We start from the raw sequence: 57,671 nt of genomic DNA, 5'->3' as shown, positions 1-57,671 counted from the left end.
AGCGCGCCGATCAGGACCAGGACGAGCACGGTGATCCAGACCGGGTCACCGCCGCCGATCAGGTAGGTGAAGACGGTGGAGCCGCTGGTCGCCCAGCCGGGCCAGACGTACTGGAACGCGCCGGCCAGGCAGATGATGATGCCCCAGCCCTTCCACCAGCGGGAGAAGCCGGCGACCACGGTCTGGCCGGTCGCCAGCGTGTACCGCTCGATCTCCATGTTGATGACGAACTGCACGAGCAGCGTGGTGATGGCGAGCCAGAGCAGGCCGAGGCCGCCGATCGCGGTGAGGTAGGGCCAGAGAATGATCTCGCCGGCCGCCATGCCGATGCCGACCGCGACGACGCCGGGGCCGAGCATCCGCCGCAGCGGTACGGGTGCGGGAAGTTGAGTCATGTCGCACTCCTAGGAGAGCAGGACGTCCAGGTGGCGGAGCATCCGTGCGGTGTCGGGGGTGCGCCCGGTGAAGAGCTGGAACGCGGCGGAGGCCTGGTAGGCGCACATCGCGGTGCCGCCCAGCGTCCGTAGTCCCGCCCCGGCGGCGGCGCGCAGCAGCGGGGTGCGGGGCGGCATGTAGACGATGTCCGCGACCCACAGGCCGTCCCGCAGCAGCGCCGCCGGCAGCGGCAGGCCCGGGTGCTTGTGCATGCCGACCGGGCTGGCGTTGACCAGCCCGTCGGCCGGTGCGATCGCGGCGGGCAGGTCCACGGGGTCTGCCACCGCGATGCGGTCGGTGTCGAAGTGCAGCGCGAGCGTCTCGGCGAGCAGCCCGCGCCGGTCGAGGTCGGGGTCGATGACGGTGAGATGCCCGGCGCCCATGCTGAGCAGCGCGTGCGCGCAGGCCGCGCCCGCACCGCCGGCGCCGAGTTGGACGACGTTCCTGGTGAGCGCGCCGGGCAGTCCGGCGCGGAAGGCGGACGTGAAGCCGAACGCGTCCGTGTTGTGCCCGTGCCGCTCGCCGTCGCGGAACACGACGGTGTTGACCGCGCCGATCGCCCGTGCCTGTGGCGACAGCCGGTCGAGCAGCCCGAGCACGTGCTGCTTGAACGGGTGGGTGATGTTGAGCCCGGCGAAGCCGTCGCGTTCGGCGTCGTCGAGCAGCCGGCCGAGCGCGTCCGGGGTGCCCGCCCGGTCGACGTCGATCAGCTCATAGGTCAGGTCGAGGCCCTGGTGCCGGGCCTCGGTCTCGTGCAGCGCGGGCGAGAACGACGCATCGATCCCGGCGCCGATCAATCCACACCGCATGAGTCGACCCCTTTGAATGTACGAACTGGTACGTTAGTTATGAGGCCCGTCACATCCGTTGTCAAGACGACAGAATCGAGCAATGGCAGAGAAGATCGTGGAAGCGCCGGACGTCCGCCGCCGGGATGCCGCGCGCACCCGTGCGGAGATCCTCGACGTGGCCACCGACGAGTTCGCGAACCGCGGGTTCTCCGGCGCGCGCGTCGACGAGATCGCGGCCCGGACCCGCACCACGAAGCGGATGATCTACTACTACTTCGGCGGCAAGGAGCAGCTCTACCGCGCGGTGCTGGAGCGGGCGTACTCGGAGATCCGCGCCGCGGAGAGAGCCGTGGACGTCGAACACCTCGACCCCATGACGGGGGTACGGAGGCTGGCCGAGGTCACGTTCGACCACCACGAGGCGCACCCGGCGTTCATCCAGCTGGTCGGCGTGGAAAACGCGCAGCATGCCCGCCATGTCGCGCACGTGGCACAGCTTGTCGACCTCAACAGCTCTGCCGTGGATCTGTTGCAGGGCGTGTTACACCGTGGTCAGGCCGACGGTGTGTTCCGCACGGACGTGGACGCGCTGGACGTGCACATGATGATCAGCTCGTTCTGCTTCTTCCGGGTCGCGAACCGGCACACGTTCGGCGCACTCTTCGACCGTGACCTGCTGGACCCTTCCCGCCGGGCCCACTACCGCGCCATGCTCGGCGACCTGATCACCGGCTATCTACGGATTTAAGGGGATTTATCATGCGGCGGTCGATCGCGACGGTGTGCGTCTCCGGGACGCTGGACGACAAGCTCACCGCCGCGGCCGCGGCCGGGTTCGAGGGGATCGAACTGTTCGAGAACGACCTGGTGGTGTCGCCGTGGTCGCCGTCCGAGATCCGTGCGAGGTGCGCGGACCTCGGGCTGAGCATCGACCTCTACCAGCCGTTCCGCGACTTCGAAGGCGTACCCCCGGAGGCATTTGATCGTAATCTGCGCCGTGCGGAACTCAAGTTTGACGTGATGGAGCAGCTCGGCGCGGACACGATGCTGGTGTGCTCGTCCGTGTCACCTTCGTCAACCGACGACGACGCTCTGGCCGCGGCGCAGCTGCGGATTCTGGCCACCCGCGCCGCTGAGCGTGGGATCAGGATCGCCTACGAGGCGCTCGCCTGGGGCCGCCACGTGTCCACCTGGGACCACTCGTGGCGGATCGTGCGGGCGGCCGACCACCCCGCGCTCGGCCTGTGCCTGGACTCGTTCCACATCCTGTCCCGCGACGTCAGCCCGGACGGCATCGCGGACATCACGCCCGGCAAGATCTTCTTCGTGCAGCTGGCCGACGCGCCGCACCTGCGGATGGACGTGCTCCAGTGGAGCCGCCACCACCGCCTCTTCCCCGGCCAGGGCACGTTCGACCTGGCCAGACTGCTCCGGAAGATCTACCGCAGCGGGTACGACGGCCCGCTGTCGCTGGAGGTGTTCAACGACGTCTACCGGCAGTCGGACCCGGCCCGCACCGCGGTCGACGCCATGCGCTCGCTCGTCGCGCTGGAAGACCGGGCCGGCCTGCGCCCGCTCCCGCCCGCCCCGGCGCTCGGCCGGCACGCGTTCACCGAGTTCGCCGTGGACGGCGGCACCGGTCCGCAACTGCGCGAGGCCCTGCAGGGCCTCGGTTTCACGCACACCGGCCAGCACCGCACCAAGCCCGTCGAACTGTGGGAACAGTCAGCCTGCCGCGTCGTGCTGAACAGCGCGGTGACCCGGCCCGGCGCCGCGATCAGCGCGTTCGCGGTCACGGCGGACGATCCCGCCACCGCGCTGCGCCGCGCGGCCGCGCTCTCCGCCCCGGCGAAGGCCGGCACGCACGGCCCGCGCGAGGCCCCGCTGGCGTCGCTGACCGCGCCGGACGGCACGGACGTGTTCGTCACCCCGGCCGCGGACGAGTGGCGCGCCGACTTCCTGCCGACCGGGGACCTCGCCGGTCCGGGCACGGGCCTCCAGCGCGTCGACCACATCGGACTCACGCAGCCGTTCGACCACTTCGACGAGGCCGGCCTGTTCTACGACTCGGTGCTCGGCCTGGAGCGGCTGGCCACGGAGGAGTACGCGGCACCGTTCGGCCTGGTGCGGTCGCGCGCGCTCGCCACCGCCGACCGGGGCGTGCGGCTGGCGCTGACCGTCGCGCTGCTGCGCCGCGGCGAGTGGGCGCCCGGCGTCACCGACCCGCAGCACGTCGCGTTCTCCACATCGGACATCGTGGCCACCGCCGAGCTGCTCCGGGAACGGATCCTGCGCATCCCGGACAACTACTACGCCGACCTCGCCGCCCGCTACCACCTGACCGATCAGACAGTCGAGATGCTGCGCGCGCACGGCATCCTCTACGACCGCGACGCGCACGGCGGCGAACTGCTGCACCTCTACACGCCGGTCCACGGCGGCCGCGTGTTCTTCGAGGTCGTGGAGCGGCGCGGCGGCTACGACGGCTTCGGCGAGGCGAACGCGCCCGTCCGGATGGCAGCACATCGACACCTGCGGCTCACCCGGGGCTGACCGCACGCCGCGAAACCGGTCTCGGCATGGCGTGACTAGCTGTACTCCCCCGTCCACGGCGGGGTGAAGCCGAGCCGGTCCGGATACAGCTCCACCCACGGGCCGCGCTGCTCGTCCGACTCGTCGATCAGTCCGAACAGGACACCGTCGTGCTCGAACCGGAACGGCCGGACCGCGATGTCGCCGTACCGGACGCGGGACAGGCCGGCCAGCAGGCCGGCCAGCGTGCGGTCCGCACCGGGCACGTCCGCGAGGACCTCGGTGCGGGCCAGCAGCCGGACCCGTGTCTCGACGTACCAGCCGTCGTGGTCGAACAGGTGCACGTAGGCGTACCAGGCCGGGCCCGCGCCGGGCCGGAACACGCCGTGCATGGCGGCGTAGAACTGCCCGCCGGCGTACCGCCCGATGGTGTCGGTCCGGTAGCCGGCCTCCCACGCGATCGGTATGCGCTGCGGCACGACCATAGGCCGATGCTAGTGACGTCGATCACAGATCAGCTCGGCCGTTCAGCTCGACCTCGGCTACCCGTTCGCGGACGTGAGCAGGTAATCGTCGGCGTCCGGGCTCCACTTGAGGCCGACCGCGCCGCCGGTCGCGGCCGCCTTGCAGAACTGGAGGAAGCTGCGGTAACCGAGCTTCTTCTCGCTGAAGTCCGGCGCGACCTTGCGCACCCGGTTCTTCAGGCCGGAGAGCGCGACCGAGCCGGACTCGCCGGCCAGCTCCAGCACGACCGTGCGCAGCACCGCGAACGCGGCCTCCCGGTCGCCGTGCTCCGGCAGCGAGACCTCCGGGTCGCCCTTGGCGGAGCCGTCGGTCAGCTCGACCACGTTGCGCCCGCTCAGGTGGCGCAGCAGCTCGCCGAACGCGCGGAAGCCGTAGTCGGCCTCGCTGAACGTGGGGTCCTTGCGCAGCAGCGTGCGCTTGAGCGTGGACGCGGTGACCGCGCCGTTCGTGCTGTGCTGCAGGCCGGAGACGGTCTGCGCGACCAGCGCGGCCAGCGAGTCGGCATCCCGGGCGACCGCGGGCTCCGGCTCCGGCAGCGGCTCGACCTCGACGTGCACCTCGACAGGCTCACGTTCCGGGGAAGGCGCCTGCGGTGCGGCCGGGCGGCCTCGGCGCGGGCGGGCCGGCGGGATCTCCACCCCTTCCAGCCGGTCGTAGTACAGGAACTCGTCGCAGGCCGGCGGCAGCAGCGCGGACGTGGATCGCTGCACGCCGACGCCGATCACCCGCTTGTTCAGCTCGCGCAGCTTGTGGACCAGCGGCGTGAAGTCGCTGTCGCCGGTGCAGAGCACGAACGTGGAGATGTAGTCGCGCTCGAACGCCAGCTCGAGCGCGTCCACCACCATCTTGATGTCGGCGGCGTTCTTGCGGGACGCGCCCATCCGCTGCGGGATGTCGATCAGCTCGACGTGGGATCGGGTGAGCATCCGGCGGTCCTCGTCGAAGTACGACCAGTCCGCATAGGCCCGCCTCACCACCACCCGGCCGCGTTCGGCCAGCGCGTCGGCGACCGGCCTCAGCTCGAAACCGGTGCCGAGGTTGTCCCGGGCCCCGATCGCCAGGTTCTCGTAGTCGAGGAACAGGGCGATGCGCTCTTCTTGATCCACGCAGGCCAGCCTACGTGCCGGCGACTGACGCCGCCTCCTCAGTCGAACTCCTCGATGTACTCCTCGGGCGGTCCGAGCTCCGGTTCGGCCCGCAACTCGACGGTGGTGCCGAGGCGTTCGAGCTCCAGCACGGTGATCACGTTCCGGCCGGGCCGCAGCAGCGGTGCCGGGCAGTAGAGCGTGACCTGCGGCCCGACCTCCCAATACCGCCCGAGCAGAAAATCATTGACCCAGACCATCCCGCGGTACGACCCGGGAAGCGCGAAAAACGTGTCCGCGGGCGCGTCGACGTGCAGCTCAGCGGTGGCGAAGCCGGCCTCGCCGCCCGGCCCGGCGGCGACCGCGGCGGACAGCGCGGCCGCGGACCAGTCCTGGAGCGGGATCGGCCGCGACGCCCACCCCTGCACGCCGCGCCGGCCGACCAGCACCGGGCCGAGCAGCCCTTTGCGCCCGCCGACCTCGTGCCCGTAGTTGACCCGGCCGAGGCTCTCGACCAGCACCTCCAGCGTCACGGTCGCGCCCGTGCCGCGCACGGTCACGGCGGGTGCGTCCGGCGTCACCACGGCCGTGAAGGCGTCGTCCATGAAGATCAGCGCGCGGTCGCGTACCCCCGTGACCGTGATCGTGTGCTCCCCGTCCGGGACGGTGACCCTGGCCGTGTGCAGCACCATGCCGGACTCGAGCCCGAGGCGTTCGAAGGAGGCGGGCCGGGGCGCCGCCACCACGGCCGCCGGGACCGCGCGCAGCCCGTCGAGCAGCCCTGAGCGGTGAGTCAGCGGCAGCGTCGCGGGCGGCAGCACCGGCAGGCGTTCCGGCACGCGCACCGGCCCGGTCGCGCCGAGCAGCGCGCGCACGGCGTGGAACTTGGGCGTGAGGCGGCCGTCCTCGGCAATCGGCGCGTCCGAGTCGTAGCTGGTCACGGTGGGTTGCAGGCGGCCGGCCGGGTCCGTGTTGGCGCCGGCCCAGAGGCCGAAGTTGGTGCCGCCGTGCGCCATGTAGATGCTGACGCTGCCACCGTCCGCCACGATGTCGGCCAGCGTGCCGGCCGCGCTGTCCACGCCGCGCACGTGGTGGTGCTCGCCCCAGTGGTCGAACCAGCCGCTCCAGTACTCGGCCACGACGAACGGCTCGTCCGGGCGCCTCGCGCTCAGCAGGGCGCGCGCGGCCGGGGCCTTGGAACCCAGCGTGGCGGCCGCGAGCGTGCCGGGAATGGTGCCGCCGTCCTGCATCAGCGCGGTCGGGCCGTCCGCGGTGAACAGCAGCTCGCGGAGGCCGCGCGTGAGCAGTGCGTCCCGGTTCCACCGCAGGTAGGCGGCGTCGTCACCGAAACTGCCGAACTCGTTCTCCACCTGCACCGCGACGATCGGGCCGCCGTGCGTGGCCTGAAGCGGGACGAGCTGCGGGACGAGCGCGTCGAACCAGTCGCCGACCGGGCCGGTGAAGCCGGGGTCGGAGCTGCGCAGCGCGATGTCGCGGCCGGTGAGCCAGGCGGGCAGGCCGCCATTGGACCATTCGGCGCAGATGTACGGCCCCGGCCGGACGATCACGTCCAGCCCTTCCTCGCCGGCCAGTGCGATGAACGCGGCGATGTCCCGCCACCCGGTGAAGTCCGGCTTTCTCGACACCGAGGGCTGGTGGTAGTTCCAGGCGACGTACGTGTCGACCGTGTTCAGCCCGAGGTCCGCCAGCCGCCGCAGCCGGTCCCGCCACAGCGCCGGGTGCACCCGGAAGTAGTGCAGCGCGCCGGACAGGATCTGGTGCGGCACACCGCGCCGGTACAGGCGACGGTCCCGCCAGGACAGCGCCGCGCCGGTAAGGGGAACGATCACGGCCACGAGACTATGTTATCGATGCCATACGTAACAAGAACGCTAGGATGAGCGCCATGACCGACACCGCGCGGGCCGCGAGGCAGCCGAGCATGGCCGACGTGGCGAAGACCGCCGGCGTGTCGGCGCAGACCGTCTCCCGGGCGCTGCGCGGCTCGCCGAACGTGAATCCCGAGACGCGCCAGCGCGTGCTGGCCGCGGTGGAGCAGCTCGGCTACCGGCTGAACAACGCGGCTCGCGTGCTGTCCAGCGGGCGTACCAACACGATCGGCCTGGTCCTGCTGCAGTCCGGCGGCTACTACTCCCGGTCCGCGGTGACCGCGGGCGTCGAGGCCGCGGCCGAGGCGGCCGGCTTCGCGGTCAACATCGCCACCATCGCCACGCTGGACACCGGCCTGATGGAGCGGTCGCTGTCCAAGCTGGCCGATCAGGGCGTGGACGGCATCGTGATCGCGGTGCCGCTGATCTCGGTCACCCAGAAGATGGAGGACATCACGCGCGACATCCCGACCGTGACGCTGGACGGCTCGCGGACCTCGGGTGCGCGCGTGCTCGGCATCGATCAGCAGGAGGCCGGCCGGGTCGCCACCCAGCACCTGCTGGACCTGGGCCATCGGCAGGTCTGGCACGTGGCCGGGCCGGACGAGTGGATCGAGGCACGGCAGCGGCGCCGGGGCTGGCAGGAGTGCCTGGCCGCGGCCGGTGTCGACGCGCCGCCGCCATTGGAGGGCGACTGGTCGCCGGACTCGGGCTACCGGCAGGGCCAGATCCTGGCGATGATCCCGGACGTGACCGCGGTGTTCGTGGCCAGCGACGAGATGGCGTTCGGCGTGATCCGGGCGCTGCGCGAGCGCGGCCGCACCGTGCCGGACGACGTGTCGATCGTGAGTGTGGACGACATCGCGCTGGCCGCGTACTGCGCGCCGCCGCTGACCACGGTCCGGCAGGACTTCTACCGCTCCGGCGCGTCCGCGGTCGCGCTGCTGCTGGACGAGGACGCGCACGTCGAGGCCGCGCCGGTACCCGCGGTGATCATCGTGCGCGGTTCCACGAACACCCCTCGATGAACCCCCGAATCGGATTTTCGGTGAACTCCTCTTGCGCTGTCATGTTATCGATGCCACCGTAACAACGTCCGTGAACCCGGGCCGTTCCCTGGCCCGCGCAGGGAAGGACCGATAACGCGATGAAGAGACCTCTCGTCCTGGCGGGCGCCGCGATCACGGCGCTCGCGCTGCTGGCCGGCTGCGGCGGCACGGACGCTTCCGATGGCAAGACCACGCTCAGCGTCGCCGCGCTCGAGGGCGGCTACGGCCGCGACATGTATACGCAGGTCATCGACGCCTACAAGAAGTCCCACCCGGGCGTCGAGGTGACGCTGCAGATCTCGAAGAGCATCGAGGACGAGATCTCGCCGAACATGAAGGCCGGCCGCTTCCCCGACGTGGTCGTGCTCGGCCAGGGCCGCGAGGCCGCACTGACCGAGACGCTGATCAAGGACAGGGCGCTGGAGGACCTGACGCCGCTGCTCACGACCACGGTCGACGGCAAGCCGCTCGGCGAGAAGCTGACCGACGGCATCGTGGGCAACCTGAACACGAACCCGTACGGCGACGACAAGACCTTCCTCATGCCGATGTACTACGCGCCGACCGGCCTGTTCTACAACAAGGGCCTGCTCGCGGCCAAGGGCTGGACCGTGCCGGCCACCTGGGACGAGATGTTCGCGCTCGGCGACAAGGCCAAGGCCGAGGGCATCGCGCTCTTCACCTACCCGACCGCCGGATACCTCGACTCGTTCTTCTTCGCGCTGCTGGCCGATGTCGGAGGCGAGTCGTTCTACACGGACGTGATGACGTACAGGGAGGGCGTCTGGCAGACCGCGCAGGCGCGCCAGGCCCTGGACATCACCACCCGCCTGCTCTCCTACGCCGCACCCACCACGGTCGGATACGCCAACCAGCAGGACTTCACGAAGAACCAGCAGTCGATCCTGGACAACAAGGCGCTGTTCATGCCGAACGGCACCTGGATCGTCGGCGAGATGGCGGACGCGCCGCGTGCGGACGGGTTCGCCTGGGCGCTCACGCCGCTGCCCGCGGTCACGGCCGGCGGCAACCGCTACATCACCACGTCCGTCGAGTCGGTCTGGATCCCCGGCGCGGCCAAGAACAAGGACGCGGCCCGCGAGTTCGTCGCCTACCTCTACTCGGACGAGGCCGCGAAGATCTTCGCGGGGTCGAACGCGATCCAGCCGCTCACCGGCATCGCGGAGACGCTCCCGGCCGAGCAGGCCGAGTTCTACCAGGTCTACACCGAGCCCGGCGTCGCGGCACTGGTCGGTGGCTTCGCCGGCACGCCGCCGGTCGAGGGCGTGGACATCAAGAAGACGCTCTTCGACACCGCGAACAGCATCATCAGCGGCGACAAGACCGAGGACCAGTGGCAGGCCGCGCTGCACGAGGCCAGCGAGAAACTGCGCCAGGCCGCCTGACCCCCACGCTTCCGGCGGCGGTCACACCTCTCTCCCGCGAGACCGCCGCCGGAACCCGCTCAAAGGACCCGCCCCGGTGACCCTGCAAAGACCGCGGCGCGGCAACGGCGGCTTCGTGCTCGCCTGCCTGCTCCCCGCGCTGATCCTGTTCGCCGTGTTCATGGTGCTGCCGACCATCAACGTGTTCCGGATGTCGTTCTACGCGTGGAGCGGCTTCTCCCCCGACCCGCGCTTCGTCGGCCTGGACAACTTCACCCGCCTGCTCGACGACGACAATGTCATCCGCGCGTTCCAGAACACGGTGACGCTGCTGGTGGTGGTCACGATCGTCACCATGAGCGCCGGGCTGTTCCTGGCCGCCATCATGACCCGGCAGCGCCTGCGCGGCCGTAACCTGCTGCGCTTCGTGCTCTACATCCCGAACGTGCTCTCCGTCGTCGTCATCGCCGCGATCTTCTCCGCCGTCTACGACCAGGAGAACGGGCTGCTCAACGGCGTGCTGCGGGTGATCGGGCCGGACACCTGGCAGCAGGTCTGGCTCGGCGACCAGAAGATCGTGCTCTACTCCGTGGCGATCGCGATGGTCTGGCAGTCGCTCGGCTACTACATGGTCCTCTACATGTCGAGCATGGCCAGCATCCCCGAGGAGCTCTACGAGGCGACCGCGCTCGACGGTGCGTCCGCGACCCGGCAGTTCTTCGACCTGACGCTGCCACTGATCTGGCAGAACCTGCGCACGACGCTGACGTTCTTCATCATGAGCGCGGTCAACCTGAGTTTCGTGCTGGTCCGCGCCATGACCGGCGGCGGGCCGGACGGATCGTCCGAGGTGCTGCTCAGCTACATGTACAAGCAGGCGTACACGAACTCGTCGTACGGCTACGGCATGGCGATCGGCGTCGTCATCTTCGCGTTCTCTTTCCTGGTGTCGCTGCTGGTCTCCCGCGCGACCCGCCGCGAACCCCTCCAGTTCTGAGGTTTCTGATGCTGTTGAAAAGGGGCTTCACCTACACGCTGGTCGGTGCGATCGCGCTGCTGATCGCCGTGCCGGTCGGCTGGGTGCTGGTCGCGTCGCTCAAGACCAAGGGCGAGTTCTACGGCAGCCCGTGGGCGCTCCCCGAGGGCCTGCACTGGCGCAACTACACGGACGCGTTCCTCGACGCCCGCATGGGGCAATATTTCCTGACGTCCGTGCTGGTCACCGCGCTCGGCCTGGTGCTGGTGCTGCTGGTGAGCGTGCCCGCGGCCTACGTGGTGGCGCGCTACGAGTTCCGCGGCCGGGGCTTCGTCGAGGCGCTGCTGATGGCCGGGCTGTTCGTCAACGTGAACTACATCGTCGTACCCATCTTCCTGATGCTCGTGGATTGGGACCGCGCGCTGATCGACGCGTTCCCGGACGGGTTCTTCATCGACAACCCCGCCATGCTCTCGCTGGTCTACGCCGCGACCTCGATCCCGTTCACCATCTACCTGCTCACGGCCTATTTCCGAAGCATTCCCAAGGAGTACGAGGAAGCGGCGTCGATGGACGGGGCCGGGCGGCTGCGCGTGATGACCACGGTCATGCTGCCGATGGCCCGGCCCGCCGTGACCACCGTGATCCTGTTCAACTTCCTCGCCTACTGGAACGACTTCATCATCGCGCTCACGCTGCTGCCCGGCGACGGCAAGACCGTGCAGGTGGGCCTGCTCAACCTGATGACCGCGCAGAAGGCCGCGGCCGACTACGGGCGCCTCTACGCCGGCATGGTCATCGTGATCGTCCCGGTCCTGATCCTCTACGCCGTCATCCAGCGGCGTCTGATCGAGGGCATGGCCGCCGGCGGAGTGAAGGGCTGAACCCGTTGCTACGAAACGTCTTCATGACCGTGGTCGCGGCCGCCTGCGTCGCGGTCGTCGTCCACGCCCGCACCACGATCGGCTGGGGCAGCCTCGGCCAGGCGCTCGGCGCGCTGGGCGTGCTGCTCCTGCTCCTGGCGCTCTACAACCGGAGGTTCCACACGTGAGCACCGCTGCGCAGCTAGCCGCGGTCCGGCCCTCGCTCCGCCAGCTGACCTGGCAGGCGATGGAGTTCTACGGCTTCGTGCACGTCGGCATGAACACGATGACCGACCGCGAGTGGGGTCCCGGCCACGACGACCCCGCGCTGTTCGACCCGGCCGCGCTCGACGCTGATCAGTGGGTCAGCGCGCTTCGGAGTGCGGGCATGACCGGCGTCATCCTCACCGCCAAGCACCACGACGGCTTCTGCCTGTGGCCGAGCGACGTCACCACCTACACCGTGGCCGCCTCGCCGTGGCACCGCGACCTGGTCCGCGAGGTCTCCGACGCCGCACGGCGGCACGGCCTCAAGTTCGGCGTCTACCTGTCGCCGTGGGATCGCACGGAAGCCTCCTACGGCTCCGGCACCGCCTACGACGACTTCTACGTCGCCCAGCTCACCGAGCTGCTCACCCGGTACGGGCCGATCTTCACGGTCTGGCTCGACGGCGCCAACGGCGAAGGACCCGACGGCAGGCGGCAGGTGTACGACTGGGCGCGCTACTACGCGGTCGTGCGCACGCTGCAACCGGACGCCGTGATCAACGTGTGCGGCCCGGACGTGCGCTGGTGCGGCAACGAGGCCGGCGCGACCCGCCCCGACGAGTGGAGCGTGGTCCCGCGCGCGCTCCAGGACGCCGAGGGCATCGCGGACAAGTCCCAGAAGGCGGACGACGGCACGTTCTCCCGCCTGGTCCGCACGGACGCGGACGACCTGGGCTCGCGGGCCGCGCTGGCGGACTACGACGGCGAGCTGGTCTGGTACCCGGCCGAGGTCAACACGTCGATCCGGCCCGGCTGGTTCCACCACCCGGCCGAGGACGACGCGGTGCGGTCCGCGGACGAGCTGTTCACCATCTGGCAGCGGTCGGTCGGCGGGAACTCGACGTTCCTGCTGAACGTGCCACCGGCCCGGGACGGCCTGTTCCACAAGAACGACGTGGCCGTGCTGGAGGAGCTGGGGCGCCGGATCGCGGACTTCCGGGCCCGCCGGCTGACCGGTCAGACCGTGTGGGTGTCGTCCGGCGCGGTCGGCGACGCGGACGTGGCCTGGCCCCGGCGCGGCGAGACACCCTGGCGGCCGGAGCCGGACGACCGATCGCCGTCCGTGACCATCCACTTCGGGGAGACGGCTTCCGTCGAGGCCGTGGTGATCGGGGAGCACATCGCGGAGGGGCAGCGGATCGAGCACCTGGTGGTGAGCGGGCTGCGGGACGGCGAGTGGGTCTGGCTGGGCCGGGCCCACGCGGTCGGCTACCAGCGGATCGTGACGTTCCCGGCGTGCGCGCTGGAGGCGGTCAAGGTGCAGATCTTCGAGTCACGCGACGTGCCGGTGGTGTCCCGGGTCGCGGCGATCGGCGCGGCTCACGCACCTGTGCCGGCCCGGATGCGCGGACCGGCTCACCCCGGCGGACCGGCCCGAGCCGGCGGATCACCGAGGGCCGAGCGGTGAGCCGCCGGGCAGCGGCTCAGGCGAGGTCCGGCGGAGCGGCAGCGCGACCCCGTCGGGCCGCTGCCAGGCCCGGCACGGCGGCACCGCGGCCATCGCGGTGGGCGATCATCGCCTTCGCCGGCGTCTGGGTCACCATCGCGGCGCTCGCCGTGACCGGGTTCCTGATCACCTCGCGCCCGTCGCCGATCGCGACCGTGGCCGGGACCGAGGTCACCCGCGATGAGCTGCTGTTCCACATGCGGCGACTCGCGCCGACCGTGCAGAACGAGCTGGGACTGACCGGCCCCTGGGACCGGGCGGCGACGGACACGCTCGCGGACCGCGCGCTGACCGAGATCAAGGCCGACCGCGCGCTGCTGACGCTCGCCCGCGAGCAGGGGCTCGTCACCTCCGTCGACCACACCGGATTCCTGCGCGACCTGGCCGCGGAGAACAGGCGCCGCGCCGAGTCCACCGAGGTCGTCTACGGCCTGACCGAATTCACCGCCGAGGAGTTCTGGTCGCACCGGCGCACCGCACTGACCACTCAGGTGGAGCAGCGGCTCAGCAGGACGGCAGGCGACCCGCTCTGGGTCACGGACGACGAGGTGCGCGCCGCCTACGACGCGGATCCGGACTCCTGGAACGCGAACGCGACGACCTACGCGTACCGGAAGCTGGTCGTCCCGGTTGTCGACGACGCGGCGGCGGCGAGCCTGCGGCAGCGTGTCGCCGACGCGGCCACCCTCAAGGACATCACCGCGGACGGCGCCGTGCTCACCACCGGCACGCTCGACGGCGGTGCCACCACCGGCCTGAACACGCCCGACCAGGACCTGCACGCCGTGCTGACCGCGCTGCAGCCGGGCGAGATCTCCGCGCCGGTCGCCGGTGCCGGGCAGGTCACCTACTACGAGCTCGACGGCCGCACCGTGGACGAGCAGGCGGCGTACGCCGACTACTCCCGGCGGATCCGGCAGTCGCTGGTCGAGCAGCGGCTCGGCCGACTCCTGCAGCACCGCGCCGACAGCGGCGAGTTCGTCGTCGACGATGCGGCGCTGGCCGCCATCAACCCGGAGGACGTGCAGTGAGACCACCCCGTCTGCTCATCCCGCTCCTGGCCGCCGTGCTGGCCGTGCCACTGATGCCGTCCCCCGCGTCGGCCGCCCCGGACGCGACGCCCAAGGCCGCCTGGCCCGGGAACACCGCCAACCCGTACGGCGGCCGTGACTACTACATCGACGGCACCGCAGGCCGGGACACCGCGGCCGGCACGTCGCGGACCACCGCGTGGCGCACGCTCACCAAGGCCAACGGCGTCACGTTCGCGCCCGGCGACCGGATCCTGCTCAAGGCCGGCACCCAGTGGCAGAACCAGCAGCTGTGGCCGAAGGGCTCCGGCGCGTCCGGCCGGCCGATCACCATCTCCGCCTACGGCGACGCGGGCGCGCGCCGGCCGTACATCGCCACGAACGGCCGGGTGCCGAGCCCGTTCAAGGCGGACGGCACGAAGAACCCGGACACCGTGGGTCAGACCGGCGCGATCGTGCTGCGCAACCAGCAGTACTTCCACATCGACAACGTGGAGCTGTCGAACGACGACGACTTCGCCACGAACATCACCACCGGGTCGTACGTGCGTGACGGCATCATGGTCTCGATCAACGCGGATCTGCTGCCGGCCGGCGCGGACTCCGTCATGGACGGTTTCCGGATCCACGACGTCTACGTGCACGACCTGGACGGGCCGTCGAGCTGGCAGAAGATCCACTACGGGGCGGTGAACTTCCAGGTCTTCGGGTCGAAGAGCTACCAGGCGTACCCGACCGGCGGGCACTACTTCAAGGACGTCCGGATCGAGAACAACACGTTCCGGACGGTGGAGCTGCACGCGATCCAGTTCGCGTTCAACTGGTTCGACGCGAACGGCACGGACGCCGGCCAGTACGACGAGGCCGGGAAGTTCCACGAGGGCTGGGAGCAGCTCTGGGTCCGCACCCGGGACCTCTACAGCCGCGACGTCTACATCGGGCACAACTACGCGGAAAGTGTCGGTCAGGGCGCGATCCAGCTGGCTGACACGAAGAACATGACGGTGGAGTACAACGAGGTCAACGGCTTCCTGGAACGGTACGACGCGGTCTCCTGCGGCCTCTACCTGTGGGCCGGCGCGGACTCGGTCATGCAGTTCAACGAGGTGTACGGCGGCCCGGACAACGAGTACGACGGCACGCCCTGGGACCTGGAGTACACGAACTTCAACGTCACCTACCAGTTCAACTACTCGCACGACAACGAGGCCGGCTGGATGGCCTACATGGGCAACAGCTCCAACTCGGTGGCGCGCTACAACCTGAGCGTCAACGACAACGGCGTGCTCGTGAAGAACATGCTCTCCACGAACTACTCCCCGACGTACTTCGCGAACAACACGTTCGTCTACGACGGCGCGGACCTGGACTGGGTGCACGACGAGACGTTCCTCAGCCCGGTCTACTTCCTGAACAACATCTTCTACAACTACTCGGCGACCACGACCACGCCCTGGTACCGGAAGACCGGCGCGCTGCGGCAGGCCGTGTTCTCGAACAACGACTACTACGAGGCGAGCGGCACCCACTCCGCGCAGGAGCCCGCGGACCCGCGCGGCCTGCGCACCGATCCGCGCTTCGCCGGCGACCCGGCGCAGTACGTGACCGGCGCCGGCGTGACCAACATCCGGACCGCGGCCGCGCACTTCGCGCTGCGGCCGGGATCGCCGCTGATCGACGCCGGCCGCTACAACCCGCACCTCGGCACGCAGGACTTCCTCGGCACGCACGTCTACTACGGCGCCGGGCCGGACATCGGGCACACCGAGGCCCGCGCCGGCGCGCAGGTGCCGGACCCGGTGGACACGGACCCGGTCGAGGACGACGGCGCGGGCCGGACGAACCTGGCGCTGGGTGCGACGGCCACGGCCAGCTCCACGCATCCGGGCGCGAACGGCACGCTCGGCGCCGTCAACCTGACCGACGGCCGTCTTGCGACACGGTGGGCAGCGGCTGACGCCGCGGCGTACCCGATAAATCTTGATCTTGATCTTGGCTCTTCCGCCGTCAGCTTCGACGAGGTCTACCTGGACGAGTACACCGATGCCGGCACGAACCCGCGCGTGCAGTCGTTCGCGCTGCAACGGTGGGACGCCGCGACCGGCGCGTGGGTGACGTTCGCGTCGCGGACCACCGGCATCGGCCACGACCTGACCGTCACCGGCTTCGGCACGGTGGCGACCACGCGGCTGCGCGTCTCGCTGACCTCCGCGGTCGCCGGCGAGATCTACACCCCCACGCTGACGGAGATCCAGCTCTACCTCTAGAAGATCAAGAACAAGGGCCGCCGGGGGTACGCCTCCGGCGGCCCTCTGCGCGTACATGATCGAATTCCGCACACGATGCGTTGATCCGTGACGGCTTTCCGTGCGTGCCATTAGTGGGCGGGACAGCAGGCCGACGGATGGGAGTCTCTCGTGGCGCGTGACGGCGGCGAAGCGGGTCAGACCGTGGCGAACGGCGGGCTTCCGTCGCTGGTCGCGCTGGAGGCGGACGCGGGCGGCACGCCACCGGGCTGGCCCTCGATCGCGGACTACTGGCCGGACGCGCCGCACCGGATCGGACCGGCGGCGGACGTCTACCAGCTGGACGAGAACGCGGCGCCCGTTCTCGCGGACAACGCGAGAACGGAGGGACCGGTCCGGCTGGATCCGCCGCCGGTGAACGTGCTGCGGCGGCCGCCGGCGGCGTTCACGCCGGAGAAGGCCGAGGCGAAGGCCGGATCCGCTCCGGAAGAGACCGGGGTGGCGCCGGACAGCGCCGGGTTCATGCCGGAGCCGGCCGATGCCGCTCCGGGCCGGGCCGGGAGCGCACCGGGGAAGGCCGACGCCGTGCCGGGCAAGGTGGGGTTCGCGCCGGGAAGGGCCGAGATCGCCCCGGAACAGCCGGTGACGGAGGAAGTCCCGCCCGGTGTGGCGGCGGCCGCCGGTGCGGCGGCGGGTCTCGGCGCGCAAGATCAGGATCCCGGGAAGCCGACGGCCCGCGGCTGGGGTGCGTCGCCGCACGACGACGGGCCGCGGGATCCGTTCGAGGACCTGATCCTGGCCGAGGACTTCCAGCACCTGCCCGCCGCGCAGAACGACGACCTGCACTGGGACGGCGAGACCTCGTCAGTCCCGCGGACCGGGCGCGGCGGCAGGGTGCTGGCCACGGTCGCGCTGGCGTTGCTGCTGCTCGTCGGCCTGACCGCGCTGATCGTGGTGCAGCTGCCCGGCGGCGCGGACGACCGGAACACCACGGCCGGGCCTGCGGTACCGGACGCGGCCGGGCCCGATGAGGAAGCGGCTCCCCCGGCCGCGCCGGAGGCCGACGCACCGGCGGAGGCACCGGCCGACGACGGGCTCACCGCGTCCGCGCCGCTGGGCGGCCTCGAGGAGGCCACGTTCGCACTGCTCACGGACGCGACCGTGCTCTCGGTGCGGACCACCTCGCTGGACGACGATCTCTTCCGGATCAGCACGCCGGAGCAGAGCGGCGTGCGCGCGAACGCGGTCACCGAGGACGACGAGGTCCGGCTGTTCCTGAAGCCGAGCGAGAACGAGGACAGCACCGCCGAGGTCGAGGTGCTGCTCAGCGACCAGGTCCGCTGGTCGGTGCGGCTGCTGGCCGGCGTGGACGAGGGCGAGGTGGACCTGAGCGCGGCCGACGTGGCCGAGGTGACGCTCGCGGGCGGCGCGACCACGATCGACCTGAGCCTGCCCAGCCCGACCGGCACGCTCCCGATCACGCTCACCAAGGGCGCGAACCAGCTGACGATCCGCACGCCCGGCCGCGCACCGGCCCGCGTCGCGATCCGGCAGGGCGCCGGGAAGCTGGAGATCGACGGCCGCTCCAAGAACGGCATCGGCAAGGGCGAGGTCTTCCAGACCAGCGACTGGCAGGCCGCCACCGACCGCCTCGACCTGGACGCCTCCGCCGGCCTCGGCACGCTGACCATCGAATCAGCCTGACCATCGAATCGGCCTGAGTCGCCGAACAGGCCTCGGCCCGCCCCGGCCTCCCGGGCCACGACGGACCGAGCGAGCCGCCCCGGACCGTCGTGGCCCGGGGCGGCCCGCCCGTCAGGTCAGGCGTCGAGCAGCGACAGGTGCCCGGCGGGACGGACCCGGCGCCAGGCCACCACCATGAACGCGATGAAGCCGAGCAGTGGCAGCACCGCGATCGACCAGCTCAGCGCGAGCGGCGGGCCGGGCTGCGCGACCACCGGGATGTCCCGCAGCTCGCCCACGCCGCGACCGGCCGGCCCGTCGATGGTGAACCGGAACGTGTACGGCGTCGCCTGCGGCAGCGCCGCAATGTCCAGGCCCCAGACCTCGCGCTTGCGGGGGTGCCTGGCCAGGTCCACGACCCGGTCGTCCACCTTGAAGCCGGGCCCGACCCGCTCCAGCGTGCCGGTCTTGCCGTCCAGCCCGTCGTCCGGGATGAAGCTGAAGTCCAGCGACTGCATGGCCCTGATCGGCCAGCGGGAGAAGCCGACCGTCATGGCGTACGGGCCTGCCTGCACCCGCTCCGTGTGCACCACCTCGACCGGCTCGTAGGCCTGGGCCGGCGAGGGCGTCGCCACCAGGAGCAGCACGCCGGCGGCAAGCGCCGCGACGACGGCCCGGGGACGGGATCCGATACGCATCTCAGTTGCCCTTCACGGCGGCGGGACGGTTCATCAGCAGCACGGCGAGCCGGGGCGCGAGATGCCCGGCGCCCGCGCCGGCCACGGCGCCGCAGACCGCGACGGCCGTGAGCAGCCCGAGCGGCGGGAAGTGCGGCAATCCGAGCTCGCCGGCGAGCGAGAACTGGGCGAGCTGCGACGCGCTGACGATCAGTCCGCCACCCGCGCCCGCGATCGGCGCCCGCCACCGGTACAGGCGATGTCCCGGACGCCCGAGCCGCCACAGGGTCAGCGTCACCACGGCCGCGGCGACGATCATCAGGATGGGCAGCCGGACCGGGAACGAGGGCGCGTCGTTCTGCACCGCGTCGCGGATCGGCAGACCGACCGAGTCCGCGTAGAGGTGCGCCGCCCAGGGCGAGAACACCCAGAGGAAGGCCTGCAACGCGGCGATGCTGCCACCGATCGCCAGCGGTGCCATGGCGCTGCGCATCAGCATCGCGGCCATGATGAACAGCAGCATGCTGAAGAAGCCCTTGGCGATCAGCGAGACGTCGAACGGCGCCGGGATCGGCTCGAACGCGGTGGTGATGAACGGGCTGAACACGGTCAGCAGCGTGACGGCGACGACCAGCCCCCGCTTGGCCCACCGGGCCGGCAGCCCGGCGGCACAGACGATGATCGTGCCGGTCATGGTCAGCGAGATGTTCAGGAACAGGCCGACGTGCGGCGGCGAGGTGCTGTCCGCGTCGAATCCGTAGATCCCGTGCCACCACAGGTCGCCCAGCCCGTAGAGCAGGAAGGCCGCGGCCGACACCCCGGCGACCAGGTAGCCGAGCGGCGCGGTGAAGATGCCGCCGAAGACCCGTACCGGAGGGCCGCCGACCGTGGGCTCGGCCGCGTGGCCGGCCCGCTGCCGCCAGGTCGCCCGCAGCACCATGATCAGGCTGACGATGCCGGCCATCGCGGTGCCGGCATAGATGAACAGGTGCGGCAGCGTGAAGAACGTGTCCGGGCCGACGTCGTGATGCCACTGGATGTCCCAGCTGCCGCCGACGAGCGACAGCACCGGGCCGATCAGGACCGCTGTCACGCCGGCCGCGGCCGGATCGATCCGGTCGCGCACTCCGCGTGCGACCGTGGTGGTGCCGCCCCCTGCGGGGTAGGCGGCTGCTGCGGTGCTCATGGTCATTCTCCGTTCTGACGAACCGGCTGGGGGTCAGCCGGTGATGGCGAGTGGAAAGACGACGGGCTCGGCGCCGGCCACGGTGACCAGCAGGCGCCAGTGCCCCGGGCTCATCAGGTGCACGCCGGAGGCGAGGTGGCCGGCGCCGTCCACGACCTCGGCCCGCAACGGCGGCGTGGCGTGGCCCATGGCCGGCTCGACCGCCTGGACCGTGATCGGCGGGAGCCCGCCCCGCCCCTGCCGCCGGTCCACGGTCAGCGCGAGCGTGACCATCCCGGCGCGGTCGTCGGGCAGACTGACGGTCACCACGTACTCCGCGTTCCCGGACGTGAAGCTCAGCGGCGGCCGGGGCCGGGTGCCGATCGCGACGGCCGCACAGACCAGCAGCGTCGCGAACAGCGCGGCGATCCACGGCCCGGCACTCCCCCGTTCGGACCGCAGGGACCAGGCGTTCATGAGACCTCCAGGAGGTACGGGACGGTGAGGATCGTGAAGTCACGCTCGGCCTGCAGCCACAGCCGATAGGTGCCGGGCGCCGGGAACGTGTAGACGAAGGACACGTCCGGGCCGTACGCGGCCACGGTCTCGTCCGCCGGGCTGTCCCCGTTGAGCGGCATCAGCCCGGCCGCACCCAGCCCGTGGTCGGCCCCCATCGAGTGGCTGTGCGCCCAGATCTCCGCCTGCTGGACGGCCGCGCCGCTGTCGGGAGCGTCCGGCGGCAGCGGTCCCGCGACGATCAGATGGCCGACCATGCCGAGCCAGGGCTGCAGCGTGTTGCTGTCGCCGATCCGCGCGGTCAGCAGCGTGCCGGCCCCGGCGACCGGTCGTTCCGGCGCGTCCATCCGGACCGTCACGCCGCCCGCCTCACGGTCGGCGATCCCGGCCGTCAGCGACTCGGGTGCCGCGGCGGCACCGTCCACGGTGAATCCACGCGGCGACCGCATCAGCTGCGGTCCGCCGCCGCGCCGGGCCAGCTCGGCCGAGACCGCGTAGTGCCCCGCGTACGGCGCCGTGAACCGCACCTCGAACGTGCCCGGCGCGGTCAGCACCGGGTGCAGATGCCAGAGCCGCCCGGCCGGCCCCGCGATCAGCAGGTGCATCAGCGCGGCGTCGTGCACCACCGCGTCGTCGACCGGCAGCCCGGTCGCGCCGTCGCTCAGCGCGAACGTGATGACCGTGGTCTCGCCGGTCCGTACCGGCGTGTTCCGCAGCGCCATCAGCGCCGGTGGCCGCGACCGGTGCGGTCCTTCCACGCGCAGCACCGCATAGGGGTTGTCCGCGCCGTCCACCGTGGGGTCCGCGTGCTGGTCCGGGGCCGGTGTCGACGCGGAGAGCAGCGCCGCCGTCACCGCGGTCGCACAGGCCGCCACCAGCCCGCCCGCCGGCAGGTACACCCACCCGCCCTGCCGCGCCCGGACCGCCACCACCAGCGTGGCCACCAGCAGCACGCCCGCGGCCACGAATCCGAGGTAGACCGTGGACTCCGCCGGCGAGTTCGCCGGCCGCGGCACCTCGAACGGGATCCGGGCCCGCTGGGCACCGTCGTCCAGCCACAGCTCCCACGGCCCGGCCCGGCCGATCTCCAGTACCGCCGGACGGCTGCCCGCGGCCGCGCCGAGCGTCACCGTGACGGCCTCGCCCGCCACCCCGGCCCCGCGCCCCACGTCCGGGTCCGACGCCGCCCCCACCGGTGCCACCGCCAGCCGCAGCGTCCCCGGCGGCGACCCGGCGTGCGTCACCACGTCCACGTGCAGCGGTCCGGGAATGGCGCTCACCCGCCGCAGGACGACGGTCAGCTCCCGGTCGCCGAGCGTCTGCGCGACCTGAATGTCAGCGCCGGCCATCCCGTCCGCATGCGCGGCGGTGGCCGGACCCAGCACCGCCACGGCCGCGACCGTCAGCGCCAGCACCACGTGTTTGATGTTCATCGCGGTACACGCTATGGGCGATATTCACCGCAATCGTCCGGCTGGAGAGCTATGCCGGATACCTCGCGAGAGCTACCCCGAAGATCACAACCCCCTGGGGGTACGGCCGCCACCTGCATCGATGGCGGCCGTCTCCCGTCAGGCTGTGCCGGTCAGGACCTCGAACAGGTCGGCGCGGCACTGAAGCCCGGCGGCACGGAGGGCTGCGACCCGGGCGACCTGCTGGTCGGCGGGGAGCGCGTGCAGCGTGTCCCACGCCTGGGTGGTGACGGCGCGGTCCTCGTCGACGTAGGCCTCGGGCGGATCGGTGCGGTTCAGGAGCCAGGCGGCGGCCACGGCACGGGCGGCCATCTGGCGGGACTCGGCCTCGCGGGTGGTGTAGCCCGCGCAGACCAGCGTGCCGGCGCCGTCGAGCAGGGATTCGACCAGGGTGCGGCCGCCGCCGGTCACCAGGCCGCCGTCGCTGTCGATGGTCAGCTGCACCCGTACCGTCGAAGGCTCTTGAAGGGTGTCGGCGGCGAAGCCGAAGTAGTGCGTGTCCTGGATCAGTTCCACCGGCGCGTTCGGCAGGCGGCCGAGCGCGGTCAGCGCCTCGCGGGCCGGGCCGGTCAGCTCCGGCAGCACGGTCGCGTAGGCGCGGGTCACGCACACCCGCGGCGTGCCCTCGGCGCAGACCAGTGCGGTCGCGCCGGGATCCGGGCGGACGGCCTGCGCGGCGGACGGCAGCACCAGCAGCGCGGCGGCCAGGCCCACGACCAGCGTCACGCCGGCCGGGATCAACGCGGCGCGCCGGGGCCGGTACGGCAGCGTGTAGAGCAGGAATCCGGTGAGGCCGAGCGCGGTGAACCAGATCGCCTGACCGGCGTTCGCCTGTGCTCCCACCCGCAGGAACTCGGTGGTGACGTCGCTGTCCGGGACGTAGGACGGGTCGAGCAGCAGGACGCGGGCGTCCGCCGACCGTCCGGCGAACTCCAGCCCGGCCAGCACCACGGTCGCACCGAGCAGGGACAGCGGGATCGTCCACAGTGACGGGAGCGCGCGGCCGAGCGCCAGGCCGAGCAGACCGCCTGCGGCGATGCCGAGCGCGCCGACCAGCAGCGACCAGGGCCAGGCGGACGGCCAGTAGGTGTCCGCGTCCAGCACGGCCAGGCCGATCGTGTCCGCGAGCGCGGCCAGGTAGACCGCGGCCAGGCCTCCGCAGAGCAGCGTGGCGCGCAGCACCAGGCGGGACCACGGCCGGCGGGACGTGGCGCCGAGCAGTTCGGACGTGCCGGCCGCGCCGTCGCGGCGGCCGATGATGACGCCGATGGTCAGCGCCAGCGGCCAGAGCAGGAACAGCGAACTACGGTGGCCGATGACGGTCTTGCCGACCAGGCCGGGCCACTGCGGGTCCATGCCGTCGATCGACATCGCGTGCGCGGCCAGCAGCATGAACGCGATCAGCCAGGGCAGCCAGGTGCGGCGCAGTTCCAGGATCGTCAGCCGGATGGTCATCGCAGCACCTCCACGTACCCTCGCTCGAATGTGCTGGTCAGCTCGTCGCCACCGTCGCCGGCCCGCGCGGCCAGCTCGTCCGGCGTGCCCCGGAACGCGACCTTGCCCTCGCTGAGCACGATCAGGTCCGTGCAGGCCGCGGCCACGTCCTCGACCACGTGCGTCGCGATGACCACGCAGGCGGTACGCCCGAGGCCGCGCAGCAGCGTGCGCAGCTCCTGCCGCTGTCCGGGGTCGACGCCGGCGGTCGGCTCGTCCAGGATCAGCAGCGCGGGGTCGCCGATCAGCGCCTGCGCCAGCCCGGCGCGGCGGACCATGCCGCCGGAGAGCGTGCGCAGCTTGTCGTCCGCGCGGGCAGTCAGGCCGACCTGGTCGATCGCGCGCTGGGCCGCGGCCGGGATGTCGTGTGCCGGCAGTTCCTTGAGCCAGGCCAGGTACTCGACGAACTCCCGTACCGTGAAGCGCTTGTAGTAGCCGAAGGCCTGCGGCAGGTAGCCCAGCCCACGCCGCACCGCGCGCAGGTCGCCACCGTCGTGGACGGCCTGACCGATCAGTTCGAGCGTGCCGGCGGCGGGCGGCTGCACGGTGGCGAGCGCGCGCAGCAGCGTGGTCTTCCCGGCCCCGTTCGGCCCGAGCACGCCGTGCACGCCGGGGCCCAGGTCCAGGTCGATGCCGTCGACGGCCAGGCGGCGCCCGGCGCGGACCGACAGGCCCTCGGCCTTGACCGGCCAGACCAGCGGCCGTTCCTCTTCTATCGCTCGCATCAGCGCGACGTTCCTTCCAGTTGGAATCGGTAGCGGAACCGGGTCAGCGCGGCCGCGGCACACACGATCACCGCGAGCCAGCCCGGAGTGGCGGCCGCGTCCAGCAGCACCGGGTCGGTCAGGTCGGACAGCGTGGGCAGGATGACGCCCAGCGACCAGAGCACGGTCACGCCGATCGCGGCCCGCGTGACGCCGGCCAGCGCGCCCACGGCCAGCACCACGGTCGTGAACGCGAGGCCGGGCAGCAGCCAGCGGGCCGGGGACGCGCCGACCGCGAGACCGGCCAGCGCCACCGGGGGCAGCGTGACCAGCAACGCCACCAGCGTCCGGCGCAGCACCAGCGGCAGGCCGGACCGGGGAGCGACCGCGACCAGCGCGTGCGCCGGGTCGGTCCACCGGTTCCAGGACACGGCCACGCCGAGCATCGGGACCAGCGGCGCGATCAGGAGCAGCAGCGGCGGCATGTCGTCGGGGCCGGCGGCCTCGAGCAGCGTCGCGGCCAGCGGGACCGCGACCGTCATGGCAAGCCAGGGCAGGATCGCGGGTACGGCCCAGCGGGCCAGCGTGCGGCGCAGCCGGTGGCGGGCCTGCCAGAGCCGTCCGCGGCCGGGGCCGAGCCGGGGCGCGATCTCCAGCCGGATCGATTCGACCAGCGCGGGCAGCTCCGGGTCGGCCTCGATCGCGACGGCCATCCGGGCCCGGCACTCCGGGCAGGTCTCCAGGTGTGCCTCCAGCACCCAGAGCGTCTCCTCGGGCAGGTCGTCGCCGGTCGCGTAGCGGGCCAGCAGGTCATCGGAAATACAGCTCATGACAGCGCCCTCCGCAGTTCGATCCGGGCCCGGCGCACCCGGGTCTTCACCGTGCCCTCGGGCACGCCCAGCAGCGCGGACGTCTCCCGCGCGGTCAGGCCGTCCAGGACCATGGCGCGCAGCACCGTGCGCAGCTCCGGCGCGAGCCGGCCCAGCGCGGCCGCGAGCGCGGCGTCCGGGATGCCGTCCAGCACCTCGTCCTCGGCCGCGGGCGACGTCGCCCGGTGCGGCTCGCCGGTCAGCGGCACCTCGTCGTGGCGGGCCTGGCGCCGGAACGCGTCCACCAGGCGGCGGGCCGCGATCGTCCAGAGCCAGCCGGCGGCGCTTCCACCCATCGGATCACCCACGTAGCCGGGGGCTGCCCGCCAGGCCGCCAGATACGACTCCTGCATCACCTCGGCGACCAGCTCGGCGTCGCGGCAACGGCGACGCAGGCGCACCACGAGCCACGGCGCGGTACGCCGATAGAACTCGTCGAACGCGGCCCGGTCGCCGCGGCCGATGCGCCGCAGCAACTCCTCCTCGTCCATCCCCGCACTGTGGTTCACGCCCGGTCAGTCGTCGCCGCGACACGGCAGAGATTGCGGTACGAATGTGACGTGGGCCACACATGAAGCGAGGCGCCGCCCCGCGGGGCAGCGCCTCGGCGGTGCTGTTCGGCGTTCAGCAGACGAGCGAACGCCGGGCGACCGGGAAGTCGAAGTACGTGTCCGGGAACGGCTCGCCGACCAGCGTGAAGTGCCACCACTCCAGGTCGTAGACCCTGAAGCCGGCCGCGACCATCGCGTCGCGCAGCTGCAACCGGTTCGCCAGCGGCCGCCCGGCGATCCGCGGGTCGAACGTGTTCGCGCGCGGGTCGAAGCAGTCGTAGCCCGTACCCATGTCGATGGTGTTGTCCGGGAATCGCCGCGACACCGGCGCATAGCAGGAGACCAGCGGCTCACCCGGGACGTAGGGCCGCTGCGGCGCCGCGGGAAGCCGCACGATCGTCAGGTCGACCGTGCTGCCGCGCGAGTGACCGGACCGGTAGGAGATGTAGCCGTCCTCGAAGAGAGTGGTCTTGTCCACGTCCGGGTAGAACTCGGCCTTCGTGAGCGTGTCACCCAGATCCTCGGCCCAGGCCGCGAAGTGGTCGACCGCGCGCTGCGGGCGGTAGCAGTCGTACATCTTGAGCGAGAGGCCCCGCCTCCGCAGCCCCGCCTGCACCACCTTCAGCGCCTGCACCGCCGGCCGGGTCACGATGCACAGCGGCTCGACGTAACCGTTCACCGGCCGTCCCACGAAGTTGTGCGCGGTCTTGTAGCGGATGTCCATCAGGATCGTCGGATCGACCTTGGCCAGGTTGACGAAGTCGGCGGGCGCGGCGACCTCCGCATGGGCGACACCGGGCGCGCCGGCGAGCACGGAGACCACGACAGCGGCGAGCACCAGAAGACGACGTTTCATCGTTTCCCCATCCGATCAGCGGTATGGATCTTCCGGTGCCCATCATTACCACCGTCCAGAGTGGAGTCACTACCCTTTGTGTAAAATTCATCGACCCTGTTCGACGGGTCAGAGCGGCATCACGTCCATGTCGCAGTTCGCGCGCCGCCACTTGACCGCGTCCTTGGTGGCCAGGTGGTTCACGCCCAGCACCCGCACGTAGCGCTCCACGGTCTCCCGGTGCAGCGCCTCCGCCTCCGCCTCCCGGCCGAGTTCCCGCAGGTCGATCGCCAGGTTCAGCGCGGCCGCGAGCGTGGACGGATGATCCGCCCCCATCGACGCGCGGTAGAGCTCGATCTGGCCCTGGTCCAGGTCGTACGCGGCTGCGATGTCCCCCAGCGCGAACAGGTCACTGGCCAGGTTCGTGGTGCAGCTGAGCGTCAGCACATGCTCCGGGCCGATGCTGTCGCGCAGCCGGACCAGCGTGGTCTCGTTCAGCGCGCGGGCCTCCTGCGGACTGCCCTGCGCGCGCAGGATGATCGCCAGGTTGGCCTCGGCGGCCTGCGAGTGCGGGTGCGCCTCACCCAGCGTGGCGCGGAACCGCTGGATGTTCTCGGTCGCCACCTCCCGCGCGCGATCCAGCCGCCCGGCCTGGCGGAGGTCGAGCGAGAGGTTGAGCGCGGCGGACATCGTGCCCGGGTTGTCCGGGCCGAACGCGGCCTCGTACCGCTGCAACGCATCCTCGGAGATCGACAGCGCGCCCGGATGCTCGCCGGCCTTGCGGCGGGTGACGGAGAGGCTCCGGTTCGTCTCGACTGTCTGCGGGTCGCGCTCGCCGAGGCTCTCGACGAACGACTCGGCCAGGCGCTCGAACTCCTCGTGCGAGGCGATGTAGTCGCCGAGCTGCCGCCGGTCGATCAGCACGCCGCGCTGCGCGCGCAGGCTCTCCTCGTGGTTCTGCCCGTAGACCTGGACCTTCCGCTGCCAGGTGGCCTCGTCGATGTCGCGCGCCTCGTCGAACCGGGCCACCAGCCGCAGGCTGACCGCGAGGTTGTGGGCCGCGTTCAGCGTGAGCGGGTCGTCGTCGCCGAACAGTTGCACGCAGCGGTCGTAGACCTCGCGGGACAGGTCCAGCGCCTCCTGGAACCTGCCCTCCACGCGACGGTCGGACGCGACCGCCTGCATCGCCTCCAGCAGGCTCTCCGCGTTGTCGTCCGGGCCGCGCTCGTGGCGCTCCAGCAGCGACGCGTTCAGCGCGGCCGCCTCCCGGTAGCGCCCCAGCGAGAACAGCACGTAGCCCAGCCAGCGGCCGATCTCCATCGTCTGCGGCGCCTCGCGGCCCAGCGTCCTCTTCCAGGCGTTGTACGCGCTCTGCGAGATGCTCAGGCTCTCCTGCGGGTTCCCCCAGTACGAGTGGTACTTGGCCTCGCCGATGACCAGGTCGCGCACCCAGTCGTCCTCCGCGTCCGTGATCGCGCCGGACGCGACCAGGTGCGGGTAGAGCTCGCCGTAGAGCTGCCAGCGCCCGCGATCGGCCGGTTCCTGCGGGTTGTTCGTGGCGAGCAACTGGTGGGCCGCGTGCCGCATGGCCACGCGTTCCTCCGGTGTCATGCGCTCGATGAGGACGGCCTGGACCAGGCGATGCATCTGGATCGTGTTCTTCGCGTGGTCGATGCGGGCCAGCGCGTACCGATTGATCTCCCGGATGGCCCGGCCCAGCTGGATCGGGTCGCGCAGCGCCGAGCCCAGCTCCGGCGTGACCTGCATCCGGTGGCCGTTGGACAGCAGCGTGCGCGCGATCGGCTCCGGCGCGAGGAACGCGCAGAGTTGCAGCAGGCGCAGTGAGGCCGGTCGGGTGCGGGCGAGGTGGTCGAGCGACACGTTCCACGCGGCGGCGACCGGCAGTTGGTAGTCGGCCGGCGGTGACATCTCCATCAGCTCGATGCGTTTCTCCCGGAACAGCGCGAGATATTCGCCGGCCTGCATCCCGGTCTCGGCCAGCCACGCGGCGGCCTGCTCGATCGCCAGCGGCAGATCGCCCAGGACCTCGGCGAGCGCGTCGGACTCGGCCGGTGCGAGCGTCGGCGCACGGCGGGTGAGCAGCGCCTGGCTCTCGGCCCGCCGGAACACGTCCACCTCGACCGCCTTGGCCACGGACGACCACTGCGGATTACGTGACGTCACCAGGATGTGGCCGGGGCCGCCGAGCGGGAAGTACTGCCGCACATCGTCCGGCGTGTCCGCATTATCGAAGATCAACAGCCATCGCGCGTACGGCACGCCGACTCGCAACGCCTCCTTCACCGCCGGGACGGCCGCCGCCTCCGCCTTCACGGGCAGCCGGAGCTTCTGCGCCAGCTCTGCCATGGACGCGACGACCTGGGCGGGCCGCTCCGCCGGAATCCACCAGACCACGTCGTACTCACTGGCATTCAGGTAGACGAACTCCACCACCACCTGCGTCTTCCCGACGCCGCCCATGCCGTGCAGCGCCTCCGGCAGCACCGCGGTCGTGCCACCGGTCAGCCGCTCGTGCACCTGCGCGAGCAACTCGGACCGGCCGGTGAAGTTGGGATTCCGCGGTGGAACGCTGCCCCAGATCGCCGGCACCTTGACCGACGGCCGGGGTGCACTGGTCGCGACGGTCTCAGGCTCCTGGCCCAGTGACATCTCCGCCTCCATAGCCTCATGGGCGGCCGCGGTGGCGACCAGCCCCTGGATGTGCCCGGCCAGTCGCAGATGCGCCCCGGACAGGGCCCGCAACACCGCGGCCTGGACCTCCGCGAACCGCCGCTCGCCGGGCGGCAGCTCGTCGATGCTCATCGTGGGATCGGCGACCGACTCGGCGGTACGCCGGACGGCCGGCAGTCCACCGAGGCGCGCGCCGAGGACGCGTACCACGCTGCGGATGGTGGATCTCCTGGCCAAGGCCAGCAGCCCGGCGCGAACGTCCGGGTCGAAATCGTGGGTGACCAGGCCGTCGGCGTCCGCGTCCGGATCCGGCGGGATCGGCCGGACCAGGCCGGAGACGAGGATCTCGGCCAGATGCTCGGGTCGCGAGCCAGGCAACAGCTCGGCCTGCACCAGCCTCATCACGTCGAGGTTGAGCGGGGCCGCGGCCAGGCAGGTGGCCAGCTCGTACGCCTCCGGCGACGCCACCGCCTTGAACGTGGCGACCGAGGCGGGCGCGCCGGGCCGCCGGTCGCGGGGGCGGTCACGAGGCTGGTCACGGGGCTGGTCACGGGGAAACAGGAGGCACGGCAGGTCCGCGGCGCCCGGACCGGGGCGAAGCGCGAGGCCGAGCCAGGCGCCGAACCAGCCCGGATCCAGCTCCAGCAGCGGAACCGGTACGCAGCCGTCCGCGTCCCCCGCCTGGAGGGCACCTTCCACCGTCCGGACGATCCGCCGAGGTCCCGCGGTCAGGCAGGTGCGGCGCCACATCTGGTGCGGGAGCAGGTGGACGACCGCGACCGGGCCGGCCTCGGCCCACTGTCGCACCGCCTCGTCGTGCACGCCACGGCACCAGCCCGGATCGGCGCCGTCGGTGAAGAGCAGCAGCAGGCGGGGCGTGGTCGCCGGGTCGCCGGCGGTGCCGAGCGGGCGAGTCCGGACCGCGCCCACCGACGGCAGCCCGGCCAGCAGCGAGGCGAAGTCCGTGATCGTCTCCCGCCACACCGCCATCGACGGGTAGCCGTCGACCAGGAGCACCACGTCGTATCCGGCCGCGCCCGCGAACGCCCCGGCGAACTCGTCCGCCGGCAGCGGCCTGGTGACGACCGGCCAGTGGGCCTCGGCACCGTCCGGCAGCCGCACCACGCGCTGAATGACACGGCCGTCGAAAGCGTTCTCCACCACTGAAGAATCGTCGCCACGCATAACGACTCCGGAAATGTCATCAACCTGCGCCGACCGCTCCCGACACATCAGGAGGCGCGATCACCGAACTCCTCCGGCAGGCACAATGGATCATCCCAGAGAAGCACCAGATCCTTACCGATCTCGGTGCGCTCATCATCTGCCATGACGGCGGATGCCCTCAAGCGACGTGCGAATTCGGGCATGGCCGAAACGCCGTCGCCCCACCTGATCTCCTCCTCGATCACCCGGCGGAAAGTGATGCCCGGACTGGAGTCGCGATGCCAGATGACGATGGGCACGCCGTTGCGTATCGCAACCTTGAGCTGATGGAGACCGTTCCGGGACTGATCCGTGGGCGGTTCGCTGAGCACCAGCGCGACGACCTGGCTGTCGAACACGATGCTCTCCTTCAGCCGGTACGGATGGTCCTCGCTGAATCGGTAGTGCGCCTGCCGAGGCGACCTCCACAACGCATTCCACCGCGCGCGCCACTCCGGGTGCCAGGACGGGTCCCGGAACCGATCGAGACTGCGCACCACCACCGCATAGCGCAGAAACAGCGGGATATCCGGATCGGCCTCCTTGCGCCACCGTTCGACCGGCAGATTCAGCAGGTCGAACGGGAGGATGAACTCGATCCGGTCCGGGCGGTCGTCGGCGCGCCAGTCCACCTCCGCGGTCTGCACGATGCCGCGGACCGCGCTCTCCAGCCCGGCCCAGCCGACGACCTGCTCACCACGCTTGTCGAGGACGCCGGGCTGCTCACTCCAGCCGTACCAGTGCTTCACCGTGTAGGTTCCGGGCCGGATCGGATGCGGGTCTATGAGGATGAGCAGCGCGGAGTTGCGATCGCCGCGGCCGCCGACGCGCTGCGCGGCGCGGTAGACGCAGCGCTCCAGATCGCCGGAGACGCCCCACTCCGAGGCGAGCCGGCGGAGCAACTGTTTGATCCGCCGGCCGGACTCGGTCGACAGCAGGTCCGCCGCCAGCTCCAGGAAGATCATGAAGAGCGGCACGCCATGATCGGTGCCGCTGGAACCGGCAAGATTCGCGAACATCTGCCAGGCGTCGCCGCAATGCGCCGGTGGCGGCTCATGCAATTGCACCGCACGAAACAGCTCGCCGCAGTTCCCCACCGGCTCCCGTTTCAGTATCTCCTCGATCAGCCACCAGTCCGAGTCCGAGAACTGGTCTATTCCGTCCCATTCATCGTTGAGCTGACGCAGTCGATATATGAGGTCCGCAGAGAGCTGGTCACCGACCACGGCCAGCAGATCCTTGAGGCAATCACGGAACGCGCACCGGCGGACAATCAGTTCGAGATGCGCCCGTCCCTCCTCGGACTCACGCTCGCCGTCCTCCATCAGCCGGATCAGCCTGCGCCGCGATATGTCGTTAATCAGCGCGAATCGCCCTCGCGCGTCCGCGAACCGGCCACTGTTGTCGAGCGTCTCGACGATGCCGTGCAAAATCCGCGCGCGGGCATCGCGCCGCACGCCATCCGCAGACGACAATCCCGTGTTCACCACCGAGCCACGCCACAGTACGGATGCACCGCAATCGCCTCCAGGCACGCACAAACACACCGGGGGCCCGGATTACCGATAGTACCTGCGAAAGAACAGTCAGCAAGAGTCGCGCGCGACGGCCGTCCAGGCGACAAACGCCAATGGATCCGCGACGCCGATCCGCTGCGCCAGCGCACGCACCAGTTCGGGACGATCCGCCAGAAGTCCGGCTGAACCGCCGAGAAGACCGAGCGCGAGCCGGAGCCCGATCCACGCCCTGTAGTCCGCGGGGTCGTGCCGCAGGCGACGGTGGTAGCCGTCGCGGGCAGAGGCCGCGTCGCCGGAGATCAGCGCCAGGTCGGGCGGGAGCGTGCCGGGGACCCGCCGGGCCACCTCGGCCGGGGCCTTCGCCACGATCGCGAACCCGTCCGGATCGCCGAGCCACATCCGGGCCAGCACCGCGCGCCCGTCGAGCCAGCGGGCGCCGGTATCGGTCACCGGCGACGGTTCCGGGGCGGTTTCCGGGTCCGGGCACGGCGCGCCCTCGGCCCAGGCACGCGCCGCCGCCGTGACCCACGCGTGGTCCGCGCCGACGTGCAGGGCGCGCCACTGTCCATAGTGGTCGTCGGCGAAGAGCTCGGCCAGGCGCTGCACGGGTTCCGAGACCGGTGCGGCACCCCAGGAACGCACCGTGGAGGTCAGGCCGTCCACCATACTCTCGCCCTCAGCGGTCAGCCGGCCGTCCGTGGCCAGCCGGGACAGGACCCGGTCGAGTTGGATGCGCCAGAGCGCGAACTCGAACTCCGCGGCCGGGCCGCTGCGGTGCCGCCAGAAGCCGGTGATGCCGACGAACGCGTAGAGGCCCTGCAGCAGACCGCGCAGCGGGCGGGGATCGTCGCGCCAGGGCGCCCAGCACAGCGGGCCGCCGGGGTCGCGCACGAAGGACACGAGGTGGGAAAGTGCGCCGAGCTTCACGTGCTGGGTCTCGTGCACGAGCGTGACCGCGAACTGCTCGGCGTCGTCCGGCATCGAGGCCTGGACCGCGGCGAACGCCTCGTCGCAGGAGGCGCTCAGCGGGCGGTAGGGCTCCGCGGCGGGCAACGGGATCAGCGAGGTGATCGCGGCCGCGACCGAGTCCGCGCCGGCCCGGTCCTGGCCGACCAGGATCGACCAGGCGCCGTCGAGCAGCGACTGCCAGCGGGCGAGATCCGCCTGGTTCAGTGGGGCCGGCGCCGAATAGCCGCGCAGGTCCCGGTAGGGGTCGATGTCGTCGAGCGCGAAGGCGATTCGCAGGCCGCCGGACTCCGCGCCGCAGTGCGGCATCGGACGCCAGCCGTCGCCGCCGATCCGCACGGTGTCGCCGTCGGCGGAGATCTCGGCGGCGCCGTCCGCCCAGCGGACCTCCGCGGCCAGGCCGTCCCTGCCGGAGAACGAGGCCAGCCCGAAGCCGGGCAGGACCACCGCACCGGAGCGAACCGGCACCCGCAGCGCGAACGGCATCCCGGCCCGGATCGCGGCGGTCGCGGCGAGCGTGTGGAGGTAACCCGAGTCCATCCACAGGGGAGCGTCGTCGGCCACCACGTGGTGCAGGCGGCGGAGCATGTGCGCGATCCAGATCCCGGCCTGCGGGTACATCAGCACGCGGGTGACGACGGACTCGTCCACCGCCTCCGCGTCGGTGAGCACCCGGAGCGCCTCGCCTATGGGCGAGAGCGGGCCGGAGTCGGACTCGTCCTCCAGCAAGGAGACCAGATGGTGCAACGCGATCAGGCGCCAGCTCCGCTCGGAGTCGGCGAATCGTCGCACCGCGCCGGCGTCGCCCTCGCCACGGGCAAGGGTGCGGAGGTCGTTCGCGGGCAGTCGGTAGGCGGGGAACTCGGCGGTCTCGGTCACCACGGACGGTCAGCCGTCGAGCCTCTGCGGGTTGTACCCGCTGATGCTCCGGCCAGGCTGGTCGATCCGGCCGATGAGGTTTCTCAGCGTCGTGGCGAAGCGAGCCGGATCTTGCTGCAAGATCTCGCGCACCTTCATCCGGCTGAGGTCCTGCACCTCAGTCTCCACGACTGCCTCATGCGGCATTCAGTCCACGTCCCTCTGTTGCGTGAGGCGCGATCGGCTCTCACTGACCTGGTTGCGAGCACGAGGGATCGACCCTCTACCTGGCTGGCAATCAAGAGGTCTGGCCAGAGTCTAAGGCCCGCGAGGCTCGCAGATGGTTGCAACTCCCAAAGCGCCAGGAAGCAACGCGAAGTCAACCTTTCGGGCGACGCCCAGCCGGATGATGCGATGGCCCGCCGATGAAGATCATTCTCAACTGTACGGTTGACCTGCTGTTTCGGACGTTCGGCACGCTTTCGCCCGTACCCCCGCGATCTGGTTTTGAAAGGCTCTTTGCACTGCGAATCACTTGAATCATGGGGTGCCCGGCCGATGAGGCAGGGGGAACTGTGGGCGCGAGGGGGCTGCGGTGGGACGACGGGCGGGCGCGGTGGCGCCGGTCGTGCTGTCCCTGGCGGTGGGGGCCGGGCTCGTGGTGGCGCTGGCGGTGCCGGCACACCGAGCGGCGTGCTTCGGGCTCATGCTGGTCACGCTGGACGGGCTCGGGGCGGTCTACGGGCTGCGGGCCGCGCGGCACCGGGCGCGTCTGACCTGGCGGCTGGCGGCGGTCGGGCGGGCGCTGTCGATCGTGTGCACGGCCGGGCTCGCGGTCAACGCCTACAACGGGAACGATCCGGCCTGGTACGTCGGCGTGTGCGCGGGGCTAGGGATGTTCGTGTGTCTCGCGGGGGCGTCGCTGTCGGTCTCGGCGCGGAAGCTGGAGGGGCGGGCGTTCTGGGCGTTCGCGGCGGAGACGCATGCGGTGTTCAACGGCGCGTTCATGCTGGTCTGGTACTTCGCGGTGCATCCGACGCTGACCGGGGTGCCGTCGTCGCTGTGGCTGCAGCTGATCGGCTATCCGCTGGGGAACCTGCTGCTCGCGGTGTCGGTCTTCACGGTGCTGCTGCGCGGCGGCGTTACCCGGCTCGGCGACCCGGTCACGATTTTCCTCGGCGGCGTGCTGTTCTACGCGATCGCGGACACGCTGTGGGCGTCGATCGGCGCGCGCGGCGAGCACGCCCAGCACTCGCCGGCCGTCGTGGTCGGGCTCAGTGCGGCGTCGCTGGTGATGACCGTGGCGGCGATGCGCGCGGACGCGGCGGGAAGCGGGCATCGCCGGAGCGCGCCGGTCGCGGCGCAGGCGCCGTCCTGGACCGCCTACCTGCCGTACGTCAGCGTCGCGGCCGGGAACACGCTGATGCTGGTCGGGACGATCCAGGGGCAGGAGTTCACGCTCTGGGGCGGGCTGGTGCTGGCACAGACCGCGATCATCGCGGCGCTGCTGGTCCGGCAGGTGATCTCGCTGCGGGACACGCGCGAGCTGACCGTCACGGACACGCTCACCGGCCTGGCGAACCTGGCGGGCCTGCGCGCCGGCCTGGCCCGTGCGACCGCACGCCGGGAGCGCACCGGCATGCTGATCGTGGACCTGGACGACTTCAAGCAGGTCAACGACCGTTATGGGCACGACACCGGCAACGTGGTGCTGATCGAGGTGGCGCGGACGTTGCGCGCACACATCCGGTCCGCGGACGTGGCGGCCCGGGTCGGCGGCGACGAGTACGCGGTGCTGCTGACCGGCGTCGAGGAGCAGGCGGACGCGACCGGCGTGGCCGCGCGCATCCTGGCCGCGTTCGCGACCGGGCCGGTGCGGGTCGGCGCGGACAACATCCCGGTCCGGGCCAGCGTGGGCGTGGCGATCACCGATCCGGACGAGGATCCGCAGGAGTTGCAGCACCGCGCGGACCTGGCCATGTACGAGGCGAAACGCGCCGGCAAGCACCTGTGGAAGCTCTACGAGCCGTCGATGATCGACCGCCGGGCCCGCGACGGGCAGCTCGCCGACCGCCTCGAGGACGCGTTGCAGGCCGGTCAGCTGCAGGTGCTCTACCAGCCGCTGGTGAATCTCACGGACGGGCGGCCGGTCGGCGCGGAGGCGCTGGTCCGGTGGACGCATCCGCAGCTCGGCCCGGTCTCACCGATGGAGTTCATCCCGGTCGCGGAACGTACCGGCGTGATCATCCGCCTTGGGTTGTGGGTCCTGGAGGAGGCGTGCAAGCAGGTGCGCGCCTGGCAACTGCGCTCACCCGGGACCGCGATCTACGCGAGCGTGAACGTCTCCCCGCGCCAGTTGCAGGAGCCGACGCTGGTCGCGGACGTGCTCGCGGTGCTGTCCCGCACCGGACTCCCGGCCGGCGACCTGGTCCTGGAGATCACCGAGTCCGCGATCGTGGACGAGCACGCGGCCGTCCCGGCACTGGCCTCGCTGCGCGAGCACGGCGTCCGCATCGCGGTCGACGACTTCGGCACCGGCTACTCGTCGCTGCAGTATCTGACGCGGCTGCCGGTCGACGTGCTCAAAATCGACCGCAGCTTCGTCTCGCAGCTGGACAGCACCCCCGAGGGCGCCGCGGTCGTGGAGGCCGTGATCCGGCTGAGCCAGGTGCTCCGGCTGCGTACCGTCGCGGAGGGCATCGAGACGCCGGCGCAGGCCACGGAGCTGCAATTACTCGGCTGCACGCACGGCCAGGGTTACCTTTTCGCGCGGCCGCTGCCCGCGGCCGAGCTCCACGAGATGATGAGCACTGCCGCTATTCGCGGATAAATGCATATTTTCCCGCTTCCAGCGTGGTCACCGTCCGCATGCTCCCGCGGGCACCGGTCGTCGCTGGCGCTCCTCCCTGCCGGTGCCGTGGGTGGTTCCGAAAACCACACCCGTTACGCCGTCGGAAGGCGAGACTCGATCGCAGTGAGCCATTCGTCGAGGTGAGGACAACGACTTCTCAGCGTGTCGAGTCCGGTCTCCTCGATGACCAACGGGCCGTGCAGCGTCTTCAGATAGTCGGGCATACGGGTGAGGATCCGTTTGGAGGGCGCGGTGGCCGGGCCGTCATTCACCAGCTCAGCGCCGCCCGCTTGCGCCACGATGCTGCGCAGATCGCGGGCGATTCCGGGATCGTCGGTCAGATCGTCGAGGTGTTCCGCGCCCGCGAGAACCCAGGCCTCCATCTCGTGGAGCACCAGGTGCGGAATGAACCGATGGTCATGGAAGTGAGCATCGAGCGCTCGTTCGACGTGGCTCACCCGGGCGTATGCGTCACCGTTCGGACGGTCGCGCATGCCGGGCGCGGACTCCGGAAACGCGTAGTAGTCGACGAGCGTCGTCAGGACATCGAACCCGGATGCGAGCAGCAGGCGCACCTCCTTCTCGAACTTCTCCCAGGACGTCACCCCGCCACGGAACTTGCCGCCCGCCGCAGGGCGTTTCGTCGCGAGAATCGACGTGGTGACGTGCCAGCCGGCCATCCCGAGATAGGGCTCGATGACGTTTCTCGCGACCGCTTCCTCGGTCTGTCCCTCGACGAGCAGATGCAACCGGCCACCGAACGGCATCAGGCGGCCTCCCGGTGTGGCCTGCCACCGATCAGATTCTTCTGCCATAGCTCGCCGAGGGAGTAATCCTCGAGCCATGCACTCAGCCGTTCCGGATCGGGACGGGTCAGGACCGATGCGCCGTTATCACGGTCGACGACCACGATGTCCTCGAGTGACATCTGATCGACCAGGGTCACCGATTGGGTGGCGACCACCACCTGCGAGTTGACGCTTGCCGCGCGGATCATGTCAGCCACCTGCACGATAGCGAACGGGTGGAGTCCGAGTTCCGGTTCGTCGAGCACCAGCATGCGAGGCGGTTTCGGCTGGAGCAGCAGGGTGGCGAGGCAGATGAAGCGCAGCGTGCCGTCGGACATCTGGTAGGCGGAGAAGACGGTGTCCGTGCCGACCTGCCGCCAGCGCAGCCTGATTTGGTCGCGGCCCTCCGGAACGAGGACAAAGTCGCGGAAGTAGGGCGCCACCATCTGTACTGCTGCGACGATGCGCCGGTAGGCGTGCTCGTCGCTGTCCCGAAGTCCGAGGAGAATCGCGGCGAGATTTCGCGCATCCGGCCGTAGCGACAGGTTGTCCGCCGTCGGGCCGGCCGCCTTGACCGGTGCGGTCGTACCGGTATCGCTGAAATGGAAAACGCGGCATCCGCTCAGCGGACTCCGGATCTCCGCCGTCTCATCGGCGCTGTCCGCTTCCCCGAAGAGATCACTTTCGCGGAGGCCCGACCTCGAATCCGTCCGCCGGAAAGGACCATCCGCTCTGCTGACCTGATCGGTCAAGAAAATGAGGCGGTCATCGCTGGTCTGCGAAAGCGTCACGGCGTACTCCGAGCTCGCCGTGCGTACGGCGAGCTGCATTTCCCCTCGCGCATTGGGCTGGCGGAGTAAGGCGCTCGCCCCACCGGAAAGCTCGACGAAGAGCTGCAGGTCTCCGTCCACGATCCTGCCGAGCAGTTCCAGCGCGCGGACGAAGTTGCTCTTTCCTGAACCATTGGCGCCGACGAGCACGGTGAGCGGTCCGAGATCGATCTCCATGTCCCGGAAGGAGGTGAGTCCGCCGACGTACACCTCGCTGATCATTGCCGACGTCATGGGGCAACTCTAATCACCTGTGCCGGCCGGGTGGCGCGCCACACGCGCCACCCGGCCGAGCGGGGGCGGTCAGACCGTGAGGGTCCAGGTGGTGAGGGTGCCGGCGTCGCCGGTGGCGTTGTCCTTGAGGGAGAGTTTCCAGGCGCCGTTGGCGGTCTCGCTGGAGAGATTCGTGGTGTACGTGGTGATGATGTCGGCGGCGCTGTCCGTGGTGGAGGCGGACTTGAGCACGTAGTAGGAGTTGTCCGGGGCGTAGAGGTAGATCGAGATGTCCCCGCGGAACGGGTGGGTGATGTTGACGTAGATCGTGGAGGTGCTGGAGGCGGCGGAGCGGGAGCAGCCCGAGATGGTGATCGTGCTGGTCACGACCGTGCCGCTGTCCGGGATGGCCACGTCGGTGCCGTTCGTGCCGGCGCAGGTGCCGCCGGTGCCGGTCGGGGTGGCGGTCGCGGTGGGGGTGGTGCCACCGCCGCCACCGAGGACCACGTCGACCGTGACCGTGCTGTTGGTGCAGCCGGCGGCGACGGAGGTGAGCTTGCTCTTCTCGGACGTGTCGACGGTCAGGCCCCAGCGGGTCTTCACGGCGGTCCATTCCGTGATGTAGCGGCAGGCGACCGCGCTGACCGACGGCATCCACTCGGCCGGGTCCTGGTCGCTCTTGGACTGGTTGACGTTGTCGGTGACCGCGGCCAGCGTGCGTGCGTCGCCGAGGTCGTTGGCGAACGACTGGCGCTGGGCGGACGTCCAGTTGCGCGCGCCGGAGTCCCACGCCTCGGCCAGCGGGACCATGTGGTCGATGTCCAGGTCGGCCGGGTCGGTCCAGGTCGCGCCGTCGTAGTAGGAGGACCAGCGGCCGCCGGAGAGCGCGCAGCCGGAGCCGACGGACGGCGTGGTGGTGGCCTCGGCGATCAGCACCTCGTAGCGGGTGTTGCAGCCGTCGCCGTCCGCGTCGATCCAGTGGTTGAACAGGTCGCGGTCGTAGCCGGTGCGTACCTCGGTGGCGACCGGCAGGTTCGCCACCATGGTCCGCAGCGGCTGGGAGACGGCCGCCTGCGCGGGCGCGGCGGTGACGACGGAGATCAGGCCCGCGGCGACCACGGCCAGCGCGCCACCGGCGGCGGCGAGGCGCAGCCGGGCGGAGGGCCCCCCGGCCACGGAGGTGGCGGGAGGGGCCGGAGCCCGGCGGAGGGTGCGGTTCATGTTTGTGCTCCCTTGCCTGTAACAAACGGGGGTCGCCGTCTTTCTAATCGACGAACCTCAAAGGAAGGGGCCCAGCGGATGAACTCGCACATATTGATTGGGGACTCTCCGGGAGGTTATCGCCCGGACGGGCGACAACCTCCCGGGCTGCTCAGACCGCCGGCGGGATGTTGTAGTTCACCCGGAACAGGTTGCGCGGGTCGTAGACCGCCTTGATCCGGGTGAGGCGATCCCACGCGTCCGCGTCGTAGGCGGTGGCCACGTCGGCGGCCTCCGTCTCGTACCCACTGAGGAAGTTGATCTGTCGTCCGCCGGTGGCCCAGGGGGCGAACGCGCGGATCGGCGCGGTCAGCGACTCGCGCAGCTGCTCCTCCATGCCGGGTGCGCCCGCGGCACCGAGGAAGATCGAGAAGCGTGCGTCGCGGTTGCCGACCGCGTTCGGCACCTCGGGCCGCCGGGACAGCGCGCCGCCGAGCTGGCGGACCTCGAACGCCAGCACCGGCGTGTCCACGCCCGGCCCGGCCACGTCGAGCAGTGCCTCCGCGGCCTCGGCCGGGAAGTCGTGCAGCAGCGCGCCCTGCTCGTAGGCGGGGATCGGGTCGACCGGGTCCGCGTGGATGGCGGCGAAGCCGGTGTACGGCATCTCGCCCACCGCGTCGATGATCGGCGTGCCGGCGGCGCGGGCGTCCGCGAGCAGCGCGACGCCCTCCTCCTCCGGGCCGAGGTAGGAGAAGCGCAGGTGCACGGAGAGCTTGCCGCGCAACGGCTCCGGCACGAACGGCAGCGGCGGGAAGCGGAAGAACGCGACGGACGAGGTGAGCGCCTCCGGCGCGTCCGCGACCAGGCGGCGGAACGCGTCCAGCACCGGGCGGGCGTCCGCGCCGTCGAAGAAGATGCCGCCGGCGTACATGCGGGTGACCGGCACCAGGCCGATGGTCAGCGACGTGACCACGCCGAAGTTTCCCTTGCCGCCGCGGATCGCCCAGAACAGGTCCGGCTCGTGCTGCGCGTCGATGCGGCGTACCAGGCCGTCCGCGGTCACGATCTCGGCGGAGCGCACGTGGTCCGCGGCCCAGCCGTAGGTGCGGCCGAGCGTGGAGCTGAGCCCGCCGCCGAGCGCGTAGCCGACCACGCCGACGTTCGGCGACGAGCCGGCCAGCGGCGCGAGGCCGTGCTTTGCGGCGGCGTCCACCAGGTCCTGCAGCTCGACGGCGGCGCCGACCGTGGCGGTCGCGGCGTCGGCGTCGATGCTGATCCCGTTCAGCCGGCGCAGGTTGAGCAGCAGTGCGCCGTCCGCGGGACGGGCCTGGCCGTGGCCGGTCGCGGTGACCGCGATCGGGAGGTCGTGGTCGGTGGCGTACCGGATGGCGGCCTGCACGTCCGCCACGGAGGTGGCGCCGACCGCGACGATCGGGCGGCCGATCATGGCCAGGTTCCAGGTCGCGGTCTCCTCCGCGTACCCGGCGTCCTCCGGTGTCAGGACCGGGCCGTCGACCAGCGCGGCTAGCGTCTCGGTGCTCATTGGTGGATCCCCCTCGTCACTGCGGCCACGACCGGCATGCCGCGCCCGTGACGATGAGATCTCCGGGCGGTCGGCATTTGATAAACGATCAGTGGGCGTTGCGTAGACGGGCGGGTGAACGGGCGCGGCTACCGCGCAACCGGGGCGAAACCTGGTCATTGACACTGCGCAGTGACACATATTACGGTATCGATGCCGGACCGGTTAAAACGTTTCATGTGGGCGGTCACATTGGAGCCGCTCGTGCAACGTTGAAGCAGCGTGTCCTGCGTGCAGCGCGCCGTCGGCGCGTGGTTGAAACGATTCTTGCCAGCGGTTGATGCCAAGCGTCACTCGTCGGGAGCTGCCATGCGCCTTCGTTCATCTCTGCGTAACCTCGCCGCCCTGCTCGCGGTCGTGGCGGTGGTGGCCGCACCGTCGCCCGCCTTCGCCACGGGCGGCGCGCGGGCCGCCGAGCTGCACACCGATCACCGCGACCGTCCACTGGGCACGGACGCGACTGCACCGTGGTTCAGCTGGCAGCAGTCCGGCGGCGGGCAGGTCACCTGGCAGGTGCAGGCCGCCACCTCGCCGGCGCGGCTGGACCGCCCTGACCTGTGGGACAGCGGCACGGTCCGCGGCGGCGACGTCTCCGTGCTCTACCGGGGGAAGCCGCTGCCCAGCCGGACGCGAGTCCACTGGCGGGTCCGGCTCAACGGCGGCGCGTGGAGCGCACCCACCTGGTTCGAGACCGGGCTGACCCGCGACTCGGACTGGACCGCGCGGTGGATCAGCCATCCGCAGTGGACGGACCGGCGGACGCACCCGGTGGTGGTGAGGCTGCCGGAGCAGAGCGCGCGCTACGTGCGGCTGGACGTCTCCACACTCGGCCTGCCGCTCGCGGAGCAGCCGGTCGACGCGCAGAACCGGCTGGTCCCGTCCGCCGGTTTCCCGGACCTCACCTACCGCCTGCAACTGGCGGAGGTGCAGGTGCGGCACTCGGCTGATCCGTCGGTCAACCTGGTGGCCGGGCGGGAGAAGTTCGTGACCGCGTCCGAGTCGGAGACGATCCGCAAGGAGTGGGAGCCGGCGCTGATCGCGGACGGGCTCACCACCTCGAACCCGCAGGACGCCTCGAACGCCGGCTATCAGAGCGCGCCGCACGACACCGCTGACGCGCCGGTCAGCCTGACGATCGACCTGGGCGCGGCGAAGGTCTTCGACGAGGTGGTGCTCTACCCGCGCACGGACACGCTCACGGCGGACGGGCGCACACCGAACTTCCCGGTGGACTACGCGATCGCGACGGCGGCCGACGGTGGTTTCCAGGTCGCCGCGACCGTGACCGGCCAGCGGACGCCGGAGACGTGGCTCCCGGCCGCGCTGCCGCTCTTCGCCAGGGACTTCAGCATTCCCGAAGGCATCACCAGCGCGCGGCTGTACGTCAGCGGCCTCGGCGTCTACGTGCCGAGCCTGAACGGCGCGCGGGTCGGCGACGCGGTGCTGGAGCCGGGCGACACCGACTACGCGGACGGGATCACCTACGCCGCCTACGACGTGACCGGGCAGCTGCGCCGCGGCGCGAACACGCTGGGCCTCGCGGTCGGCAACGGCACCGCGAACGCGTTGCACACGGCCGGGCGGTACCGGAAGTTCGCCCGTACCGTGGCGGATCCTCAGGTCATCGCACAGCTGGAGATCCTGACCGCGGACGGCCGGACGATGCGGGTCGCCACCGGGGACGACTGGCGGACCGCGCTCGGCCCGACCACGGTGTCCTCCTGGTACGGCGGCGAGGACTACGACGCGCGCCGGGAGCCGGACGTCTGGACCTCCCCGGCCGTTCTGAAGAGCCCGGGACCGCTGACCGCGCGGATCACCGAGCCGGTCAGGATCGTGGAGACGCTCCGCGGCACCGAGGTCTCCCGGCCCGCGCCCGGCGTGCGCGTCTTCGACCTCGGCCGGAACATCGCCGGGCTGCCGGAGATCACGCTGACCGCACCGGCCGGCACGACCGTGCGCGTCTACCCGTCGGAATCCCTGCACGAGGGACGGTCCGGGCAGTCGAGGTCCAATGTAGGCACGCCGATCTGGGATCAGGTCACCAGTGCGGGCCGGAGGCTCACCTGGCACCCGGAGTTCTCGTACCACGGCTTCCGCTACCTCGAGGTGGCCGGCGTGCCGGACGGCGCGACGCTGAGCGTGCGCGGGCTGCGCGTGATGGCGGACAACGACAGGGCGGGCAGCTTCGACACGGACGACGACGTGCTGGACGGCATCCACCGGCTGACCCGGCGCGCGCTCGAGGCCAACATGACCAGCATCCTCACCGACTGCCCGAGCCGCGAGAAGCTGGGCTGGCTGGAGCAGGACCATCTGGTGTTCGACGCGATCGCGCGCAACTACGACGTCGAGGCCTACCTCGGGAAGATCGTCCGCGACATCGCGCAGGCGCAGGACGCGTCCGGCATGGTGCCGAGCACGGTCCCGGACCGCGTGACGCTGGCGGGCGCGTACCGCGACGACCCGAACTGGGGCGGCGCGCTGGTGATGGTGCCGCTGCGCGCGTGGCAGACCTACGGGGACACCGAGCTGCTGAGCACGTACTACCCGGCCATGCAGCGCTACCTCGCCTACCTGCGCGGGACGACGCGCTGGATCGACGGCACCTACGACTACGGGCTCGGGGACTGGATCTCGCTGGAGAAGCCCGCGATGCCGCGCGCGGTGACCGGCACCTACGGCGTGTGGCGGATCGCGGACGGGCTGGCGCAGGCGGCGGACGTGCTCGGGCATCCGGCGGAGGCCGCCGAGTACCGGGCGCTGGCGGAGGCGATGCGGGCCGCGCTGTGGACCCGCTTCTACGACCCGGCGACGGGGCTGTTCGGCGGCGGCGGGATGGGCGCGACCGCGCTGGCGCTGGACATGGGCGCGGTGCCGGTTGACCTCAAGAACGCGCAGCTCGACCGCCTGGCCGGCCTCATCGAGACCAACGACTGGCATCTGATCATGGGTGAGATCGCGTTCCCGGCCGTGGTGAACGTGCTGACCGCGGCCGGTCACGAGGACGTGGTCTATCGGATCGCCACGCAGACGACCAGCCCGAGCCTGGGCTACCAGGTCACGGCCGGACTCACCTCGCTCGGCGAGATGTGGGACGGCGGCGCGGGCCAGTCGCAGAACCACTTCATGCTCGGCGCACTGGACGCCTGGCTGCTGACCCGCGTCTCCGGCATCGGCCAGACGGCGGACTCCGCCGGTTTCCGCCACCTGCTGATCGACCCGGCAGTCAGCCCCGCCGGGCCGTCACGAGCGAGAACCGAATTCCACACGGGGTACGGCCCGGCCGTGACCGACTGGTCAGTCAGCGACGGCGCCTACACGCTGCGGGTCACGGTGCCGCAGGGCGCCACGGCCGAGGTGCACGTGACCGGCACGCGGATCGCCGCGCCGCGCGGGGCACGGGCCACCGCGCCCGGCGTCTACCAGGTCGGCGCCGGCACCTGGACGTTCCGGTCGCGGATCTCATGAACCTCCTGAGAAGAAGGGCAGACATGCGGAGAGCGTTGCCGATCCTGCTGGCCGCCGTGCTGGTGGCGGGTGTCCCGGGCGTGGCGCATGCCGACGCTCCCAGGAACAGCACGAACCTGAGCCGGTTCGACCCCGCCGCGTTCCGGAACCCGCCGAAGGACAGCCTCCCGGCGATCTACTGGTACTGGAACAACGTCATCACGCCGGAGATCACGGACCGGCAGATGGCCGAGATGCGCGCGAAGGGCGTCTACGAGGCGGTCATCTTCCCGTACGGCGGCGACGCGATGACGCCGGCGTTCCTGACCGAGGAGTGGTTCGCGCTCGTCGGTCACGTCCTGCGGGAGGCGCAGCGTACCGGCATGCGCATGTGGCTCTTCAATGACAACAATTTCCCGAGCGGCCGGGCCGGCGGTGTGGTCGTCAACGGCGGCACCGTGGGCGACCGCACGCTGCCCGCGCGTCCTGAGCTGCGACTCAAGGGCCTGCTCCGCTCGACCCGGATCGTGGACGGGCCGACCACGGTGAGCCTGGCTGAGGCCAGCGGCCTGTCCGTGCAGAACGGCGCGCTGGTGGTGGACCCGGACGCGCTGACGTCGCCCGCACCGCTCACGCCCGGAGCCGGCTGGGCCGACTACACCGCGACCGGCAAGGTGACGCTGACCAAGGGCGGCGTGCAGCTGGTGGTGCGCGCGTCCGCGGACGGCCGGAGCGGCTACCTGGTCGACGTGAACGAGCGCGGCGTCGCGAACGTGTGGCGCCTCGACAACGGCACCCGCACGCAGCTGAGCACCGGCATCGCCACGCCCGGGTTCGCGTCGACGCGTGCGCAGACCGTCTCCGTGACCGTCACCGGCGACACGATCGCCACGAAGATCAACAACACGGTGCAGCCGGTGGCGGTCGACGGCACCTATCCGCGCGGCGCGGTCGCGGTCTCGGCCGAGGGCACGCAGCGCTCGCAGTGGGACACGCTGACCGTTAGCTCAGGCTCGGAAACGTTGTGGGGCAACGACTTCTCTTCCGCTGCCGCGCTGGCCGACTTCCCCGGCGCCGCCACGCGCCTGGGTGCGGTCACGGCCGCGGCCGCCCGCCCGCTCGGCTCGTCCGACGCGGTCGAGGTCACCGGCGGCACCTGGCGGGTCCCGGCCGGGCGCTGGCAGCTCGACGTGTACGCGGAGGCGCTGCTGCGCGACGACTCCAGCGGCTACGTCCGCAACTACCTGGACCTGCTCGACCCCGCCGCCACGGACGCGTTCCTGGACGCGGTGCCGGGCGAGTACCTCCGCCGCTTCCCGTGGGCGATGGGCACCGTCGTGCCCGGTTTCTGGGACGACGAGCCGTTCATCGCGTCCGCGCAGCCGCACCCGTTCAAGCGCCTGCCCGCCTCACCCGGCCTGGCGACCGCGATCCGCGCGGCCGGTGGCACCCCCGGCCTGGCCTACACGGCCGCGGCGGACAGCACCTCGCCGGCCGCGGAAGGCGCCTACTGGCGGGCGGTGAACAACCTCTTCGCCACGAGCTACTACAAACGCCAGGCGGACTGGCTCGGCAAGCGCGGGCTGAAGCTCATCACGAACCCGCTGCTGGACGAGGAGGGCCCGCAGGACCGGATGCACAGCACCGGCGACCTGAGCAAGAACAACCAGTGGGCGCAGGTCCCCGGCACCGACATGATCACCACGGACTACGCGGCCGGTCAGCAGACCACGCTCGGACGCAACGCCGCCTCGGCCGCGCACCAGAGCGGCGCGCCGCGCGTGGTGATGGAGACGTTCGGCAACGCGGGCTGGCAGATCGCGCCGGAGTTCATGCACGCCACCGTCGGCGCGCTCGCGGCCCGCGGCGCGAACCTCACGTTCCTCCATGCGATGTGGACGGACGAGCAGGTGGTGAACTTCCCGCCGCCGTTCGGGCCGCGCAGCACGTTCTGGAACGACATGCCGGACGTGGACGCCTGGATCGGCCGCGTCGCGGAGCTCGGCCGCGGCACGAACCTGGCCCGGACCGCGCTGGTCCAGCCGCAGGCCGCGGCCGAGCGCACCCGCACCACGGACACCGCGCACACGCTGGACCACGACCTGAGCGAGGCCGCGTTCGCGCTGGAACGCGGCCAGGTCGACTTCGACCTGCTCAGCGACGCGTCGCTGTCCGGCGATCCGGCCGCCCGCTACCAGGCGGTCGCCCGGGGTGACACGCTGCGAGTCGGCCGGGCCACATATGAGCTGGTGGTGGTGCCACGGACGCCGTACCTGGACCGGACGACGATCCAGCGGCTCCGGGACTTCGCGCGCGGCGGCGGCCACGTCATCTCGGTCGGGAACCCAGACCTTTTCGGGGGTACGGGTGGGAGCTGGCACACCTACGGGCGGGGTGCGGTGGCGTCGGTGGAGGCCGAGGCCGCGCTTGGTGCACTGGCTGTCGATTCCGCAGCTCTCCGGCTGAGTCCGGCCGCGGACGCGGTGCGGGTGCTGCGGACCGGGCGCGGGGCGGACACCGCCTACCTGCTGGTGAACGAGAGTGCGGCGCCGGTGGTGACGACCGCGGGCTTCGACGAGCGGGGTGTGCCGGAGATCTGGGACCCGCGGACCGGCGCGACCGGGACCTCGACCGCGTACCGGGCCGACCGGGACCGGGTGTCGGTGCCGATCACGCTCGACCCGTACGAGACGATCGGCGTGGTCTTCCGGGCCGGTGTGCACGAGGTGCCGCACCTGGCCGACGGCACACTGACCGCTCAGTCAGTCTCCGTATCGCACGGCTCGCTCCGGGCCACGGTGCTCGCCACCGCTCCCGGTTCTTACACACTGACCGGTCAGTCGGGACGGGACACCTTCCGGGGCACGGTCACGGTCACCGACCCGCTGACGCCGATCCCGCTCGCCGGGCCGTGGACCGTGCGGCTGGAACGCGACGGGGCCACCGCGGTCGAGCGGCCGCTCGGCAGCTGGACCGGCACCGACCCCACGTTCTCCGGCAGCGCGGTCTACCGCACCACCGTGGCCGTGACCGCGAAGGACCTGGCCGGGCGACGGATGACGCTGGACCTCGGCGACGTACGCGACCTGGCCACGGTGACGGTCAACGGGCGGGTACTGCCGGCCGCGCTGTGGCGGCCCTACACGGTCGACGTGACGGACGTGCTGCGGCCGGGGACGAACACGATCGGCGTCCGGGTCACCAACACGCTCGCCAACTCGCGCAACAAGATCCTGCCGTCCGGGCTGCTCGGCCCGGTCGTGCTGCGTCCCGCGGCCGTGGTGACCGCGCCCCTGAAGGAGACCCGATGAAACGCCGTACCGTCTTCGCGCTCGGGGCCTTCGCGGGCGCGGCCGGCGCGCTGTCCTCGTCGCCCGCGGCCGCCCTCCCTGCACCCGGGGTTGCCGCGGCGCCCGGCGGCGGCGCCGACAAGATCGACACCGTGCCGCTGAACCGGGTCAGGCTCACGGACAGCCGCTACCGGCAGAACATGGCCCGCACCGCCGCCTACCTGCGGTTCGTCGACGTGGACCGGCTGCTGCACACGTTTCGCCTCAACTACGGCCTGCCCAGCACCGCCGAACCGCTCGGCGGCTGGGAGGCGCCGAACGTGCTGCTCCGCGGCCACACCACCGGCCACCTGCTCTCCGGCCTCGCCCAGGCCGCCGCGAACCTCGGCGACGCGGAGCTGACCGCCAAGAGCGCGCGGATCGTCGCCGCGCTCGCGGAGATCCAGGCCGCGGCCCCGGCCGCCGGCTTCACCACCGGATACCTGTCCGCCTTCCCGGAGCAGGTCTTCACGGACCTGGAGGGCGGCGCGAACCCGTGGGCGCCCTACTACACCGTGCACAAGATCTTCGCGGGCCTGCTGGACCAGCACCGCCTGCTCGGCAACGCGCAGGCACTGGCCGTGGCGCGCGGCATCGCGGACTGGGCCGACGCACGCACCGGCGCGCTGAGCCGTGAGACCATGCAACGCGTGCTGCACGTCGAGTTCGGCGGCATGAACGAGTCGTTCGTCAACCTGTGGCGCGTCACCGGCGACCCCCGTCACCTGGCACTGGCCCGCCGCTTCGACCACGACGAGATCTTCACGCCGCTGGCCGAGCGCCGGGACACCCTCACGGGCCGGCACGCGAACACGGACATCCCCAAGGTGGTCGGCGCGGCCGCGGCATGGTCCGCGACCGGCGAGGCCCGCTACGGCACGATCGCCACCTACTTCTGGGAGCAGGTCGTCCGGCACCACAGCTACGTGATCGGCGGCAACAGCAACGCGGAGTTCTTCGGCCCGCCTGACCAGGTAGTCAGTCAGCTCGGCGAGAACACGTGCGAGAACTGCAACAGCTACAACATGCTCAAGCTGACCCGGCTGCTCTGGCTGCGCGATCCCGGCCGCACCGACTATCTGGACTACTACGAGTGGACGCTGCTCAACCAGATGCTCGGCGAGCAGGACCCGGACTCCGCGCACGGCAACGTCACCTACTACACCGGGCTGTCCCAGGGCACGCGGCGGCAGGGCAAGTCCGGGCTGGTCTCCGATCCGGGCTCGTACAGCAGCGACTACGGCAACTTCAGCTGTGACCACGGCAGCGGGCTGGAGACGCAGACCAAGTTCGCGGAGAACATCTTCGCGGAGTCCGGCGACACGCTGCACGTCAACCTGTTCATCCCGGCCGAGACCGGCTTCCGGGGCGCGCGGGTCGCACTGACCACGCACTACCCCTACGACGAGACCGTGCGGCTGACCGTCACCGGGAAGAGCGCTGAGTTCACGCTCAAGGTGCGGATCCCGGGCTGGGCGGACCGGCCATCGCTGCACGTCAACGGCGTGAAAACCCAGGCCACACCAGGATCCTTCGCCACGGTACGGCGACGCTGGCGCAACGGCGACGTCGTGGAGCTGCGGCTGCCGATGACCCCGCGGTGGCGGGAAGCACCGGACAACCCGGCCGTGAAGGCGCTCACCTACGGCCCGCTGGTCCTGGCCGCACGGCACGGCAGCGCGGCCGTGCCGGTCATCCCGACCGTGGACGCTGCCACACTGCGCCGCGAGCCAGGAAAGGTGGAGTTCAGCGTCGTGGCCGCCGGGCAGCGCCTCCGGATGAGCCCGTTCCTGGACGTGCACCACGAGAACTACAGCGTCTACGTCGCGATCCCGCCGGCCCGGCCGGTGGCTTCGAAGCTCGCGGCGTACCCGCTGAATGGCTCTGTGAAAGAGAAACACCGTCGCTGGGGCGATGCCGTGCTGGTGGGCGGCGCGGCGCTCGGCGCGCGTGGCGTGGAGCTGGACGGCCTGAACGGTCACGTCGTGCTGCCCGCCGGGCTGCCCGCGAACGCGACCGGTCTGACCGCCGAGGCCTGGGTCCGTCTGGACAGCATCGCGAACTCCGCGCGCGTGTTCGACCTCGGCTTCAACGTGAACTCCTACTTCTTCCTGACCGCCCGGACAGGCGCGGGCAAGGCGCGCGCCGCGCTGAAACTCGGCGGCATGGACGGCGAGGACTTCGTGGACGCGGCCGTCGCGCTCCCGACCGGCGTGTGGACCCACGTGGCCGTCTCCGCCGGCACCACGCTGCGCATCTACATCGACGGCGAACTCAGCGGCGAGAACCTCGCGCCCCGCATGGGCCCGCTGCTGCTCGGAGCAACGCAGTTCAACTATCTCGGCCGCTCCCAGAACGTCAAACACCCGTATCTGCACGGCGCGATCGCGGACTTCCGCCTCCACGGCCGGGAGCTCACACCGGCCCAACTATGAATGAGATCTAATGCCCGGGTGAACGACGACAGGGCAGGGACACGTAACCTCGTGGTGGCGGTGCTGGTGATCTGTGGGGCGTGGGTGGCCGCGGGCATGGTCGAGCTGTTCGGCGTCTGGGTCGCCCAGCCCATGGCCGAGTCCGAGCCGATCCGGCTGTTTCCCTACGTGCTCGCCATAACCTCCACCCTGGCCACGGTAATCGGGTCCTGGAGAACTGTGCGTCCGACGTGGATCGCCGGCGTGGTGGTGCTCTCGGCCGCGGCCGGCGGGACGGTCCTGGCGGTCGACTGGGAGCCGACCTCCGTCCGCCTCTTCTACCGGCTCCAGCGCGAGGACTTCGCGGCGGTCCTCGCCCTCGACGCCGCGATGGACGTGAACACCGTCATCATGCCCGGCGCCCACATCAACCTGGGCCTCCCGCCGCACCTGGAACACCTGGCGATCGGCGGGACGGTAAGCCGGATCGGCGCAGACTCGGCGACCCTGTTCGTTCCGGTCTGGGCAAGATACCCGAAGCGCCCCGGCGGCTACGCCTACCTCGGCAACGCCACACCGGCCCCTGCCTACGCCTGTTACGACGACGAGTGCCGCACCCGCCTGCCCGTCGGCGACGGCTGGTACTGGCTCGAACGCGACACACCGGAGTGGGCGCGGTAAACCATGTGTGCAGGTGTGGTGGAGGATCGCGGCGAAGCCTGGCCGTGACGGCCGCCGGACCCGACCATGATCCGCATGCGAAAGGAACACCTGGTCAAGGACGTGCTGGGCCCGTTCGGCGCGGTCGGCGGCGCGTGGGCGGCGGTGGCGGCCGTCGAGTACTTCCACCTCCCGCTGGCCAACCTCTGGATCTTCGTCCTGGCGGTCTACGCCGGCGTGTACCTGCTCGCGGCCGTCGTGACCGTCTGGGCCGCGATCCACGCCTGGCGCACGCTCGACGGCCCGATGTGGAGTGCCGCGGTCCTGGCCGTCGCCATCGCCGCCGCGGCCGCGATCCAGCTGGTCGACTGGCTCCCGGTGTACGTGCACGGCAACTACCGGCTGAACCGCGCCGCCTTCGCCGCGGTGGCGGCCCTGTCCGCGGACGGCAGTCTCACCTCCGACGACTACTACGGCGCGCCCCTGCCGTGGAACCTGAAGTACCTGGCCTACGCCGGCAACGCGGCCACGATCGGCGCCGTCGACGACTCCGGGAGAACCGCGCTGTTCCTGGCCGTCTGGGTCGGCATCCCCGACGACGCCATCGGTTACGTCTACCTCGGCGACAGCCCGCCCGCGCAGGGTTACGACTGCTTCGGCTACATCTGCCAGGTCGACCGCTCCCTCGGCGACGGCTGGTACTGGGTGCAGTGAGGGCTACGTGAGCGGCTCCGGTGCCTTGGTGGCCGGGATCAGCGGAGCCGCGGGCAGGATCTCGTCGGCCAGCTCGGACTCGCGGCTGACCGGGTCGTCGGCGCGCGGGGTCGACGGGGTGATCAGGGAGGCGAGGGCTGCGACCACGGTCATGGCGATGGCCAGCCAGAAGACGACCACCAGACCGTCGTGGAACGGGCCGGCGATCAGGTGCGGGAAGAAGGTGCGGCCGGTCAGCTCGGCGGCGTTCTGCGGCGGGAGCGCGGCCAGCACGTCCGGGCCGAGCAGTTCCTCGATCGGGTTGTAGCCCAGGAACGCGGCGAACAGCGTGCCGACCGGGGGCAGCTCGGCGATGCGCTGTGCGGTGGCGGCCGGCACGCCCTCCGCGGTCAGGCCGGACGTCAGCGTGGCCGGCAGCGAACCGGCCAGGCCGGCCACCATCAGCGAGAAGAACAGGCCGATCGACAGGACCTGGCCGGCGTTCATGAACGTGGCCCGCATGCCGGACGCGGCACCGCGCAGTGCGGCCGGGACGCTGCCCATGATGAGCGCGGTGTTCGGGGCCGCGAACAGGCCGCCGCCTAGGCCGTTGACGAAGATGAGCGCGGCGAACGCGGCGTAGTGGAAGTCGCTGGGGATCAGCAGCAGGCCGGCGAAGGACGCGGCCATCACCAGCAGGCCGCCGGACGCGAACACGCGCTGGCCGAACCGGTCGGAGAGGTAGCCGGCGAGCGGGCCGGCCGCGAGGAAGCCGATGGTGAGCGGCAGCAGGTAGATGCCGGCCCACAGTGGAGTGTCCTCGTAGTCGTACCCGTGCAGCGGCAGCCAGATGCCCTGCAGCCAGATGATCAGCATGAACTGCAGGCCGCCGCGCGCCACCGCGGAGAGCAGGCTGGCCGCGTTGCCGCTGGTGAAAGCGGCTGTGCGGAACAGCGCGAGCGGGAACATGGGTTCGGTGACGCGCGACTCGATCAGCGCGAAGACCGCGAGCACGGCTGCGCCGCCGATCAGTCCGGTGAGGACCCACGGGCTCGTCCAGCCTTGTGTGTGGCCGCCGTAGGGCTGGATGCCGTAGGTGATCGCGGCCAGCAGCGCGGTCAGGCCGGTCGCGAACGTGAGGTTTCCCCACCAGTCGATGCGGCCGGGGCGCCGGGTGCAGGAGTCGTGCAGCGAGCGGTAGGCCCAGACCGTGCCGATCACGCCGACCGGGACGTTCACCCAGAAGACGGACCGCCAGTTCCACTCCGCGAGGACGCCGCCGAGCACCAGGCCGATGAACGAGCCGGCGATGCCCGCGACGATGTTGACGCCGAGCGCGGTGCCGCGCTGCCGGGCCGGGAACGCGTCGGTGAGGATCGCGGCCGAGTTCGCCATCACCATCGCGCCGCCGACGGCCTGCGCGACGCGCCAGCCGATCAGCCACAGCGCTCCCCCGCCGCCGTCGAACGGGTCCAGCGCGAGCGCGACCGAGGTGACCGTGAAGATCGCGAAGCCGAGGTTGTAGACGCGGACGCGGCCGTACATGTCGCCGAGCCGGCCGAGCGTCACCACCAGCACGGCCGTGACCAGCATGTATCCCATCAGCATCCAGAGGAGGTAGCTGACGTTGCCGGCCTCCAGCGGGTTGAGGTGCAGCCCGTTGAAGATCGCCGGGAGCGAGATCAGGACGATCGACGCGTTGACGGTGGCGATCAGCATGCCCAGCGTGGTGTTGGACAGCGCGACCCACCGGTAACGCGGATGGTCGACGGCGAGCATGCGTCCCCCTCGAAGACTTAGATGCACTATGCAGCTAATTTTATATCAGGGGGTTATGTAATTGGTGGAGTGACGTCGGTCGCCCGATCAGGTGGTCGGCTGCGGCAGGACCGTGCCCAGCTCGTCCACCTGGCGCGGTGTGCCCGGTGACCAGCACCGGAAGACGCCGCTCGTGGTGAGCAGCCCGGTCACGAACATCGAGACCGCCGCGTCCGCCACGATGACCGGCGCGCCCAGCGCGTCCGCGAGGCTGCCGAGGTAAAGGTCCTCCCTTGTCCCGCGCGCGAGCCCCGGCCCGACGATCAGCAGGTAGGGGCCGGTCAGCCCCGCGAGCCCGGCCGCCAGCGCGAGCGCCCTCGGCGTGACGATCCGGTCGCCCGCGACGAAGCCGCGCTCCCCGAACCCGATCTCGATCATGCTGACCCCCGGCGCGGCGAACAGCCCGACGGTCGCGTCCTCATCCACAAACGACAGTCCCGCGGGGGTACGACGTCCGCCCTGCACCGCGGGATGCCGCTCCCACGCGGCCCGCTCCTCGGAGGTGGCGGGCCCGACGGGCGCGAAGGCGGCGTGCTCCGGGGCAGCGGGCGGCACTTCCGGGAGCGCCTCGGCGACGATCGGTGCAGGGGTGACGGGTGTGACGTCGGGGGCCGGTGCGGTCAGTGGCTCGGGATCGGGCGGCGCGGTCTGCTCGTGGCCGGTGACGGCCGGCGCGGCGGAGAAGATCTCGACCGGTTTGGCGACCATCACCTCGATCGGACCTGCGAAGGCGACCGGGGACGGCGCCGCGGGCGCGACCTCGGCCGGGACCACCGGTGCCGCACTGATGGGCGCGGCCTCGACCTGGCCGGCCAGTGCCACGCTAACGGGTGGGATCTCGGTCGGGCCAGCCGGTGCCGCGCCAATGAGTGCGACCTCGGCCGATCCTGCGGGTGCCGCGCTACTGGTCGCGACCTCGGCCGATCCGGTGACGGCGTCGCCGGTCGGCACCGGCGCGACGGGTGCCGCGCTGATGGGTGCGATCTCGGCCGGTCGCGGCGATTCCGCACGATCGGGCTCAACCGGCGCGGGCGGCAACGGCGGTGGCGGCGGCAGCGGCGGGGACACCGGGAAGACCGGTTCGAGTGGATCTGCCGGGGCGAAGGTCGGCGAGTCGTAGTCCGAGGCGAACGCGGAGGTCCCGGGCGGCGCGGATCCGGACGTCGGAGACGCGAAAGTCTGCGACGCAAACGCGTGCGGCGCGAACGTCGGCGGCTCCGGCAGCGGCGGTCCGAACGTCGGTCCCACCGGCGCCTTCGGCTGCGTCGGGCCCGGCTGCGTCGGCCCTGACGACGCCTTCGTCCCTGCCGGTGCCGCGGCCGGTGCGGAGGTCGCGGCCGGTGCGAAGGACGCGGCCGGTGCGAAGGACGCGGCCGGCGCGGAGGACGCGGCCGGCGCCGGGAACGGCGGTGGCGCGAACACCGGGGACGCGAACGTGGGCGCCTCCGACGGCGGGATGAACGGGGGCACCTCCGGCTCGTCGCGGCCCGGTGTTCTGCCCGGCCGGCCCACCGGCGTCCCGGTCGGCGGTCTCCACACGGGTGGCGGCAGCAGTTCCGTGCCGGCCGCCTCGCCCGGCGCGCAGAGCAGCCACTCCAGCGGCAGCACGGACGGGTCGAGCAGCGCCTTCTCCGGCAGGACCACCGGCTGTCCCAGCTCGTCCGCGAGGCGGCGGCCGGCGACGGCGGGGCGTACCGTCGGTGCGTATCGGCCGATCGGGACCAGGCGGACGGCGGCCGCGATGCCACCGAAGTGCTCCGCGACCAGGTCGGGGAGCACGTCGAAGTAGTCGGCGCGGGCGGTCACCGCGGGGGCGCTGAGCACCGCGACGCGGCCGGGCTCCTCGGGCAGCGACGCCAGCACGGTGCGGAGCGCGCCGAGCGAGTCCCCGTCCCCGCGCAGCGTCAGCGTGGACCCGATGGTCTCCGCGTGCAGGCCCCACCCGCCCGGCAAGCCGTACACCGTCACCGGTCACCTCCTGTCCGCCGTCACCGCTCCCGACCCACGACGGGGGCGGGTGGGCGGAAGTTCAACGGGATCTCCCGGAAATCGGGTTGAACTCCGCCGGGCGGCGCTGCGTCGTGGGTGCGAGGCGAGGGAGGGCGAATGAACGGGACCATGCTCGGCGAGGTCGTCGGCGACGCGCTCGTGCTGCACACCGGCGCCGACCCGCGCGACGATCTGCTGACCGCGCTGGCCGCGCTGCCGCCGAGCGGACGCTGGTCGACCGTGGTGACCGGCCCGTCCGTGACCGAGCTCACCGACCTGGGCACGGTGCTGCCGGGCGCGATCCTGGCGCACCTGATCGACGCGCGGGAGGGCATCCGCTGGCTGCCGGTGGGCGCGTTCGCGGGGGAGGCGCCGTCGCTGGAACTGCTGGGCCTGCCCGTGGTGCGGGTCGGCGCGCTGAAGCCGGAGCCGGTCGCGGCGGAGACGATCGCGCTGCTCACGGCGGTCCGGCCGCCGATCACCGCGCGCTGGGAGCCGGTCGAGGTAACGGTGGAGCAGGCTGCGGGGCCCGAGGAGAAACAGCCGGATACGCCGGTCACCGGCTGGGTGCGGGTCCTCGGCGAGGCCGGGCCGGACGATCGGCGGGAGCTGAACGCGCTGCTCGGTGCGCGGTACGACGCCTACGCCCGCCTGGTCAGCCGCACGCTCGCGGAGCAGCCGGGCCTGCGCGGCGGTTTCGACCCGGCCGCCGGCGTCCCGGGCCTGGTCGCGGTGCGGGCATACGTGACGGACGAACGCCGTGCGCTCAACGCCTTCCTGCGGTCCGGCGACGGGGACGGCACGCTGCTGGCCCGCTGCCTGGCCGGCGCACTCCTGCGGCTGCCGACCGCGATCGGCCCGGTCTTCGCGCGGCATGACGGGACGCCGTCGCGCTACCGGCCGGGCCTGGAGCTGATCGAGCCCGGGTTCGTCGACGCGGCGCTGACGCCGGGTGACGTGGCCGAGGGCGGGGTGGAGTACGCGATCTGGTCCGTCAGCGCGCGCCGCCTGGCCGGGCTGGGCGACGCGCCGGGCGCGGTGCTGTTCCCGCCTGGCGCCCGGTTCACCGTGCTGGCGGTCGACCCGCCAGCCGAGGACGGGCGCCCGGCCCGGGTGCTGCTGTCCGAGTCCGCGACGACCGCGGCGCCGGAGCGGATGCTGACCCGGCTGCGTGCAGCGGCCCGGTCCGGCGGCGCGCCGCTCCCCCTGGACTTCCCGGTCGGTCTCGACGAGCGCGGCCGCGGCTTCTCCGACACTCCCCCTGCTGGAGGCAACTGATGATCACGGTCTCGCAGACCGAGCCGGACTGCCTGCCGACGATCGGCGCGGCGCTGGCCGCGGCCGGGCCGGGCGCGACCGTCTTCGTGCAGCCGGGCACGTACCGGGAGCAGCTGCGCCTGCCGCGGGACGTGACGCTGCTGGCCGAGGACGGTCGCGGCAGCGTGATCGTGGACGGCGGCGACGGCGTGGCGGTCTTCGCCTCGGCCGGTACGGCCACGCTGCGCGGCCTGGTGCTGCGCGGCGGCGGCCCCGGTTTCCCGGCCGTGCAGGTGGGCGCCGGGACGCTCGCGCTGGACGACTGCGCGATCGAGGCCGCGGGCGTGGTGGCGCTGCACGTGCCGTCCGGCCGGATCGCGGCGCGCGGCTGCACGGTGACGAACCCGGACGGCGTGGGCGTGCTGGCGGAGCGGTCCGGCACCGGGATCCTGGACTCCACGGTGGTCAGCGGCATCGGTACGACCGGCGTGGTGCTGGCGCACGGCGGCGAACTGACGCTGCGCACGTGCACGGTCCGGGAGACCGGCGGCGCCGCGGTGCTGACCGCCGGCGACGGCCGGGCCACGCTGGAGGACTGTGACATCAGCGCCTCCACCGGCCCGGCGATCGCGGTCGAGCAGGGCGGGCAGCTGACCGCGCGCGGCACCACCGTGCACGACACACCGGGCGGCGGCCTGCAGGTCACGGACGGACGGCCGGAGTTCTCCGGTTGCACCGTGTCCGGGACCGGCGGTCACGCGGTCGTGGTCACCGGCGACGCCGGGCCGGTGCTGACCGACTGCACGGTCAGCGGCGGTGCCGGGCACGCGCTGGTGCTGGTGGAGCGCGCGGCCGGACGCTACACGGGCTGC

43 protein-coding genes (2 of these 43 running past the window's edge) are annotated in these 57,671 nt (G+C 71.5%); 19 read left to right on the top strand and 24 right to left on the bottom strand.

From position 1 onward, the window contains the following. Together OP04_RS48370 and OP04_RS06605 are read right to left on the bottom strand one after the other, a co-directional pair. On the bottom strand, positions 1–395 hold the start of the coding sequence (locus OP04_RS48370) for an Nramp family divalent metal transporter (protein ID WP_157239377.1). The gene continues 952 nt to the left of window position 1, outside the view; the window shows 395 of its 1,347 coding nt (coding positions 1–395); it begins with the start codon at positions 393–395; the stop codon falls past the left edge of the window. Positions 396–404: 9 nt separating this feature from the next. Next, positions 405–1,244, bottom strand: a complete 840-nt coding sequence (locus OP04_RS06605) for a shikimate dehydrogenase (RefSeq protein ID WP_033338596.1) — start codon at positions 1,242–1,244, stop codon at positions 405–407. Between the two features lie 82 nt (positions 1,245–1,326). Here OP04_RS06605 and OP04_RS06600 point away from each other — a divergent pair, with 82 nt between their 5' ends. Beyond that, the gene (locus OP04_RS06600; protein ID WP_033338595.1) at positions 1,327–1,974 is read left to right on the top strand and encodes a TetR/AcrR family transcriptional regulator; all 648 of its coding nucleotides are present in this window, start codon (positions 1,327–1,329) and stop codon (positions 1,972–1,974) included. Between the two features lie 11 nt (positions 1,975–1,985). Further along, on the top strand, positions 1,986–3,779 hold the full coding sequence (locus tag OP04_RS06595; protein ID WP_033338594.1) for a bifunctional sugar phosphate isomerase/epimerase/4-hydroxyphenylpyruvate dioxygenase family protein: 1,794 nt from the start codon (positions 1,986–1,988) through the stop codon (positions 3,777–3,779). A gap of 35 nt (positions 3,780–3,814) precedes the next feature. On the opposite strand, the gene OP04_RS06590 is transcribed toward OP04_RS06595, so the two are convergent. Genes OP04_RS06590 through OP04_RS06580 form a run of 3 tightly spaced genes read right to left on the bottom strand, consistent with a single transcriptional unit; the run spans position 3,815 to position 7,218 of the window. Then, positions 3,815–4,243, bottom strand: a complete 429-nt coding sequence (locus tag OP04_RS06590; protein ID WP_033338593.1) for a hypothetical protein — start codon at positions 4,241–4,243, stop codon at positions 3,815–3,817. A gap of 57 nt (positions 4,244–4,300) precedes the next feature. Beyond that, a complete protein-coding gene (locus OP04_RS06585) occupies positions 4,301–5,389 on the bottom strand; it encodes a PIN domain-containing protein (RefSeq protein ID WP_033338592.1) in 1,089 nt (362 codons plus the stop codon). A gap of 38 nt (positions 5,390–5,427) precedes the next feature. Further along, entirely contained in the window at positions 5,428–7,218 is a 1,791-nt protein-coding gene (locus OP04_RS06580) for a glycoside hydrolase family 35 protein (RefSeq protein WP_198153744.1), read from the bottom strand. A gap of 56 nt (positions 7,219–7,274) precedes the next feature. Between OP04_RS06580 and OP04_RS06575 the strand changes: the two genes are divergently transcribed. From OP04_RS06575 to OP04_RS06535, 9 genes are all read left to right on the top strand, one after another. Continuing rightward, positions 7,275–8,285, top strand: coding sequence for a LacI family DNA-binding transcriptional regulator (locus tag OP04_RS06575; protein ID WP_033338591.1), 1,011 nt, complete (start codon positions 7,275–7,277; stop codon positions 8,283–8,285). Positions 8,286–8,404: 119 nt separating this feature from the next. Beyond that, the gene (locus tag OP04_RS06570; RefSeq protein ID WP_033338590.1) at positions 8,405–9,712 is read left to right on the top strand and encodes a carbohydrate ABC transporter substrate-binding protein; all 1,308 of its coding nucleotides are present in this window, start codon (positions 8,405–8,407) and stop codon (positions 9,710–9,712) included. Positions 9,713–9,788: 76 nt separating this feature from the next. Then, positions 9,789–10,688 carry a carbohydrate ABC transporter permease gene (locus OP04_RS06565; protein ID WP_232323498.1) on the top strand — a complete coding sequence of 300 codons (900 nt, stop codon included), beginning with the start codon at positions 9,789–9,791 and terminating at the stop codon, positions 10,686–10,688. A gap of 8 nt (positions 10,689–10,696) precedes the next feature. Next, complete coding sequence (locus tag OP04_RS06560) at positions 10,697–11,551, top strand: carbohydrate ABC transporter permease (RefSeq protein WP_033338589.1); 855 nt, start codon at positions 10,697–10,699, stop codon at positions 11,549–11,551. A 5-nt stretch (positions 11,552–11,556) separates the two neighbouring features. Then, positions 11,557–11,718 (top strand): DUF6903 family protein, encoded by a 162-nt coding sequence (locus tag OP04_RS53015; protein ID WP_408606706.1) that lies wholly within the window; start codon positions 11,557–11,559, stop codon positions 11,716–11,718. Beyond that, positions 11,715–13,205, top strand: coding sequence for an alpha-L-fucosidase (locus tag OP04_RS06555; RefSeq protein WP_198153743.1), 1,491 nt, complete (start codon positions 11,715–11,717; stop codon positions 13,203–13,205). The genes OP04_RS53015 and OP04_RS06555 overlap by 4 nt, the downstream gene beginning before the upstream one ends. 149 nt (positions 13,206–13,354) lie before the next feature. Next, complete coding sequence (locus tag OP04_RS06545) at positions 13,355–14,275, top strand: peptidylprolyl isomerase (protein ID WP_157239372.1); 921 nt, start codon at positions 13,355–13,357, stop codon at positions 14,273–14,275. Beyond that, on the top strand, positions 14,272–16,542 hold the full coding sequence (locus OP04_RS06540) for a right-handed parallel beta-helix repeat-containing protein (RefSeq protein ID WP_051797197.1): 2,271 nt from the start codon (positions 14,272–14,274) through the stop codon (positions 16,540–16,542). The genes OP04_RS06545 and OP04_RS06540 overlap by 4 nt, the downstream gene beginning before the upstream one ends. A 150-nt stretch (positions 16,543–16,692) precedes the next feature. Further along, positions 16,693–18,225, top strand: a complete 1,533-nt coding sequence (locus tag OP04_RS06535; RefSeq protein ID WP_033338586.1) for a hypothetical protein — start codon at positions 16,693–16,695, stop codon at positions 18,223–18,225. 116 nt (positions 18,226–18,341) lie between these two features. Here OP04_RS06535 and OP04_RS06530 read toward each other — a convergent pair whose 3' ends face one another. From OP04_RS06530 to OP04_RS53010, 13 genes are all read right to left on the bottom strand, one after another. Next, positions 18,342–18,902 (bottom strand): hypothetical protein, encoded by a 561-nt coding sequence (locus tag OP04_RS06530; protein ID WP_033338585.1) that lies wholly within the window; start codon positions 18,900–18,902, stop codon positions 18,342–18,344. 1 nt (position 18,903) lies between these two features. Then, positions 18,904–20,067 carry a hypothetical protein gene (locus OP04_RS06525; protein ID WP_157239371.1) on the bottom strand — a complete coding sequence of 388 codons (1,164 nt, stop codon included), beginning with the start codon at positions 20,065–20,067 and terminating at the stop codon, positions 18,904–18,906. A 33-nt stretch (positions 20,068–20,100) separates the two neighbouring features. Next, a complete protein-coding gene (locus OP04_RS06520; protein ID WP_033338584.1) occupies positions 20,101–20,523 on the bottom strand; it encodes a hypothetical protein in 423 nt (140 codons plus the stop codon). After that, positions 20,520–21,995: a hypothetical protein gene (locus OP04_RS06515; RefSeq protein ID WP_198153742.1), complete on the bottom strand. Its 1,476-nt coding sequence runs from the start codon at positions 21,993–21,995 to the stop codon at positions 20,520–20,522. Before OP04_RS06515 ends, OP04_RS06520 begins: the two co-directional genes overlap by 4 nt. A 138-nt stretch (positions 21,996–22,133) precedes the next feature. After that, positions 22,134–23,489, bottom strand: a complete 1,356-nt coding sequence (locus tag OP04_RS06510; protein WP_033338583.1) for a hypothetical protein — start codon at positions 23,487–23,489, stop codon at positions 22,134–22,136. Beyond that, positions 23,486–24,253: an ATP-binding cassette domain-containing protein gene (locus OP04_RS06505; protein ID WP_033338582.1), complete on the bottom strand. Its 768-nt coding sequence runs from the start codon at positions 24,251–24,253 to the stop codon at positions 23,486–23,488. The genes OP04_RS06510 and OP04_RS06505 overlap by 4 nt, the downstream gene beginning before the upstream one ends. Continuing rightward, the gene (locus OP04_RS06500) at positions 24,253–25,062 is read right to left on the bottom strand and encodes a zf-HC2 domain-containing protein (protein ID WP_051797195.1); all 810 of its coding nucleotides are present in this window, start codon (positions 25,060–25,062) and stop codon (positions 24,253–24,255) included. The genes OP04_RS06505 and OP04_RS06500 overlap by 1 nt, the downstream gene beginning before the upstream one ends. Continuing rightward, the gene (locus OP04_RS06495) at positions 25,059–25,592 is read right to left on the bottom strand and encodes an RNA polymerase sigma factor (RefSeq protein WP_033338581.1); all 534 of its coding nucleotides are present in this window, start codon (positions 25,590–25,592) and stop codon (positions 25,059–25,061) included. The genes OP04_RS06500 and OP04_RS06495 overlap by 4 nt, the downstream gene beginning before the upstream one ends. Before the next feature lie 133 nt (positions 25,593–25,725). Then, the gene (locus tag OP04_RS06490) at positions 25,726–26,508 is read right to left on the bottom strand and encodes a M15 family metallopeptidase (protein ID WP_033338580.1); all 783 of its coding nucleotides are present in this window, start codon (positions 26,506–26,508) and stop codon (positions 25,726–25,728) included. A 108-nt stretch (positions 26,509–26,616) separates the two neighbouring features. Beyond that, positions 26,617–30,342: an FxSxx-COOH system tetratricopeptide repeat protein gene (gene fxsT / locus OP04_RS06485; RefSeq protein WP_051797194.1), complete on the bottom strand. Its 3,726-nt coding sequence runs from the start codon at positions 30,340–30,342 to the stop codon at positions 26,617–26,619. Positions 30,343–30,410: 68 nt separating this feature from the next. Then, positions 30,411–31,874 carry a VMAP-C domain-containing protein gene (locus tag OP04_RS06480; RefSeq protein ID WP_157239369.1) on the bottom strand — a complete coding sequence of 488 codons (1,464 nt, stop codon included), beginning with the start codon at positions 31,872–31,874 and terminating at the stop codon, positions 30,411–30,413. Between the two features lie 96 nt (positions 31,875–31,970). Next, positions 31,971–33,749 (bottom strand): HEXXH motif domain-containing protein, encoded by a 1,779-nt coding sequence (locus OP04_RS06475; RefSeq protein ID WP_085066267.1) that lies wholly within the window; start codon positions 33,747–33,749, stop codon positions 31,971–31,973. 6 nt (positions 33,750–33,755) lie between these two features. Then, on the bottom strand, positions 33,756–33,914 hold the full coding sequence (locus OP04_RS53010; RefSeq protein ID WP_157239368.1) for a hypothetical protein: 159 nt from the start codon (positions 33,912–33,914) through the stop codon (positions 33,756–33,758). 406 nt (positions 33,915–34,320) lie between these two features. Between OP04_RS53010 and OP04_RS49245 the strand changes: the two genes are divergently transcribed. Next, positions 34,321–36,555 (top strand): putative bifunctional diguanylate cyclase/phosphodiesterase, encoded by a 2,235-nt coding sequence (locus tag OP04_RS49245; protein WP_157239367.1) that lies wholly within the window; start codon positions 34,321–34,323, stop codon positions 36,553–36,555. Between the two features lie 113 nt (positions 36,556–36,668). On the opposite strand, the gene OP04_RS06465 is transcribed toward OP04_RS49245, so the two are convergent. The 4 genes from OP04_RS06465 to OP04_RS06450 form a co-directional block, all read right to left on the bottom strand. Continuing rightward, positions 36,669–37,343 (bottom strand): DUF4276 family protein, encoded by a 675-nt coding sequence (locus tag OP04_RS06465; protein ID WP_033338577.1) that lies wholly within the window; start codon positions 37,341–37,343, stop codon positions 36,669–36,671. Further along, the gene (locus OP04_RS06460; RefSeq protein WP_051797192.1) at positions 37,343–38,428 is read right to left on the bottom strand and encodes an AAA family ATPase; all 1,086 of its coding nucleotides are present in this window, start codon (positions 38,426–38,428) and stop codon (positions 37,343–37,345) included. The genes OP04_RS06465 and OP04_RS06460 overlap by 1 nt, the downstream gene beginning before the upstream one ends. 69 nt (positions 38,429–38,497) lie before the next feature. After that, positions 38,498–39,628, bottom strand: a complete 1,131-nt coding sequence (locus tag OP04_RS54540) for a proprotein convertase P-domain-containing protein (RefSeq protein WP_063746554.1) — start codon at positions 39,626–39,628, stop codon at positions 38,498–38,500. A gap of 151 nt (positions 39,629–39,779) precedes the next feature. Then, on the bottom strand, positions 39,780–41,150 hold the full coding sequence (locus tag OP04_RS06450) for an FAD-binding oxidoreductase (protein WP_033338576.1): 1,371 nt from the start codon (positions 41,148–41,150) through the stop codon (positions 39,780–39,782). Positions 41,151–41,498: 348 nt separating this feature from the next. Here OP04_RS06450 and OP04_RS06445 point away from each other — a divergent pair, with 348 nt between their 5' ends. The 5 genes from OP04_RS06445 (at position 41,499) to OP04_RS06425 (ending at position 51,756) form a co-directional block, all read left to right on the top strand. Then, positions 41,499–44,660: a family 78 glycoside hydrolase catalytic domain gene (locus OP04_RS06445; RefSeq protein ID WP_033338575.1), complete on the top strand. Its 3,162-nt coding sequence runs from the start codon at positions 41,499–41,501 to the stop codon at positions 44,658–44,660. 23 nt (positions 44,661–44,683) lie between these two features. Further along, complete coding sequence (locus OP04_RS06440; RefSeq protein WP_033338574.1) at positions 44,684–47,950, top strand: glycosylhydrolase-like jelly roll fold domain-containing protein; 3,267 nt, start codon at positions 44,684–44,686, stop codon at positions 47,948–47,950. After that, positions 47,947–50,403, top strand: a complete 2,457-nt coding sequence (locus OP04_RS06435) for a beta-L-arabinofuranosidase domain-containing protein (RefSeq protein ID WP_033338573.1) — start codon at positions 47,947–47,949, stop codon at positions 50,401–50,403. The genes OP04_RS06440 and OP04_RS06435 overlap by 4 nt, the downstream gene beginning before the upstream one ends. 18 nt (positions 50,404–50,421) lie before the next feature. Next, positions 50,422–51,063 carry a hypothetical protein gene (locus tag OP04_RS06430; protein ID WP_157239366.1) on the top strand — a complete coding sequence of 214 codons (642 nt, stop codon included), beginning with the start codon at positions 50,422–50,424 and terminating at the stop codon, positions 51,061–51,063. A 75-nt stretch (positions 51,064–51,138) separates the two neighbouring features. Then, positions 51,139–51,756: a hypothetical protein gene (locus tag OP04_RS06425; protein WP_157239364.1), complete on the top strand. Its 618-nt coding sequence runs from the start codon at positions 51,139–51,141 to the stop codon at positions 51,754–51,756. Positions 51,757–51,759: 3 nt separating this feature from the next. On the opposite strand, the gene OP04_RS06420 is transcribed toward OP04_RS06425, so the two are convergent. Beyond that, entirely contained in the window at positions 51,760–53,514 is a 1,755-nt protein-coding gene (locus OP04_RS06420) for an MFS transporter (protein WP_051797191.1), read from the bottom strand. An 87-nt stretch (positions 53,515–53,601) separates the two neighbouring features. Further along, on the bottom strand, positions 53,602–55,521 hold the full coding sequence (locus OP04_RS06415) for a hypothetical protein (RefSeq protein ID WP_033338570.1): 1,920 nt from the start codon (positions 55,519–55,521) through the stop codon (positions 53,602–53,604). Positions 55,522–55,659: 138 nt separating this feature from the next. On the opposite strand from OP04_RS06415, the gene OP04_RS06410 reads away from it, so the two are divergent. Further along, positions 55,660–56,820, top strand: a complete 1,161-nt coding sequence (locus tag OP04_RS06410) for a hypothetical protein (RefSeq protein WP_157239363.1) — start codon at positions 55,660–55,662, stop codon at positions 56,818–56,820. After that, positions 56,820–57,671, top strand: partial view of an AAA family ATPase gene (locus tag OP04_RS06405; protein ID WP_033338568.1) — the start only. Its footprint extends 2,343 nt past the window's final position; 852 of the gene's 3,195 nt are visible here — the first part of the coding sequence; it begins with the start codon at positions 56,820–56,822; its stop codon lies off the right edge, out of view. Before OP04_RS06410 ends, OP04_RS06405 begins: the two co-directional genes overlap by 1 nt.

The organism is Catenuloplanes japonicus (assembly GCF_000717135.1).
GTDB lineage: Bacteria > Actinomycetota > Actinomycetes > Mycobacteriales > Micromonosporaceae > Catenuloplanes > Catenuloplanes japonicus.
This window is presented reverse-complemented; position numbering and strand designations above follow the sequence as displayed.

Coding starts and splice junctions, on each gene's coding strand:
- OP04_RS06605 (WP_033338596.1), bottom strand. CDS start 1,244: ATGCGGTGTGGATTGATCGGCGCCGGGATCGATGCGTCGTTCTCGCCC.
- OP04_RS06600 (WP_033338595.1), top strand. CDS start 1,327: ATGGCAGAGAAGATCGTGGAAGCGCCGGACGTCCGCCGCCGGGATGCC.
- OP04_RS06595 (WP_033338594.1), top strand. CDS start 1,986: ATGCGGCGGTCGATCGCGACGGTGTGCGTCTCCGGGACGCTGGACGAC.
- OP04_RS06590 (WP_033338593.1), bottom strand. CDS start 4,243: ATGGTCGTGCCGCAGCGCATACCGATCGCGTGGGAGGCCGGCTACCGG.
- OP04_RS06575 (WP_033338591.1), top strand. CDS start 7,275: ATGACCGACACCGCGCGGGCCGCGAGGCAGCCGAGCATGGCCGACGTG.
- OP04_RS06570 (WP_033338590.1), top strand. CDS start 8,405: ATGAAGAGACCTCTCGTCCTGGCGGGCGCCGCGATCACGGCGCTCGCG.
- OP04_RS06560 (WP_033338589.1), top strand. CDS start 10,697: ATGCTGTTGAAAAGGGGCTTCACCTACACGCTGGTCGGTGCGATCGCG.
- OP04_RS06530 (WP_033338585.1), bottom strand. CDS start 18,902: ATGCGTATCGGATCCCGTCCCCGGGCCGTCGTCGCGGCGCTTGCCGCC.
- OP04_RS06525 (WP_157239371.1), bottom strand. CDS start 20,067: ATGAGCACCGCAGCAGCCGCCTACCCCGCAGGGGGCGGCACCACCACG.
- OP04_RS06520 (WP_033338584.1), bottom strand. CDS start 20,523: ATGAACGCCTGGTCCCTGCGGTCCGAACGGGGGAGTGCCGGGCCGTGG.
- OP04_RS06515 (WP_198153742.1), bottom strand. CDS start 21,995: ATGAACATCAAACACGTGGTGCTGGCGCTGACGGTCGCGGCCGTGGCG.
- OP04_RS06510 (WP_033338583.1), bottom strand. CDS start 23,489: ATGACCATCCGGCTGACGATCCTGGAACTGCGCCGCACCTGGCTGCCC.
- OP04_RS06505 (WP_033338582.1), bottom strand. CDS start 24,253: ATGCGAGCGATAGAAGAGGAACGGCCGCTGGTCTGGCCGGTCAAGGCC.
- OP04_RS06500 (WP_051797195.1), bottom strand. CDS start 25,062: ATGAGCTGTATTTCCGATGACCTGCTGGCCCGCTACGCGACCGGCGAC.
- OP04_RS06495 (WP_033338581.1), bottom strand. CDS start 25,592: ATGGACGAGGAGGAGTTGCTGCGGCGCATCGGCCGCGGCGACCGGGCC.
- OP04_RS06490 (WP_033338580.1), bottom strand. CDS start 26,508: ATGAAACGTCGTCTTCTGGTGCTCGCCGCTGTCGTGGTCTCCGTGCTC.
- OP04_RS06465 (WP_033338577.1), bottom strand. CDS start 37,343: ATGCCGTTCGGTGGCCGGTTGCATCTGCTCGTCGAGGGACAGACCGAG.
- OP04_RS06460 (WP_051797192.1), bottom strand. CDS start 38,428: ATGACGTCGGCAATGATCAGCGAGGTGTACGTCGGCGGACTCACCTCC.
- OP04_RS54540 (WP_063746554.1), bottom strand. CDS start 39,628: ATGAACCGCACCCTCCGCCGGGCTCCGGCCCCTCCCGCCACCTCCGTG.
- OP04_RS06450 (WP_033338576.1), bottom strand. CDS start 41,150: ATGAGCACCGAGACGCTAGCCGCGCTGGTCGACGGCCCGGTCCTGACA.
- OP04_RS06445 (WP_033338575.1), top strand. CDS start 41,499: ATGCGCCTTCGTTCATCTCTGCGTAACCTCGCCGCCCTGCTCGCGGTC.
- OP04_RS06440 (WP_033338574.1), top strand. CDS start 44,684: ATGCGGAGAGCGTTGCCGATCCTGCTGGCCGCCGTGCTGGTGGCGGGT.
- OP04_RS06435 (WP_033338573.1), top strand. CDS start 47,947: ATGAAACGCCGTACCGTCTTCGCGCTCGGGGCCTTCGCGGGCGCGGCC.
- OP04_RS06425 (WP_157239364.1), top strand. CDS start 51,139: ATGCGAAAGGAACACCTGGTCAAGGACGTGCTGGGCCCGTTCGGCGCG.
- OP04_RS06420 (WP_051797191.1), bottom strand. CDS start 53,514: ATGCTCGCCGTCGACCATCCGCGTTACCGGTGGGTCGCGCTGTCCAAC.
- OP04_RS06410 (WP_157239363.1), top strand. CDS start 55,660: ATGAACGGGACCATGCTCGGCGAGGTCGTCGGCGACGCGCTCGTGCTG.